We start from the raw sequence: 57,671 nt of genomic DNA, 5'->3' as shown, positions 1-57,671 counted from the left end.
TGCTGATCGTCGCCCTCGGTGAGGACGGTGTAGAAGGCCGTGATCGAGCCACCGCCGTTGCGGCCGTTGCCGGCACGCTCGACAAGTGTCGGCAGGCGCGCGAACACGGACGGCGGATAACCCTTGGTTGCCGGCGGTTCACCGATGGCCAGAGCGATCTCGCGCTGTGCCATGGCATAACGGGTCAACGAGTCCATGATCAGAAGAACGTCCTGACCGCGATCGCGAAAATCCTCGGCGATGCGGGTGGCGTAATCGGCCCCCTGGAGCCGCAGTAGCGGCGATGTATCGGCCGGCGCGGCAACCACCACGGCACGGGCCAGACCGGCTTCACCGAGGATATTGTCGATGAAGTCCTTGACCTCGCGTCCGCGTTCACCGATCAGGCCCACCACGATCACATCCGCGGCCGTGAAGCGGGCCATCATGCCGAGCAGCACGCTTTTGCCCACGCCGGAGCCGGCAAACAGGCCGAGTCGCTGGCCGCGCCCGACCGTGAGCAGGGCATTGATCGCACGGATGCCGGTATCCAGCACGTTGCGAATCGGCGCTCTTTCGAGCGGATTGATCGATGCGCCGGCCAGGGCGGCATGATCGGCATCGCTCGGCAATGGCCCGCCGTCGAGCGGCCGGCCCCGGGCGTCCAGCACGCGGCCCAGCAGAGCCGGGCCGACGGGCATGGACTTGGCGGCCCCGGTCCGGCTTCCGGGCGGGCCAAGCACGGGCCAGACGCGAGCTCCCGGGATCAGTCCGGTGGTTTCGGCGAAGGGCATGAGCAGGAGAGAGCGGCCTGAGAAACCGACCACTTCGGCCTCGGCATGATCGCGGCCATCGATCTGCTCGATCCAGCAATGTGCGCCGAGTGGCAGACGCAGGCCGACGATTTCCAGCACCAGCCCGCTGGCCCGCACGAGACGGCCGCGCTCGCGAACGCGCGGGCTGTCGATCACGCGATCGCGTGCCGTCAGAAGGCCCCGATCCCAGCCGGCCAGCAGTGTGTCAGCCGTAATCGTCATCAGTGCTCCTCGTGACCGACGGCCTGGCGCAGGCGATTCCAGCGATCGGCATCGCTACTGTCGATCTCGCGTTCGTCATCCTCGATGCGACAATCGCCGGCGGCCAGCGCGACATCGCCTCGCAGTCGCCAGCCGGCCTCGAGAATGCTCTGGCCGAGATGATGCTCGACAAGCGCGAGTTCGTCGGCAGCGACGAACAACGTGGGCGAGCCGGTCAGCCCGGGATGGTTCTCGATCAGTTCCTGCACGTCGTCGAGGATGTGCTCCGGCTGAATCTCGAGGGCGCGTCCCGCCAGATGACGGCCGGTCTCGATCGCCAGCGCCACGACCTGACGGCCGAGGCGCTCATCGAGCGCGGCCGCAGCGTCGCCGAAGGCAGAAACCAGTCGGTCGATCGATGCCAGCCGGGTGGCGGTCTCGGCATCGAGATGGGCCTGTTGCTCGGCCCGGATCTGGGCTTCCCCGGCAGCATAGCCCGCCTGGTACCCAGCGTCGTAGCCGGCTTCGTGGCCTTTCTGCTCGGCCTCTTCCTTGGCGAGCTCGAACAGCGCCATGCTGATCTGGTCCTCGCGCCGCCGGGTTCGCGGCGACGTGTCCTCGGATCCGCCGCTTGGCACCGGGTCGGGTTCGCGAGGGCCGACACGCCGTTCCAGGGGCGCCATGCGCCAGGGTCGCCAGTCGTCATCGTGCGCGCGGTCAGACATATTCGTCGTCGTCACCGCCCAGAGCGATCTCACCGGTATCGGCCAGACGGCGCACGGTATCGAGAATGCGTTTGCGCTCGGTTTCGACCTGCGACAGACGGACCGGGCCGCGCATTTCCATGTCCTCACGCAGGAGATCGGCCGCACGGGTCGCCATGTTGGCGGTGAAACGGGCAAACAACGCGTCGCTGGTGCCCTTCAGGGCAACGGCGAGCGTATCGTTGTCCAGTTCGGTGAGGATCCTTTGCATCGTGCGATTGTCGGCCTTCTCGAGATCCTCGAAGACGAACATCTCGTCGATGATGCGTTGGGCCAGACCCTCATCGTGTGCACGCACGCTGGCGAGCGCGGCTTCTTCGTTCGAGGCGTTGAGCAGGTTGAGAATCTCGGCGGCGGTCGAGACACCGCCCATCTTGCTTCGCTTGAGATTCTGTCCGTCGAGCAGGCTGCCGAGCACTTCGGTCAACTCGGCCAGTGCGGCCGGCTGCACACCGGAGAACGTCGCGACCCGCAGAATCACGTCATTGCGCAACCGATCGTCGAAACAGAGCAGGACATCGGCGGCCTGATTGCGGTCGAGATGGACGATGATGGTGGCGATGATCTGGGGATGCTCGTCCCGGATCATTTCCGCGACCACGTTGGCCTCCATCATGTTCAGCGCATCGATGCCCGAGCCTTCACTGGTCTCGAAGATATCCTCGAGCAGGCTCGCCGCGCGTTCCTCGCCCATGGCTTTGACCAGCACCGAACGGATGTGATCGCTGCCGTTGATGTTAATGGCCCCGTACTGGTCGAGCTCATCCGAGAATTCCTGCAGGACCTCCTCGATCTGCTCGTTCGATATATTGCGCAGTGCCGCCATGCGCACGCCGAGCTGCTGGGCATCGCGGTTGGAAAGGTGCTTGAACACTTCGGCCGCGGTGTCGTCGTCCATGGCCATCATGAGGATGGCGCTGCGATCGAGGCCGCTACGTCCACTCTCTGCGCTAGACATCTTCTTTCATCCAGTCCTTGACGATCATGGCGACCATGCGTGGGTCCTGCCGGGCCGCCTCTTGTGCATCCTTGATCGCATCGTTGTGACGCGCCCGCCGCTGGGACCGCAGCGCGCGCGCGGCGGCATCGCTTTCGGCCTGTGGGTCGGCGGACTCGGGGGCCGGCGTCGTTGCAGCCGCGCTCGTGCCGGCAACGGGCGCCGTATCGCCGAGCAGGCCGCTGCGCTGAGCCAGCGGCCGAATCAGACGGCGCCAGAGCAGCCACGCAACGATCGCCAGGAGCAGATACTTGAGTGTCTGGATCGCGAGCGCCTGGAGGGCGGGATCGCGCCACCACGCAGCCGCCGGAATCGTCGGTCCGGGCGAGGCATCGGAAAACGGCATCTGAATGACGTCCACGGAGTCGCCGCGTGACTCGGTATATCCGACCGCGCCCCGGACGAGGCGCCGGATCTGGGCCATGCGATCCGGCGACAGGCCGGTCTTGCCCGGGTTGTCGTCGGTGCCCGGAGTACCGATCGCGTTTTCGTTGATCACCACGGCGACAGAGACGCGTTGTACCTGGCCGACTGCGTTCTTGACGTGGGCGATGGTGCGATCGAGCTCGTAATTGGTGGTGTTGCTGCGCGACGACGAGATATTGCCGCCACTGTTCAGTCCGAGCGCACCGTCGGATTGCAACGCGCCGTTGGATGTATCGTCTGGCGTGTTCTCATTGCCGGCGGCCGCGCCGGGGGACGCATTGGCGGCCCCGTTGTTGTCCTGTGTCGCCGGGTTGTTGATCGGTGAGGGCGCATTCGGTGTCGGCTGATTGCTCAGCGCGCCGGGGATGCCGCCGTCTTGTTTGCCGGAGTCGGCTTTCTGGTTCGTCTGCCGGCTGCGGATCGCGGCGGGCTTGTCGCCGTTGTTGGGGGTGTAATTCTCGCTGGTGCGTTCACGCCGCGAGAAGTCCAGATCAGCGGTGACCTGTGTGCGGACATTGTCTGCGCCCACGATCGGCGCGAGCAGATCCTGGATACGTTGCTGATAGGTTTTTTCGACCTGAGCGGCATAGGCCAGTCGCGTGCCATCGGCGTCGTTTTGGTCGGTATCGCCGCGCGACAGCAAATGGCCGCGGCCATTCACGACGGTGACCGCGTCGACCGGAAGCCCCGGCACGGCGCTGGCCACAAGGTTTTGGATCGCGGTCACTTGCCCCTTTGTCAACGCCCGACCGGAGTATAGATCCAGCACGACCGAGGCCTTGGGTTGCTTGCGATCGCGCACGAATACGCTGGATTTCGGCATGGCCAGCTGAACGCGTGCGCCGGTGACTTCGTCGATGGTTTCGATCGAGCGCGCCAGCTCACCCTCGAGTGCCCGCTGGTAGTTCACCTTTTCGGCGAACTCGCTGACACCGAAGGGTTGATTGTCCATCAATTCGAAACCCACGCCGCCGCTTTTCGGCAGGCCGTCGCCGGCCATCTGCAGACGCAGGTGATCGACACGAGACCGCGGGACCATGATCGTGCTGCCCCCGCCGGAAAGCTTGTAGGGCACTTGCATTTGGTCCAGGCGCGCGAGGACCGCGCCGCCGTCCCGGTCCGCGAGACCGGAATACAGAACCGCATAGTCAGGCGAGCGCGTCCAGAACAGCAGCGCGGCGAGTATCGCCACGGCCGCTGCCACGCCGATGATCAACGCCAGACGCGGCGACGCACGCAGGCGTGCCAGTGCGTCGGCCATGCCGCCTGCCGTCGAAGCTTGGGCTTCGGCGCTGCTCATCCGTTTCCCCCCGTCGTGCGATCGTCGCGGTGACGTATCGCCTGAATCCTCGTCGCCGACGACAAGACACACGCTCACGCATGCCTGCCACTACGGCCCGGTGCAGATTATTCCGCAGGTGCGCGTTTTCTAAGCGGTGAATAGCCTGCGTTTCGGGCGTTATTTGATTGCATACCCGTCATGGCGGGTGCGCTAGCCTCGCGCGTAGTCGAGTCTTTCGTCCGATACACGGACGAGGGCTCGTGCCGATCTTTTCGCCGATCAGGGGGACAGCAGTATGGATACAAGCGCGATGAGCGGATTGCTGCAACAGTTGCAGGCCGCTGCAGGCCAGGCAGGGCAGACAGATGCGAGTGCCGCGCAGAGTGCGGGCGGTACGCCGAATTTTGCCGAGGCTTTGACGCACTCGATCGATCGTATCGATGCGCTCAAGACACAGGCCGTGGAGAGTGGCCGTGCTTATGAAAGTGGTCAGCCCGGCGTCGGGCTCAACGATGTCATGGTCAATATGGCCAAGGCCGATGTCGCGACCAACATGGGTATTCAGGTGCGCAATCGTGTGGTCAGTGCCTATCAGGACATCATGAACATGCAGGTGTGATACGCCGCGGCCGGTTCACAAAAAAAGGGCATCGCGTCAGCGATGCCCTTGCCGATGTCGGCGCGCGTCTGAGATTAACGCAGCAGCGACAGGACGCCCTGGTTGGACTGGTTGGCCTGGGCGAGGACCGAGGTGCCGGCCTGCTGCAGGATTTGAGCCTTGGACATGGACGAGACTTCGCTGGCGTAGTCGGTGTCCTCGATACGCGACCGGGCCGAGCTCAGGTTCGTGGTCGTGGAGCTGATGTTGTTGATCGCCGAGTCGAGGCGGTTCTGAACAGCACCGAGATTGCTGCGGAAGTCGTCGATCTGGCCGATCGCCGAGTCCAGCTGTGCCAGCGGGTCGGGCGTGGCTTCCGTTGCCACGTTCACGCTGTCGCCGTTGGCCACAGCGGTGGTGTTCGTCGGGGCATCGTCGCCGGTCAACGCGTCGCCGACAGTCACCTCGCCGGTTTCCGCGTTGATGTTGGCGGCATTGTAAGAGGTGTCGGTACCGCTCGTGTCGGCCACGGCGTAGGCCGTGTTGCCATCGGCGTCGTTGTAAGAGACCAGCGACTGATCGCCATTCAGGCCGCTCGTGTCGGCCTCGACCGATGTGGTCCCGGACACGTTGAAGCTGCCCAGACCCAGCGAATCGGAGTCCGTGTTCGACAGTTTGATGTCGATCTGCTGGCCGTCCTGGGAGCCGACCTGGATTTTGATGTTGCCTTTCGAGCCGTCGAGCACGTTGGTGCCGTTGAAGGACGTCTGCTCGGAGATCCGGTCGATTTCACCGAGACGCTGGCCGATCTCGTCCTGGATCGACTGCAGGTCGGACTGCGAGTTGGTGCCGTTCTGCGCCTGGACCGTCAGCGAACGCACACGCTGCAGGTTGTCGTTGACCTGATCAAGCGCGCCTTCGGTCGTCTGTGCCAGGGAGATTCCGTCGTTGGCATTCGAGGAAGCCTGCTGCAGACCGCTGATCTGACTGCTCATGCGGTTGGCGATCGCCTGGCCGGCGGCGTCATCCTTGGCCGAGTTGATCTTGCTGCCCGAGGACAGACGCTCGATCGCGGTGTTGAGTTTGTCCTGCGACTGACGCAGATTGTTCTGCGCGCTCAGCGACAGCGTATTGGTGTTGACGGTGAATGCCATGTCGAGATGCCTCTCAATGCGTAGTGGTAGTGACGGGATCTTGACCCGTTGTCGCGGCCGTTTTCCCCGCCGCTGGAGTTTTATCGTCGGCTCGCCGACAAACTTTAGGGCCGCTTCGGCAATCGTTCGATCAGTCGACGAAAACACGGGTTATTCGCGTGATGCGTTGGGCCGCCTTTCCCGCAGACTGCATGACGGATTCTCCCAATCGCGCGGGCGATAGCTCGTTCGCGCTTGTCGACGACTGCGCTATGTACACTGCTGCCGGCCGAATGGAACGCACTCAGACCATTGAAGGCTATATGCCGATGATTCGTCGGCATGCACTGGCTTTGCAGGTGCGTCTGCCACCGAGCGTGGATCTGGACGATCTGATCCAGGCGGGCACGGTCGGCCTGCTGGACGCGCTCGAGCGCTTCGAGACCGGGCAGGGGGCGACCTTTGCCACCTATGCCTCGCAGCGTGTCCACGGTGCGATGATCGACGAGCTGCGAAGCCGCGACTGGTTGCCGCGCAGCGTGCGTCGTGGCGCGCGTGAGCTTGCCACGGCGATCGAGCATCTCGAACATCGGCTCGGGCGCGCGCCTCGCGAGCGTGAAATCGCGGCCGAGCTCGGGCTGTCGACCGAGGACTATCACGCTTTGCTCAACGATGTGAACAACGGCCTGATTCTGAGTTATCAGGAAGAGGGCACGCCGGAAAGCGAACCGAGCCGACCGGCCGCATCGGTCGATGCCGGTGGGGATCCGTTTGCCGCGACCTTCGCCAACGCGCGCCGCGAGGATCTGATGACGGCGATCGACGGTCTGCCCGAGCGCGAACGCATGTTGCTCGGTCTGTATTATCAGGAGGATCTCAACCTGAAGGAGATCGGGGTCGTGCTGGGCGTGACCGAGTCGCGCGTCTGCCAGCTGCACAGTCAGGCTGTCGCACGACTCCGCAAGGCATTGCCGGCCTATCGCTGATTCGGCGACCGTTGACTCGACACCTCCGGTGCAGCGGACACCCTCGTCTTAGGGCCTGTTGAGGTTTCGTGCGAGCGCCTTTTCGTCGAGAGACCACAATGTGTCCGGCAAGGCTCGCAACGCCGCCGGGCGCCCATCGTCGATTTTTCATGGGCGGCTCAACCCGAAGGGACAAGCGCCCCAAAATCAAGAACAGGACGGCAATCCAGCGTTGTCGCCCGCGGGTGCAGAATGGCTGCACCGCGCGCACGACGCCTCGTCTTGCCGCCTATCGTCAGTTTCAGGGCGCACTGGGCGCGGACTCGCACGAAACATCAACAGGCCCCAAGGAACCTCTGATCTATTCATCCACGGTCGCGCCGGTGTCTTTTGCGCGCGTCTGACAAGACGCCGCGAGCGCCGTTTGCTGAATGCAAATGAGCGAGCGGCAACGCCGCTCAGCCGCGCGCAAAAGCCCGGCCGCCAAGCGGTTTGGCCCAAAAGGCCGCGCTACGGCGTTGCATGGCAGGATCATAGAGTGGCTATGACGCGGCGCCATGCGCCTTGTATCGTGGCCTTTGGGGACTCAAACGCGACCGTGGATGAATAGATCAGAGGTTCCCTAACAGCCGGCATCGATCGTTCGTGTCGATATCGCGACACTCACGGACGACCGGGACTTCGCCTGTCTGACGCCGTGCATGCGCGTCACGCAGCGTGCCGGTTGTGCGGCTTCCAGAAAATCCAGTAATTGTGACAGCACGGTCGTACCGAGCATTTCCAGTGTGCGTCGACAACGCGGTCGATATGCGGGCTGTGAATCGTCGCGATGCCAGGCCAGTCGGGCGAAGTGTGCAGCCAGCGACGGGCGATGACGAAGCAGGCGGCGCAGGCGACGATGCGCATCGTCGCGTATCGCCGTTCGGACGGCGTCGATGTCGGCCTGGGTGACGTCGCCTTCGCAGGCGGCCACCACTGGTTCCGGCTTGTGCAGACGGTACCCCTGAAGCAGATCGCAGCCGGCGTCGAGTGCATGCCGGAGTTCGGTTGCGGTCTCGATTTTCTCCACGAGAATCTGGATGTCGGGCCGACGTCGTCTCAAACAGGCGATAACGTGACGAAGCCCGGCTGGCGTGAAGGCCGGACATTCCAGCTTGATGATGTCGGCCTGCTCTATGAGCGGGTGGTCGGCATCGGGGCGTGTGTAATCGTCGAGCCCGATACGAAAACCCTGGGCCTTGAGCCGCTGCACCTGTTCGATAACCGTGCTATCGACGTGGACCGACTCGAGGACTTCCACGACAAGCCGATCGGGCGGGAACGGCAGATCCCGAGCCAGAGTGAGCGCTGTGAAATTCACGAAAGCCGGGCAGGACGCACCGAAGGTCGGGGCCGGATCTCGCAGGAACGCATTGACCAGGACCCGGCTTGTCGCTCGTTCCGGGTCGAACTGGTCGGGCGCGCGGTTGGGAAACGTCCACTCACGATAAAGCAGCTCCTCACCGCCCGGCTGCAGATCGCGGTCGAAGATCCGTTGACGGGCGTAGAGGAGAGAGTCGGTCGACGGATGATCCATGAAGCGCCTGTTTCACTCGGTCGTCTAACGCTATAACGGCATCGATCGGACCGAACTTGACGGTCGTCGTGACAATTCGCCGTACGCGGGATCGGTGACGCCGTGGTTGGCTCTGAGATACCGCGCATTATCGATCGACCGGATGGCGTCCTCGGAAAACCCCGCGCCGCGTCGGTCTGGCAGCCCGCCATGATTGAAATACCTGTAAGAAAAGGCGGCGCCGTGCCGGATCAATGTCGGCAGCGCTGGCATTGGCCGTGCCCGCGGCGAGGGCAGGCCAGCGAACGGGCCATGCATTACAGGCCGTTCGCGGCCCGGGCAGACATGCCCGGACCCGTTGAGCCACGGCACGCGATGCCTTGCGACAGCGCGTGCCGGATCGCAGAACCGTCAGTCGACCGAAATCTGGCCGATGACCGAGACCTGATCGATGGACTGACCGAGATAGACGTCGTGCTGGCCGGCGGCAGGCGTCCAGTCGTTGTCGTCTTCCGACCAGTAGCGCAGCACTTGATCCGTCACCGGGATCTCGATCTCCTGTGAGTCGCCGGGTTCGAGCGTGGCGCGGGCAAAGCCGGCAAGCTGTTTCGGTGCAACGACAACCGGCGTGCCAGAGGCGGCCCCGACATAGACCTGCGGCACCGCAACCGCCGCGTGGTCGCCATCGTTACGTGCCGTGACACGCACCACATAGCCGCTGTCGCCGTGGGTCAACTGCGCGCCCGAATAGGTGACGTTGCCGTAGGTCAGGCCGTAGCCGAAGGCGAAAAGGGGGGCGACATCGTAGTAGTCGTACCAGCGATAGCCGACAAGAACGCCTTCGTCATAGTGCACGACGCCATCCACGCCCGGATACCGACGATCCGAGGCCGTCGGCGAATCGTCGAGCGAGGTCGGGAACGTCACCGGCAGGCGCCCGCCGGGCGTGGCATCGCCAAGCAACATCGCAGCGATTGCCAGGCCGCCTTCCTGTCCCGGATACCACGTTTCCAGGACGGCGCCCGACTGATCGAGCCAGGGCATGGTCACCGGGCCATCGGTATTGAGCACGACCACGGGATCGTCGGCGGCCTCCGTCACGGCATTGATCATGTCGTTCTGGAACAGCGGCAGGTCCAGCGTGTCGCGATCCTCGCCCTCGCTGCCCTCGTTGAAACCGAACACCACGACATGATCGGCCTGACTCGCGAGGGTTCGCGCATCGGCCAGCGTCTGGCGACGGATCTCGGGAGAAACCCAGGCGAAGCGGATCTGCAGTTTCGAGTCCGGGTCGCCTTCGGTCACGCCGATCTGTGCGCCGGCTTCCCCGGTGATTTCGAGTTCGTGCACGCTACCGGCCTCAAGAGACACGATCTGTGAAGCCACGCTGAGCCCGTCCGCGGATTGCAGCACACGGTTCGAGAACAGGCCGCCCGTGGTCGCGATCTCCTCACCGTCGAGCGTCACGGTACCGGCACCGCCCGCGGTCTGGATGAGCAGACGATAATCACCGCTTTCCGGCGCAACGAGCCGGCCGGTCCAGGTCCATTGCGAACCGGCGGTCAGCGCATCGTCGCCAACGAAATCGACGGTCTGATCCACGCGTTGGGTCCCGCCCTCGCTCATGGCCTGAAGACCGTTGGAATCGCCCCCGTTGCCAGCGCGCAGCGCCGAGGCCGGGACCGGGTCCCCATCGAGGCTGATGCCCGGTGCGTAACGGATGTCGGCATTGTCCCCGAGTGCGCGTCGCAGCGCGTCGAGCGGGCTGACGGTTTCCAGTGGATTGACCGCCGAACTGCCGCCGCCGCCGAACAGCAGGCGTTCTGCGGTGGGGCCGATCACGGCTACGGTGCCAAGCTGATCGGCGTTCCAGGGCAGGGTCGCGTTTTCGTTGCGCAGCAGTACGGAACCGGCTTCGGCGGTATCGCGCGAGATCTGGGCATTGGCCTCTGTATCCACATCCGTATCGTCGTTCCGATCGTGACCGAGCAGACCGAAGCGGGACATCTGGCCAAGAATGCGCTCGACGGAACGATTCAGCAGACCCTCGTCCACGGTGCCGTCGTTCACGGCGTTGCGCAGCGCGTCGCCGTAGTACGTGTCGTTGGGCATCTCCATGTCGAGACCGGCCCGGATCGAGTCCTCGGTGCTGTGGGTCGCATACCAGTCGGACATCACGAAACCCTGGTAACCCCATTCGTCGCGCAGAATGGTGTTCAGGGTCTCGTCATTTTCGCAGTTGTAATTGCCGTTGAGACGATTGTAGGCACACATGATCGAGGCCACGTCGGCATCGACGGCCGCCTTGAACGCCGGCAGATAAATCTCGCGCAACGCGCGCTGGCCGACATTGGCATCGATGCTCATGCGGTCGCGTTCCTGGTTATTGGCCACGTAATGCTTGACCGTCGCCATCAGACCCTGGCGCTGGATCCCCTCGATTTCGCCGGTGACCATGCGCGATGCGAGATACGGGTCTTCGCCGAGCGTTTCGAAGTTGCGGCCGGCCAGCGGCGTGCGCACGATGTTGGTCATCGGCGACAGCAGCACGTCCTGACGATGCGATTTCCCCTCGACGCCGATGACCTCGCCGTAACGCGTGGCGATCGACGGATCGAACGTCGAAGCGAGACCGATCGGTGCCGGCATCGCCGTGGCCGGCTCCGTGGTGCGAACGCCAAGCGGGCCGTCGGTCAGCCGCAGCGGCGGGATGCCGAGCCGCGGTACGCCGGCCAGATAACCGGCGCCGGCCAGTCCTTCGGGGTCGGTCGTGCCGTGGAGCATGGCGATCTTGTCGGCCGTGCTCATCCGGGAGACGAGCGAGGACGGGGTGCTCGAATCCGATGATCCGGTATCCACGTCGTTGTCGGAGTCATCACAGCCGGCGACCATCAGCGCAGTGACGCCAAGAGCCGATGCCGATAAGGCATGACGTATCTTCATTTTTCTCCCCTTGTAGCGGTTAATCGCGACTGCTTGCGTGTCGGTTCACATGCCCCCGGCCGTCGAGTGACGACCGGGTCTCCCCGGCGAGTGATACGCAAGCGAAATCGATCGTTATATTCAAAAACGATCGCTCAGAAGTCTACCGTTGCCAATGGCGCGAGGGCTCTAGACTTTGGTCGGGATCCATATCGCTGGAAGAAAGTGCGGCGACGATTGCATCGCGACGAGCCCGCGCTCTGGTGCAGAACGCAGGCCTGTGCGATGGCCGGCAGCGGCGAAAATAGGGCGCGACATCAGATCGTTCGCCGACGTCTCGACCGGCGTCTGTGCCGTCGCAGGCCGCTCATCGCGATCCCGATGCTGATCAGACAGACGATCGTTCCGCCAGCCAGTGCGCTCAGAATCAGTCCGTACCAGACGAGGCTGCCCGGTTGGAGCGGCGGCAGATCAAAATCGTGGAGCCCGGTATACAGCCAGCGCCAGACACGACGGCCGGCATCGAGTGCGGTGACCACGCGTGCCCGGGCGGGGTCGAAATAGAGAAGCACGCCGTCGTCATAACGTGCCCGATAGACCGGCAACGGCGGTCGATGGCCATCGAGTCGATCCGTTCGGCTGGGTTGATAATACGCGTCGTAGTGCGTCAGCCGTGTCAGGTCGACGAGCGGATGGCCCTGGCGCCGGGCCAGCAGGGAGCGCACGCGCTCGGTCCCGAGTTGCGTCACGGCAGCCGTACGACCGGGCGCGATCCAGTAAGAGCGACCGTTGGCATCGGTGACGCGATAGCCGGTCACGCCGCCGATGGCCTGCAGGCGGATCTGTCGGATATGGGCCGGCCAGGTGATGGATGTCGCCAGGCTCGCCGGCGATGGAATCGTCGGGTCCGGGGCATGGCGTTGTGCGATCCATGTGCTCGGCCCGTCGTCGAAGAGTGGCTGATCGGCCCAGAACAGGGGATCGAGCGAGAATATCCCGCTCAACAACCAGGTCAGGATGAAGGCGCCGAAGGTGAGCCCGGTGTAGTGATGCCAGCGATGCAGGCCGCGATAGGGGCTGGCGCCCTGGCCGGGTCGGCGACGGCGCCGCGCGCGCCAGTTCAGCACGCCGAGCAGCAGGCCGCTCAGGCACAGGACCAGGCCGATGACGGCCAGGCTGATCACACCCCAGCGCCAGAGGCCGGCCGCGCGGCGCAGCTCGGTGAAATAGACCCAGTGGATCACCGGGCCGGCCCAGCCCCAGGCACGCGCTCTTGCGGTTGTGCTATGCACCAGTTCGCCGGTGCGTGCGGCAAAATATAGGTCGCTGGCATGGCCGTCGGCCACGCGGACCCGCCAGAGAGGGCGATCGGCGGCAAGCCGCGAGGCGAAGGTCCATTGGTCGGGCCGGTGTAACAACGTGGCCGCGACCGGCGCGGCGCCGCTGGCCTGTCTTGCGCGTTGTCGGGCCGCGCGGGCGTCGAGACAGCAAAGCGGCTTTTCGTTGACCGGGTCCATGCCGTACCAGGCGCCATCACCATGCCGTACCCGGATGCGTGTGCGGCCATCGGCCCGATCGATGCGCATCGCCGTCGGGGGTTTGGGCAGCCCGGCGACGCGCGCGGCCTGTGCGGCCGTGACGTCGATGACACTCGGGTCCAGATCCTGATGATCCGCGCGTCGCGCCTCGGTGTCGTAGGTCGGGTAGCCCACGAACACCATCACGATGCCGGAGACGAACCAGGCCAGCATCACCAGGGCGAGGCCGATACCCAGGTAGCGATGCACTGGGGTGGTGATCCGCTGAAGTCGCTTCTTGACGGTCATGATCGCGAGCGGCCATCGGGCCGCGGAACGCGCACTATCGTGCCCGCTGCTGCGGCATGGATGGAGGTGATGGCGGCCGCGGCAGTCAGTAGCGCGTCGCCCGGTCGGCGTCCGGCTATGTTTGTCTGGCGCATCAACAGGCCTTAAAAACTGTAGGTATAGGACAGCTGCGCGTTGCGCGGTACGCCGAGTGTGTCGTAGCGATAGGCCCGGCCATCGGCGTCCACATCCTGCGCCACGTCGGTGGCATAGCGTCGATCGGTGAGGTTCTCGACGCGCAAGGTGACCCGATGCTGGCCGTGATCGCCGAAGCGCTGGTAGGCGCTGGCATCGACGATCGTATAATCGCCGACCGACTGTTGGCCGAAGTTGGCGAGTCTTTGGGTTTCGTCACCGGCGTAGCGGGCCGATAGCCGGCCGCCGTGTCGCTCGTCAAGGGCGTCCCAGGCAACACTTGTCTTGGCGATCCAGACCGGGATGCCGTCGACTTGCCCACCGCCATCCAGCGATTCGGAGTCGGCGTAAGTCGCACTGCCATCGACATGCCAGCCGGTCTCGCCACCGATAGTGAGTATGGCCTGGCCGCCGCGAACTCGCGCGCCCGATTCACCGTTGGTAAAGCGGCCGTCGATCGGGGTGATCAGGTCGTCAATACGACGATAGAAACCGCCCAGCGTCCACTGGACGTTGGCGCCGATATTGCCGATCAGTGCCAGACGTGTATTCAGGCTTCGCTCGGGCTTGAGGCCGGGATTGCCCTCGGCATAGCGCGGGTCGACGGCAAACAGCTGATAGGCCGTGGGCAGCAGAAAATTGGTGCCGACCGAAGCCTTGACCTGCACGTCTCGCCCGACAGGCTGGGCCATGCTCGCATTCCAGATCGTATGGGCGCCGCCGAATTCGGAATAGTTGTAGCGTGCCCCGATTGCGAGGTCGGTCGACGCAGAGAAGGGCAGTACCGGCCGGAACTGGATGAAACCGGCATGGACGGTCTCGCTTCGATCGGCGATCTGGACGACATAATCGTGGCCCGAATAGGCCTGCAGGTCGTAACCGAACAATAGCTGGCTGCCGTTGTGCACGTTGTAGCGACCGGTGAGGTTCAGACCGTAATCGTTGTAGCCCCAGCTCTGGGCATCGTCGACCACGTGGCGTGAGCCATCGTCGTTGCGCCCGATCTGTGTCCAGTCGCTCCACCAGGAATGCCAGTAGGCCTTGCCGTAATAGCCGAAATGCGACGATAACCGCTGGTCCCACTTGGCCGAGGCGATGACCTCGTCGCGATCGTTGAATGCCTTGAAATTGTTGATCGTGCGCGGCTGGTCGACGACCACGTTGTTGTAGATCAGCAGCAGGTCCAGCGCGTTATCCTTCGCCGGCGCGGCGTGATATTTGCCGCCTACCGAACGACGCTTGAATCCGGTATCGCGCGGCCGGCCATTGCCGTGATAGGCCGAACGGGGATAGGGATCGAACCCTTCCGATTCGTCGTAGGCACCGAATACCAGCCAGCGCCCGGCCGGGCTCGGGCCGCTATAATGCCCGGCAGCGCGTCGATCATGAAACGTGCCGGTACCGAGACGCAGTTGCCCGGCATTGTTCGGGCTCGGATCGCGCAACACGATATTGATCACGCCGGCGACGGCTTGTGTGCCATAGAACAGGCCTTGGCCGCCCCGCAGCACCTCGATGTAATCGATCATCTCGGTGGTGATCGAGTCCAGCGGGGTGGTGCCGCCATACAGACGGTTGTTGATGCGTACGCCGTCGACCAGCCAGAGAATGTCCTGGGTGCGAGAGCCGTCGAGCGAGGCATTGAAATAGCTGCCGCGGCCGCCTCTGGGCGCCAGGAACAGGCCGGGCGCCAGGCGTTCCAGCGCCTGGGCCACATCGGTCATGCCGGTGTCGTCGAGTTGCTGTCGATCGATGACCTGCCGTTCCGCGCCGTAGGCCGACAGCTCCGCGGGCAGGGTCTGCTCGATGCCCGATCCCTCGACCTGCACGTCCGAGAGTACCGACGTCGGCACCGTATCAGCGCCACTCGTATTTGGGGCCGCGGGAACCGGTGCCGCCTCGGTCTCGGTCCTCGTCGGCGAGGTGTCGGCGTCACGCGGCTCGTTGATCTCGGTCTGGTCGGTCGTCGCGTCCGCTGCCAGCACCGGATGGGAAAGCGCAAAAAGCGTGGCACCGAGCAACGCAAAGCGGGTTTTTCCGAGCATTTTCAATCGCAGATATATCGTTGGACGGCAGCGTGTTGAATCATTGCGGGCGATGTATCGCCGCGCGCATCGTCGGCGTGCGAACGTAACGCTCGACGGCGTCCTGCGACGAGTGGCCGCGCCGGGCATGAAAACCAGACGATCGATACGCGTCCGGATGCCATCGCGGCGGACACGCACGACTCAAATGCCGGCAGCCAGCCGGGGCTTGGTGGCCGGTCATCAGCCAGCCGCCCTGGATGGGCGCGAAGTAAACAGCAACCGCGCCGCGATCGTGTCTTGTCGTGTCTCGGTGTCCGAGGCGCACGTATGGTGCCCGCCGATCACGACCGGGCTCGACGCATCAGTGCCGCCTTCGTCATCGTGGCGCGAATCTCGTCCGAAATTGTCAGCACAAGGATCGTGTTCGGTGCATACAGGGCAAACACATCGTCGATCCGGCCGGCGGAACGGCGTACGGCTGGCGACCTCGAGCGACGAAGGCCGGTGCTGGGCGAACAGATAGTCGTCGGTTTCATGGATCCTTGTTCTGACAAATTCATCGAGAGCGGAGGGGAGTCCGCAACGCCCGACACTGAGGGTGATGTTTTCGATGATATAAGTTATGTTATAACATAATTTTACTAACAGAGTTGGCTCGCTTCGCGCTTCCTTGAAACAACACGAACGCGTGCTGTGTCTCTCGCAAGCGGTCGTATCGTCATTGACCGAGGCGAGACGCCGATGCTTGTTGGCACGCATGGCCCCGCAGATGCCGGGCTGCGTCGCCGAGCGACATACCAGCCACGCGTTGGTGCGGCTTGCTCGACCGACGAGCTAGGGTGCCGGCCGATGACGCAAACCAACCGAGCGTCTGACAGAACCCGCGCCTCGACACGGCTGACGTGTTGATCCGCTGTCGGATCAGCCGGGGCGTCGCCGGAGCGTCGTCATGTATTCCTCGGTGGCCACCATGAAAGCAACGAAATCGAAAAAACGCGGCACACATCACCTGACACGAGTGATGAACGCGTTGATCGCGGCCGGCGAACCGTTGACGGCGTATCAGGTGCTGGCAGCGGTACGCGACGACGGGCTGCGATTTCCGTCGCAGATCTATCGGGCACTGGACAGGCTGGTCGCGCGCGGCCTGGTGCATCGATTGGACAGCGTGAATGCATTCGTCGTATGCAGTTGTCCACACACGGATCATCGCGGCGTCAAGACATTCACCATTTGCGACTCATGTGGCGCCGTACAAGAGATGACGAGTCCGACGCTGGATCGGTCCATCCACGAGGCCGCCCGCGCCACGGCATTCGCTGCGGCGCACTCTTCGATCGAGATCCGTGGCGTCTGTCAGGCCTGTCAAAAACAACAAGATTCGCCGCCGACTCCAATCTGAGCGCCCGATCCAGCAGACCGAATCAGGGACGCGGCAGGCCGAGCCCGTGTATGCGAACGCCTCGGCGACACGTCGGGCGTGCCCGGTATCGCGAACCGTGGATCCGTTTGTCTTGCCGCAGGCGCCGCCCCGGCCAACACAATGGGCCGATGAACAATCTTTAGTCGTTCGGCATTGCCGAGGCCCGGGCCGAACTCACGACGCTGCGTCGCCCCGAGATTCGCGCAGCGCATCGACGATCAGTTGGGTGTTGTGTCGCATCATCGCGATGTACGTCGGCGCCGGGCCGTCTTCGTCCGATAACGCTTCCGGGTAGAGCGCGCCACCGGGGCGGGCGCCGGTGGCAGGGCCGATTTCCTCGACCAGTCGTGAGTTGTTGGAATTCTCGATGAAATAAGTCTGGATATGGTCTTTTCTGATCTGGTCGATCAGGCGGGCCACGGTCTGGGCCGAGGGTTCGCTGGCGGTCGATAGTCCGACCGGGGCGAGGAAAGTGACGTGGTATTCGCGGCCGTAGTAGCCGAATGCGTCGTGGTCGGTGAGCACCTTGCGTTGGTCGCGCGGGATCGGGGCGAGCGCGGCGTGGATCTCGGCATTCAGCGCCTGGAGCTTGTTGTCATAACGCGCGGCATTGGCCCGAAACGTGTCGGCATGATCCGGATCGACCCGGATCAGTGCATTCCTGATGTTCCTGACCCAGATACGAACATTCTCGACGCTGTTCCAGACATGAGGGGCGGTGATTTCATGGCCGTTCTCGGCCAGTTGATGGGTGACAATCCCCTTCGAGACCACGACCGGTGACTTGCCACCGGCGGCCGCCGCCGCCAGGCGCGAGAACCACGTCTCGAGGCCGTCGCCGCTGACGAACGCCACGTCCGAGCGTTGCAGGGCTTTCGAGTCCTGTGGTGTTGGCGCATAGGTATGCGGATCGCCGTTGGGCGGGACGAGGCTCTTGACATCGACATGGTCCCCGCCGACCTGCTTCACGACGTCGGCAAGTACGGTAAAGCTTGCCACCGCATCCACGGTACGAGCCGCTGCCGTGCCACCGTAGCCGGCCAGCCCAAGCGCGATTATCAGCGCGATGACGAAACGGCGTTCCAGCATGCGCGAAACTCGAGAAATATCAGCCATGTCAGCCGGCTGCGGTGGCGCGGTGGCGCCGACGCGTGGCGATTCCGGCCGGGTGAACGAGCAGCGAAACACAGAACATCGCGCTTGCGGTGAGAATGATCGTCGGCCCGGAGGCGACGTTGACGTAGTACGACAAGAGCAGCCCGATCCAGCTGGAAACCATGCCGAGCACGGCGGCGATCGTCATCATGGCGGGCAGAGTGCGCGACCACAGCTGGGCGGTGGCGGCCGGTATCGTCATCATGCCGACGGCCATGAGCGTGCCGAGCGTCTGGAAACCGGCCACCAGATTGACGACCACGAGCAGCAGGAAAAGCAGGTGGTAGGTGCCGCCTCGCCCGTTGACAACCCGTAGAAAGCCCGGGTCGAAACACTCCACGACAAGCGGCCGATAGATCAGCGCCAGCCCCACGAGGGTGACGGTGGCAATCCCGCCGACCGTATAGAGCGCTGAGGCGTTGATCGCCAGTATCGTGCCGAACAGGATATGCAGCAGGTCGATATTCGACCCCCACAGAGAGACGATCAGCACACCGAACGCCAGCGATGTCAGATAGAACGTGGCGAAGCTGGTGTCCTCCTTGAGTGTGGTGGTCTGACTGATCCAGCCCGACAGCAGCACGATCGCCAGCCCGACGACGAGCCCGCCGATTCCCATCAGCGGTAACGACAGGGAGCCGGCGATCAGAAATCCGATCGCGGCACCGGGCAGCACGGCGTGGGACAGGGCATGCCCCATCAAGGTCATGCGGCGCAGCACGAGCAATGCCCCGATCGGGCAGGTGCTCACCGCCAGGGCAACGGATGCAACCAGCGCGCGCCGCATGAACCCGTACTGCACGAACGGCTCGACGAGCCATGTATAGGCCGTCATCAAACCGTTTGCCGTGCCGGGATATCGACGATGCTGTCTTCGTCCCGGTCCTCGGCCCATTCGCGCGCACGACGCTGATTGTCTGCCGACAGGGCGATCCTGCTCCGCCCCCAGTGGACCACTTGGCGAGACAGAAGCAACGTGTTGTCGAAATGCGCCCGAATCTGGTCGAAATCGTGCAGAACCGCCACGACCGTGCGGCCTTCGGCATGCCAGCGGTGAATGATGGCCAACAGATCCCGCACAGTCCGGGCATCGATCGCGGTAAAGGGTTCGTCCAGGAGGATGACGGGGGCGGCCTGGACCAGCAGACGCGCGAACAGCACGCGCTGGAACTGTCCGGCCGATAAGACCCCGATGGGACGACGTTCGAATCCGGAAAGGCCGACGGTGGACAAGGCCTCGGCCGCGCGCGAAGCCGAGGCGGTGGCGATCCCGCGAAAGGCACCTGTTTCCCGCCAGGTGCCCAGGCTGACCATATCGGCTACGGTGAGCGGGAACTGGCGATCGATTGCGGCGGCTTGGGGAAGATAGCCGATATCGCGACGATCCAACCCGTGCCAGTCGATTGTGCCGCCGCTCAAACGCTGTTCGCCGGTCAGCGCCTTGAGTAGCGTGGATTTGCCGGCGCCGTTCGGGCCCGCGATCGCGGTGAGCTGCCCCCGCGGGATCTCGCAGGACACCCGCTCCAGAGCCGGCTGGCCGTCGTAGGCAACGGTCACCTGGTGCAACGTGACGGCGGTTTCACTCATGGCAACGAGACCGCCCAGACCACCGCACTCCATAGGGGCATGACAATCAGCAGTACAGCACAGACTCTGAACCAGGCGCCGCGCGCGAGAGTCGATCGGGTCAGGCGGCGGATATTGGACATAACTGATCTCGAACAATGGGCCGCTCGCGGACGTTCAAGGCAATCACAGGGTCGCGTGAACGCGGATGCAAACGGGGACTGACATGGCCTCGACATGACCGCCTCTGGACATCGTCCGGAGGCGGCGGTCATCAAAGGGCGGGCCGACGGATAAACAAAAGACACGCTACGGGCCGTGCAAACGGCAGTTCGCGTCATGGCTGACCATTGAAATTATTATGTTATAACATACTATATCGAGCATCAAGCACATCAGCGATGCGCCTGAGCCTCCAGACCGCGGGCGTTGGCTGGCATGCCCGTACATCAATAGGTATCGGCCCATGACCGAAGACGAAATCCGCGCCATGCCGCATTCCGAGTACATGAACGAAGCACAGCAACGATTCTTTCGTGCGTTATTGCTGTCGCTTCGCGGAGAAGTACTGGAGCGAGAGCGCGATATCCGAGAACGGCTCAACGATAGCGGCACGATCGCCGATCCAGGCGATCGGGCGCTGATCGAGGAATCACGATGGCTGGATCTGCGCCTGCGCGATCGAGAAGCCAAACTCCGCGAGAAGATCGATGCGTCGTTGCGCGATATACGCCGGGGCGATTACGGCTGGTGCGAAATCTCGGGCGAACCGATCGGCATCGCGCGACTGCTGGCCCGGCCGACGGCAACCACCTGTGCCGACGTCAAAACCGACGCCGAAACGCGTGAACGCATTTTTCACGCCCCCGGATGACGCTCGGATGCGATCCACGATGACCACGACAGCGAACACTCACAGGCGATGACAATGGCAGTAGAAGAAATCACCGAAACGCCCCCCTCGGGACAGACTCCGCACGCCATGCCAGATGTCCAGAAGCGCCCGGATACGCGCGGTCTGGCCATCGACAGAGTGGGTATCCGCGATATCCAGCATCCGGTCACGGTCGCCCAGCGCGGCGGCGGTCATCAGTCCATGGTGGCGACGTTCGGCATGCACGTGAACCTGCCACGTGAGTTGAAGGGCACCCACATGTCGCGTTTCGTGGCCATTCTGAACGCGCATGAGCATCAGATCACGCCGACATCGTTCAAGACGATGCTCATCGAGATCACCGAGCGGCTCGAATCCGACAATGCCCACGTCGAAATCGCCTTCCCGTACCTCATCGACAAGTATGCACCGGTAACCGGGCAAAAAGGCGTCATGGATTACAAAGTCACCTTCATCGGCGACCGGGTCGCCGGGCACACCGACATGTCTGTCGAGGTTAGGGTGCCGGTGAGCACGCTGTGTCCGTGCTCGAAGAATATCTCCGCGTACGGCGCTCACAATCAGCGTTCATTGGTCACGATCCGGGTGAGGGCGACAAGCATCTTTCTGGACCGAGGAGCTGATCGAGATCGCCGAAGCCGAAAGCTCCAGCGAGCTGTTCGGTGTGCTCAAGCGCGCCGATGAAAAAGCGGTGACCGAACGCGCCTACGAGAATCCGAAATTCGTCGAGGACGTGGTTCGTGACATCGCAAGCCGGCTGGAAACGGATGAGCGTTTTCGATATTTCCGCGTTGCCTCCGAAAACTTCGAGTCCATTCACAATCACTCGGCCTATGCGCTGATCGAACGAGAAAAGTAGATAAATTGAAATTTTTCACGGTAAAAAGACGTCTCAATTCGAAATTCTGGATTCAAAACGCCATGGGCGAGAGATAATAGCGTATTAGGTTATCCAATCCCGGATCCGGCCCTGCATAGAGCGGTCACAATTTAGGGCGGCGTTTGTTTGGTCTTTGGAGGTGACAAGTCATCGTATCCGTTTGAAAAAAAGCCCATAGCGCTTGAGATGACGTTCATGGACGAGGGCGGTCGCGTTCAGTATGGGCCAGAGTGGCTGCGTGATTTCGCGAAGGTCTGTTCAAAGTTTTCGACCGCGCTCAAGGCGTCAGACACCAGCCGTTAGACTCGCTATGTTTTCTGATCGTGAATTTGCCGAGCGAACACGATGCGTTGTGACAATGGGAGCGCCGTTAAAACGATTACGCTTGGGTGGAGGCCTTCGTCTTGGCCTGGAGTGTTATTGGTTGGTTGTGGCTTTCGTTTTTGGTTACGTCAGTCAGGTTGATGGGCCGTTTCCGAGCAAGTCGTCTCTCGCGCCCGCGACTTTGGATGCGTCTGATCACTCGGAACCGCGCTCGTCGTGACGGCGATCGATCTCCTGAAGCAAAGCGAAGCACCTGCGCTTCCTCTGTGGCGAGTGGACCCGCAATGCGAACCAAACACCAACGGCGACCACGCTCTACGTTTGGCCGTCTCCAGGCAGCCGCCGGAGTTCGCTAACTCGAATACTCAATGGTTTGAGACATGTTTGAGGCATCCCAGTGGGCGCCCAGCGTTCGCCGTGACTTACGACGAAGTGGCCAACCCAGGGCGCGTGCTTGCGACGCCAGCCAGCACGGGCGATCCGCGGACGACAAGAAGCAACGCGCGCCAGCAGGCGCGCAGCATCCGCTTTCACGACGGCGTTTGAGCGCGCGGGCTCAGAGAGATCGAGCCGTGTGATGGTCGCGCGAGGCTGTATGCAGTCGTCTTCGATAGCGCTTTATAACTGCGCATAATGTATATTATGTTAAATAATGTATGGACACCGTTGCCGGTCACCCATTGGTGACAGCGTTGCAGCGGCTCTGTTGGGCGGCCACCAACTGTCATCCAGAGAACTCTGTTCATATCTCTGCGCTCGTCTGACGCGGTCTGCCCGATCACACGGGCTTTGTTCATGCTTGCCCCTCGAAGCGGTTTCGGCGCGGATGTCGTTATCCCGTGTCGTGGCGCGGGATTGCCGTGTGGAGCTGCGCGCGAATGAATCAGCCACAGCCTCAACGGTTGAGATCGCGCCGTCTCCACGGCTCGTGTGGGTTGACCGATGGTTTGTGATTCATCGTTCGCTACGAGGCGCTTTTGTATCGCTGCGCGCGATGCGCTCAGCTGCCCGTCCACGGAAGTCGATCAAGGCGTTCTTCTGGTAGCCGCCTTGACCGACTGATCTGGCTTTTCGGCGCGTCACGCAGAAGACATATTGCCGATCGGCGCCGCTCGCCTTATCCAATCTCGCGATTAACAAAGCGTGTTTTCTTCATTCACGTAATAAGGCGCCCTGGCTATCTTGAGACTCGATTTCGGCCCGTTGTTCGGCCGCCGCATTTGTCGCGGCATACACGATTCTGGCGAAGCCTATGCAAGCCCAATGGATGCCCGCTCTACTGATATGCCGCTCGGGCCAGCCGGTTATTTGTCGCGGTTGTTGCGGCGTCGCACTGTTGTGTGGTCGTCGAATGTCCATTGATGTCGACGATTGATCTGGTTCAGGCCTCGGCGCGTCGGACACCGACGCGTCCGCATTCGCGGGCCTGTCATGGGCCCTTTTCTATTTCCATCACGAGAGCGATTTTTCGATGAGCGGACATCGGATCAATACCCGTAATCAGTTTCGCGGGCGTGTGATTCACATCCACGCCGGCGCCGTGATGTCGGAAGTCGAGATCGAAACGGCGGCTGGCGTGATGTCGGCCGTCGTGACCACGAGTTCGTTACACGCGATGGGCCTGCGGATCGGCGATCCGGCGGTCGGTCTGTTCAAGGCAACCCAGGTTCTGGTCGGCAAAGTCGAGGATGAACACGATGTGCGTACTGATACATAAGCCGGCAGGCATCGCCGTTCCGGACACGCTGATCGAGGCGGCGGCGATCTACAACGCCGATGGCTGGGGCGTGATGGGCCGTACTGCGTCGGGCGAAACCGTCGTCGAACGTCATGTAGCGGTCGATTCGACGCGTGCCATGACGTTTCTTCGCCGTCATCGCGATTCCGAACTGGCAATCCATCTGCGTCGCAAGACCTACGGCGCCGTGAGCGCCTGCAATGCTCATCCGTTCAAGATTGATCGCGGTATCTATTTGATGCACAACGGAAGTTTCGATCTGCCCATCGGCGATCCGGCCCATTCGGACACCTGGCATCTGGTTCACGAGATCCTGCGGCCGCTGGCCCACGGATACCCGGGCCTGCTGACCGACCGGGCCTTTACCCGCCTGCTCGATTCGGTGGTCCCGGTTGACAACCGGTTGGTGTTGTTCGATGCCGTCGGACAGGTCTTCCATATCGTCAATCGGGGTGCCGGGATCGATTATCTAGGGCTCTGGATCAGCAGCGTGCGCTGGCTCGATGCCCGGATATTCCCCACGCCGAGTGCGGGCCCGGTGCCCGAGCCGATCGCGGAATCTGCCTGAGGATGGATGGTTTCGACATGACCGGCATTTCACCCGCACGTACCGACGCGTCGGTTCTGATCATTGGCGGCGGCGCCACCGCCTGGGCGGTGGCCGACGAGATCCGCCGGCTCGACCGTGAGCGGCCGCTGACGCTGGTCAGTGGTGATGATGGCACCCAGATTCGCTATGCCCAGCCCCAGAATTATCTGGCGACGGCGCATGCGCCGGGTCTGGCGCTCGAGCACGGCCATGTGGATCCGCAGGAGCTGGGCGTGACACTGCATGCACACACGCGCGTCCTCGGTCTCGATCGCACGGGCCGACGCGCAATGACCACGCATGCCCCGATCGATTACTCAGCCGCGGTCCTGGCCACCGGGCACCGTGCGAGAACCGCGTTCCGATACGAACAGCCCCGCTGCATTCAGGCTGCCACGTTTTCGGGCGCGCGAACGCTGCTCGAGCGACTGGACAATCGACGACTGCGACACGTCGCCGTCTACGGTCACGAGGGGTTGGCCTGCCGCGTGGTCGAGCTGTTGAGCCGGAGCGGCGTGGAAGTCGAGTGGATCCTGGCGACGGAGACACCGCTTGAGACCCAACTGCCCGCCCCGCTTCCCCGCCGGATTCTGCAGGCCCTCGAACATCCCAATGTGGTGATACACGGGGCGCGTCGTATCGTGCGCTGCCAGGCGGTGCAGCGCCCGGTAGCCATCAGCCTGGATGACGGAACTGCCCTGAATGTCGATCATATGATCTGGGCCGATCGGGTGCCGGGCGATGCCCGGTTGGCCATGGCGGCCGGCCTGCGTTCGACACGTCGCGGCGTTTGTGTCGATACGCGTGGGCGCACGAGCGATCCGGCGATTTATGCCATCGATGCCTGCACGGCCACGCCCAAGCGATTCGATCTGACGGACGAACGGATGCTGCGGCAAGAAGCGCGTGTGATTGCGTCTGCCATCTGTGGACATGCCCCGCCTCTGGTCGGGCCGCAGGGCTGGCATCTGGATCTGCCCGGTCTCCCGGTGGCCGTGCACGGCGGTTCATTGCGTGGCCAGGGTTGGCAAGTCGCGCGCGACGATCGGCGCGGCACACTCCTGTATCAGGGACCGTGCGAGCGACCGGCGGCTATGGCGGCGACCGGCCGCTACTGCGCGGCTGCTCATGCCGGTCGGCTCGACCCCGCGCGGGCGCCTCTATCCTGGCCGGCGCGCGCGCTGGCATGAACGTCTTGTCATCCGAGTCGGCGGCCGCATCACAGCACCGCGAAACACATCGAGACGCCGTCATACACGCCCCGCGGCCAAGCGGCGCCGTCGCGCCATCGCACGATCAGGCCGTGCGCGTCTGGCAGGCCGTGGCATCGCACGCGCGGCTCGACGAGGTGCTGCCGCGCATCCACGACATTCTCGCCGAAGCATTCGTGGTGAGTGGTCTGAGAATCGACCGTCTCGACAGTGAGAACCGGCGTCTGGAGACCATGTCAGGGATTGGCGAGGTCGTCTCTGTCAACGCGAATCTGGACGCGCAACAGATCAGGGCGCTTGCGGCTTCGTTCGAACGACACGATCTCTATGCCCTGTCCGCTGACGCCGCGGCGGGTGCCCTGTCAGTCTTCGGTTCCCCCGGCACGGGCCGGCGAAGACTCGTGTTTCGCCTCGCTGACGGCTCGGGCGACGGGTTCGCGATTGCGGACATATCGCCGGATCAGCCTCGGACGAGTTCGGAGACTGCCCTGCGGGATGCTGCCCTCGCCCCGCTTGCCCAGGCGCTTCGCAATCATCGACGCAGCGCCGAGCTCGACCAGTTACGCGCCCGGATCGATGCCGATCGTGAATCGTTGCTGCAACGCCTTGGGCGGCATACGCTGCGCGATCGGATTGTCGGCGAGGACGGCGGGCTGCGTGACACGATGCGCCAGGCCAACGCCGTGGCCGGTTCCGATACAACGGTTTTGCTGCTTGGCGCGACCGGTACCGGCAAGGAAGTCATCGCCCGGAGCATCCATGATCGCTCGTCCCGTGCCGAGGCGCCTTTCATTCGTGTGAACTGTGGTGCGATCCCGGCCGAACTGATCGATTCCGAGCTTTTCGGCCACGAAAAAGGCAGTTTTACCGGCGCCATACGCCATCGGCGCGGCTGGTTCGAACGCGCCGATGGCGGCACCCTCTTTCTCGACGAGATCGGCGAGCTGCCACTGCCGGCCCAGGTCCGGCTGCTGCGCGTGTTGCAGGATCACACGTTCCAGCGCGTTGGCGGCGAACAGGAAATCCGCAGCGATGTCCGCATCGTCGCGGCGACCCATCGGGATCTGGTCGCCATGGTGTCCCAGGGGCAGTTCCGGGCCGATCTGTGGTACCGCATCGCCATTTTTCCAATCCGGATTCCACGCCTGGCCGATCGCGCCGACGATATCGCCGAGTTGGCGCAGCACATCGCCCGCCGGGTCGCACGGCGCCTCGGTCTGCCCGAGGTGCTGCCAAGCGATGCGGATATGGTGATGCTCCGACATTATGACTGGCCCGGCAACGTGCGCGAGATGATGGCCGTTATCGAGCGTGCCGCGATTCTGGGCGACGGTCGCGAACTTGCGTTAGCGCGTGCGCTCGGTTTCAACATGCCGACGACCGTCGCCGGCGAGGCCGAAATCGCCCGCCCGATGTGCGCAGAGCCGCTCGACGACGATGCGGCCGATTGGATGAGCCTCGACGAGGCGATGTGCCAACACATCATCGCTGCACTGCGCCACTGCCGGGGCCGTGTCCACGGCCCCGGCGGTGCTGCGCAATTGCTGGACATCAACCCGAGCACCCTGCGAGCACGGCTGCGAAAACACGGGCTTGCCGCGGGCGATTATCGATAACGCACCACAGCATGTCTGTCGTATATGACAAGAAGCGTCCCATGTGACGGCACATGGTGTCTTATATGACGCTTCGCGCCACGCCGACGCGTGTTTTCGCGGTTTTCGACATGGCGCACATATTGCCCTCAGGGCGCTGCAACTTTCGAGACGGGCAGCGTTTGATGGCGTTGAGAGCGACAGACGAGTTCGATGTGATCATCATCGGCGGCGGCTTTTGCGGGATCGCGACCGCGAGACGGCTGCTCATGGCGCAGCCGCAGCGGCGGGTGCTTGTCCTGGAACGCGAGGCGTTCTTCGGGCCGGCCTATCGACACCCCGGCCCGATGCATCAGCTCAACACGCCGGCCGTGCGTATGACAGCCTGCCCTGATCGGCCACAGGAATTCGTCGAGTTCGTGCGTCGTCTCGGCCACGACGTCGATGATCGGGACTTCCTGCCGCGTGCGTGGTATCGCCACTATCTCGCGGATTGTCTCGCGGCTGCCCGACGCGCCGGCTTGCAGGTGCGGCTCGATGAAGCGATGGCGATAGAGCCGGGTTCATCGCCCGAGTATTGGCAGGTGCGATGCCGCAGCGGGCAGGTGCCGTGGGCAAGACACGTCGTGCTCGCCGTCGGCGCCGAGCGGCCGCGTACACCGGTCGCCATGAGGGATGCCGCCGACCATCCGGGTTATCACGCCGATCCCTGGGCGCCGGGGGCCTGGCATGTCGCCGCAACACAACGCGACGATCCCATCGTGTTGATCGGTACCGGACAGACGGCCATGGACGGCATCATCGAACTCGATAGACAAGGCCATCGCGGCCCCATCATCGCGGTCTCGCGACGCGGCCTGGTGCCGGCCGCACATGCCCCCGTTGCCGCCGACGCCAGTCTACAAGCCGCACCGGCGCCCGTCTCCGATTGGCCGCTCCATTCGGCGGTCGCGCTGATGAAGGCGGTGCGGGCCCGAATGCAGACTACCGGCGATTGGCGCCGCGTCAGTGACGAGCTGCGCGCACAGGCCGATGCCATCTGGCAGGCATTGGACCCGCGAATACGCGCGCGGTTGCTGCGACATGCCCGGCCCTACTGGGATATCTGTCGTCACCGCCTCGCCCCCGAAGTCGCACGTCGCGTGGAACGCCTGCGTGCCAGTGGCCGGCTGCGGATTGTCGCCGCCAGACTTCTGGCCTGCGATCCGGCGCCGGATGATCGGCTGGCGCTCACGTTGCGGCCACGTGCCGGCGCGGAAGGCTCATCGCTCTCCGCGGCCCGGGTTGTCAACTGTACGGGGTTGGTTACCGATCCAAACCATCCCGACACCGCCCTGCTGCGACAGCTCCTTGCGACCGGCCGAGCCACGGTCGCCCCGCACCGGCTCGGGCTGAAGCCGTTGGCCGCGCGATTGCATGTGCTGGGTGTCCGGTCGCGGGGCGATGTATGGGAACATACGGCCGTGCCCGAGCTGGCGATTGATGTTGATCGTCTGGTCCGTCGTATCGTGGCCTCGTTCCGTTCCGAGGCAGTCTAGGGCCTGTGAGGTTTCGTTCGAGCGCCTTTTCGTCGAGAGACCGCCGTGTGTCCGGCAAGGCTCGCAACGCTGCCGGGCGCCCATCGTCGATTTTTCATGGGCGGCCCACCCGAAGGGACAAGCGCCCCAAAATCAAGAATACGACGGCAATCCAGCGTTGTAGCCCGCGGATGCAGCATGGCGGCACGGCGCGCACGACGCCTCGTCTTGCCGCCCATCGTCAATTTCAGGGCGCACTGGGCGCGGACTCGCACGAAACATCAACAGGCCCTGGGGCGCGTCGCGTTCAGGCGCGTTTCTGATCGCCGTCGAAGACGTGGAGCTGTGTCGGCTCCACGTAAGCCTGCTCGCCTTCCGAAAACGCCTGCTGCCGGTATTCGTGACGCGGCAACACGACCTGGATCGGCCCGGTTTCGCCTTCGGCATCGAGCTCGATACGGACATCAGCGCCAAGGGGGCGAATCCGGCGGATACGCACGGGCAGCAGATCGGTATTCGGGCCGGCATCGCGTCGCAGGCGCAGCTCGTGCGGCCGCACATGCGCTTGAACCGAAGCGCCCTCGCCGGCCGGCGTGGCGGTCGCCCGGGCGCCGAAGGCTGCCGTGTGCAACTGACCCTGCTCGATCCGTCCGTGGAAGAGGTTCACATCTCCCAGAAATCGCGAAACGAACGCCGTGGCAGGGGTTTCATAAACTTCATCGGGCGTGCCGTACTGTTCGATCCGACCCTGGTTCATGACCACGATCCGATCGGCGACTTCCATGGCCTCTTCCTGATCATGCGTGACAAACACGCTCGTGACGTGCAACTCGTCATGCAGCCGGACAAGCCAGCGTCGCAGATCCCGCCGCACGTTGGCATCCAGCGCCCCGAAGGGTTCGTCGAGCAACAGTACACGCGGCTCGACTGCCAGAGCGCGGGCTAGCGCAATGCGCTGACGCTGCCCGCCGGAGAGTTGTGGCGGATAGCGATCGGCCAGCCAGTCCAGCTGCACGAGTTCGAGCAGTTCATGCACACGCCGCTGGATCTCGGTTTCGATCGGGCGTGTCCGGCGTGGCCGAACGCGCAGGCCGAAGGCCACGTTCTCGAACACGCTCATGTGCCGGAATAACGCGTAATGCTGAAAAACGAAGCCGATGCCGCGATCGCGCACGTGGCGCGAAACCACATCCTGGCCTTCGAGTTCGAGCGTGCCCTGATCCGGCTGCTCGAGTCCGGCGATGATGCGTAGCAGCGTGGTCTTGCCGCAGCCGGACGGCCCGAGCAACGCGACCAGCTCACCGGGCTCGATGCGCAGGTTGATGTCGGCCAGGGCTCGGTGATTGCCGAAAGCCCGGGACACATTGGATATCTGGATACTCATTGCAGGTCTCTATGAATCCGGCGCGCCGGCCGATAACGGGCAGGCGTTGTCCTTGCGGTCGCCGAGATAGGTCTTGAGCACGAGCGTGATCAGGGCGATCACCGCCAGCAGCGAGGCCACCGCGAACGCAGCCGTGGCCTGGTAGTTCTCGTAGAGCATGTCGACACGCAGCGTGAGTGTTTCGTTTTCGCCGGGAACGCGTCCCGAGACGACCGCCACGGCGCCGTACTCGCCGAGTGCGCGCGCGGTGGTCAGCACCACGCCGTACAACAGCCCCCATTTCACGGCCGGCAGCGTGACGCGGAAGAACGTCTGCCAACCCGAGGCACCGAGCGACAAGGCGCCCTCTTCCTCTTCCTGACCACGTTCGGCGAGTACCGGGATCAGCTCGCGGGCCACGAACGGCACCGTGACGAACATGGTCACGAGCACCATGCCCGGCATCGCGAATATGATCTGGATGTCATGCGCGCCGAGCCATGGACCGAGCCAGCCGCCGCGGCCGAAAACCAGAACATAGGCCAGCCCGACAACCACCGGCGAGACCGAGAACGGCAGATCGATCAGCGAGGTGAGCACGCTGCGTCCCCGGAAATCGAAACGGGCGATCGCCCAGGCCGCCGCGATGCCGAACAGCGTGTTCAGCGGCACGGTGATCGCCACGACCCAGAGCGTCAGGACGATCGCCGACCAGGTATCCGGATCGGTCACCGCCCGGGCATAGAGCGCCCAGCCCTGAGACAGCGCACTGGAAAGCACGATGGCCAGAGGCACGACGAGAAATACCCCCAGAAAGACGAATACGAGGCCGATCAGTGATCGGCGCACCCAGATCGGCTCATCGGCAGCGGCCCGGTGGGCCACGCGCGTATTGCCGGAGGCCGGTACGACGCGCCCGGCGTTGGCCGTGATATCAGCCATCATCCCCGTCCCTCGCGGCGAGCGCGCCATTGTTGCAGACCGTTGATCGTGAGCAGGAGAAGCAACGAGATCGCCAGCAACGTGACCGCAATCGCACTCGCGGCCGGATAATCGAACTCCTCGAGCCGGGTGAAGATGACGAACGGCGTGATCTGTGACACGCCCGGGACGTTGCCGGCAATGAAGATCACCGAGCCGTATTCGCCGATGCCACGGGCCAGCGCCAGCGTGAAACCGGTAACGACCGCCGGCCAGAGCGCCGGCAGGATGACACGACGAAAGACTTGCCAGCGGGTCCCGCCCAGGCTGCCGGCCGCTTCTTCCTGTTCGGTCTCGAGCTCTTGGATGACCGGCTGGACCGTGCGCACCACGAACGGCAGGCCAACGAAGATGAGGGCAATGAACACGCCGACCGGCGTATAAGCGACCTGAATGCCGAGCATTGCCAGCGATTTGCCGAACCACCCGTTGCTGCCGTAGAGCGCTGCCAGGGCGATGCCCGCGACAGCCGTGGGCAAGGCGAACGGCAGATCGATCAGGGCATCGAGCACGCGGCGTAGCGGAAACGAATAACGCACCAGTACCCAGGCCACGATGAACCCGAACACCGCATTCAGGGCGGCGGCCGTGAATGCAGCGCCGAAAGTCAGGCGATAGGACGCCATGGCCTCGGGTGAGGTGATCACGCGCCAGAATTCAGCGCCGCTCAGACCGGCGGCTCGCAGCACGACAGCGGCGAGCGGGATGAGCACCAGCAGACTGAGATAGATCAGGGTCAGGCTCGTTGCCGGAACAAAACCCGGCAACGGATTGCCTCGTCGTAGCAGAATGGCCATCAGAACGATCCGTTATCGATGATCACGGGGCGCGATAGATCTGATCGAAGATCGCGCCTTCGTCGAAGAACCGTTTCTGGGCCTGACGCCAGCTACCGAACTTTTCCGGCACGGTGAATGTCTCGACCTTCGGATAGTCCTTGGCGTGGGCCGCCAGAATCTTTTCGTTACGCGGACGCAGGTCATTGTCGGCGATGATCTGCTGCCCTTCATCGCTCCAGAGATGCTTCAGATAGGCCTGGGCGAGTTCGGTCGTGCCGTGTTGTCTGGCGGTCTTGTCGACGACGGCGACCGGCGGCTGGATGCTGATCGTGTATTTCGGATACACGATCTGGAAGTCCTTGCCCGGAAAATTCTTCTGGGCGAGTTTGGCTTCGTACTCGTACGTGATCATCACGTCGCCCGTACCGCCACGTGTGAATGCGGTGGTCGCCTTGCGTCCGCTGGCCGGCAGCATCGGCACGTTCTTGTAGAGCTGGGTGACGTATTTTTTCGCGGCCTCGTCTCCGCCTTTTCTCGCGGCCCATTCCCAGGCGGCAAGAAAGTTCCAGCGGGCCGCGCCCGACGTCTTCGGATTGGCCGTGATCACCTGAACGCCCTTGTGGGTCAGGTCCGCCCAACCATGAATATTCGGATTACCCTTGCGCACGAGGAACACGGCCGGCGTGTAATACGGCGAGCTGTCATTGGGCAGCCGTGTGCGCCAGTCCTTCGCGATCAGGCCGGTTTTGTCGGCGATGGCGTTGATGTCGGCGGCCGCCGACAGGGTGACCACATCGGCATCAAGACCGGCGATCACAGCCCGAGACTGACTGCCGGAGCCCCCGTAGGAATCGTGAATGTCGACTGTGTGGCCGGTTTTTTGCTTCCAGTATTTGGCGAACACCGGGTCATAGGCCTGGAAGACCTGTCGGGTCACGCTGAACGAGACATTGAGCAGGTTCTGGTCGGCGGCCTGCGCCGGCAGAGACGCCACGCCGGCCAGCGTGACGAACGACAGAACACCGAGGTTCTTCAGAATACGCGTGGGCATCAAAACACCATTCGTTATATCGAGACATCAACCGAATGCTGACCGCTTATCGGGCGGAGATTCACATTCGGTTATTTAGTTGCCGACGAAAATAACCAAACGGTATTGAATCCAGAAATATGATTTGTCGATTTGCTATTCGTGAATTCGACTATGCCGTGGGTGGGGCGGTCGACGAAAAAAGCCCCCGCGAGAGTGGACCGCGAAGGCTTTCGCAACCAGGCCGTATCGGCGTCAGAACACGATCTGTGCCCGCGCGTTGACCGTGTTCCCGTCATCGGCGCCGTAATAGCCGTCGTCCGGCGTGCCGGCGAGCGGTATACGGTTGTTCGTCTGCCAGCGGCTATAGTCGAGAATGCCGCGGACCCAATCGTTGAGATACCAGTCCAGGCCGACGCTCGTCGCGTGCCCGGTCCCGCCGCGATACTGGCCGCTGTTCTGAAAATCCAGCGCCTGATAGCGTGCGACGAGCTGCCAGGCGCCCCAACCGCCCTGGCCGACCGGATGCGCGACATCCGGATGTGTCCAGACGCCCTGACTCGTCGAGTAACCGAAGGCTTCACCAGTGAGTGAATAACCGACCTGGCCCGCATAAGCCGTGTAGTGCGTGCCCGGGCCATTACGGGATTCGATGTCGCGCCGTCCCCACTCTGCGCCCGCCGCGAACGGCCCGGTCAGCCCGGCCAGCTCGAAACCGAACGCATGACTGCTTTTCGGATCGTCGACGGCGGCGCTGGCCACGCGCAGGTTGCCGTTGTAATGCCCGGCGATGATCTCGTTGCTGGCGATGCGATCCTGGCGTTCGCGATCGATATCCTCATAGAAACCGTTCACGCCCAGATGGACGATGGTGTTGCCGGTATCGATCGGATCCCAGTGGGCACGGCTGGCGATCTCGAAATTGTTGGACGCGCGGTTGGATGTGCTTGTGCCGCCCTTGGTGACGCCCAGCGAATAATGCCAATCATGGCCGTTGAACGAGCCGAAGGCGCCGGTGTTGTAGGTGCCGGCCTCCGAGAGAATGGCGTTGGCCACCGTGTTGCGTTCGGTGAACCAGGTCCATTTCGAGGATGTGCCCGCATCGAGCCCCAGATCGGCGCGCTTGTTGCCGAGATAGATGGTGCCCTTGCCCAGTGCGAATTTCTTCTGCGCAGCCAGATAGGCATCACGCAACGTGACGTCGTTGCCGGCGAAATCGAGTTCGACCTTGTAGAGGATCGGGTCGGTGATCTGGCCGTGGGCATCCAGACGCACACGACGGAATTCAGTGCCGGTGATGTTGCGCGAATTCAGGTTGGCCTCGTCGCCTGCGCCGTCGTAGCGGGAGCCGCTCGTCGTGGAGAAGTCGTACTGGACCCGGCCGCCGATGCCGAAGCTGTACTGCCCGTCCGCGCTCGAGAATTCCGGCGCGCCATCCGACCAGTCGACCTTGAGACCCTGTGATTCGAGGGCCGCGACGCGTTTGGACAGCGTTGCATTTCCGGCGTCGTTGCCTTCCGATGCCGCCGGTTTGGCGGCCTGGCCGTCCGGCACGGACGGTGCGTTCTTGCGCGAATCGCTCGCACTGACCGGGCGCGAGGTCGCTGCGACCGACGTCTGGCGACTTGTTTTTTCCTGTTGCTCAACGGCCTGCAGGCGTTGCTTGAGCTGCTGGATCTGGGCAGCCTGTTGCTGTACCAGTCTGGCGAGATCGGCATTGCTGGGCTCGTTCGCGGCAATCGCCGTCTGGCTCATCGCGATGCCGAGGCCTGCAGTGCCGGCAAGCAGCAGGCACCCCGGCCGGTGGATCTTGATCATGTATCGGACTCCCTGTTGATTCATTCCGCGCACGCCAACCCGCGTACGCTGTGAACGTGCGTTTTCAATGGTTTTGAACGTTCGGCGGATACCGATCCCCCGGCTTGATCGCGCGCGATTACCCAGAAACCGAGCCCGCGGTCAGGACTCGTCCATTCCCATATGCGCATCCCGATATGAAGTTAGGCTTATATCGGGATCGGCATATTACAGCAGTGATCGACGACTGAATCACTCATTCGTCGATTCGATCCGGGATTTGTTTGTCGGCTGCCAGCGCGCGGCGGCCACCGTAACGGGCTTCGGAATCAGTCCGATGTCGTAGAAGGTGTCCGCCAGTTTCTGTTGTGCCTTGAAGACGGATGGACTCATCGGTTCGAGTCCGTAATCGTGGCGTGCAATCGTCTTTCGCCAGACGGCCGGGGATAACCCCGTGGCGCGCGACAGGATATCGGCCGCCTGCATTGCATGGCGCGGCGTCCACTGACACAGATCCGCCACGTCGTGGTTGAACAGCGTCACGATATCGGGATGTCGCTCGGCAAACGTCCGGGACGACAGATAGAAACTGTAATGCGGCACGATGTCCTGTGCATCGGTCAGGACGCGCGCGCCGGCGTTGGCCTGGGCCTCGGCGTAGTACGGATCCCAGACTGCCCAGGCATCGATATCGCCTCGACCGAACGCTGCACGGGCGTCGCTCGGCGTGAGGTAGCGTGGCTTGATATCGCTGTACTTAAGCCCAGCCCGTTCAAGCGCTGCCGCTACCAGATAATTCACGTCCGAGCCCTTGTTCAGTGCGATGCGCCGGCCTTTCAGGTCGGCAATCGAGTGAATCGACGAGTCCGGCGGCAGCAGAATCGCCTCCGTTTGCGGATTGGCGGGTGTCCGCGAGATATAGACCAGATCGGCGCCGGCGGCCTGCGCAAATATCGGCGGCGCATCGCCGACCGTGGCAAAGTCGATACTGCCGACGTTTATGGCCTCGAGCATCTGCGGGCCGGCCGCGAATTCCACCCAGCGCACGTCGATACCGCGTTTTTTCAAGGTGGCGTCGAGTGTGCCTCGCGCCTTGAGCAGCGTGAGAATGCTGCCTTTCTGGTAACCGATGCGCACCACATCCGGGCTGCTCGCCGCCATGGCGCTCGACCACCCGACCAAAAGCGCCAGAACAAGGCAGACACAGGCTGTGATACGGCCACGAAAGAAGTGGCCGGCGGCGGATTGTGCGACTGGACGCGGGGAGCGGGTCATGACGGATCTCGTAACAGGGAACGCCTCAGCCGGCAGCGGCTGAATCGGGCACGTTTTCGTTGGCGATGACTTCGCCGAACGGCCCGGTATTGGTGGCGATTGTCGGCCGCGCGATGTCTTCGTCCAGATCGAGCAGCGGCAGAACGAGTTCGCCGAAGCGCCAGGCTTCTTCGAGATGCGGGTAGCCGGACATGATGAATGTGTCGATACCGGCGCGCTGGTACTCGCGTATCCGCTCGGCCACAGTCTCGGGACTGCCGACCAGGGCCGTACCGGCACCGCCACGCACCAGCCCGACCCCGGCCCAGAGGTTCGGGCTGATCTCGAGCTGGCTGCGATCCCCTCGGTGCAGCTCTGACATGCGCGACTGGCCGACCGAATCCATGCGCGAGAAGACTTTCTGTGCAGCGGCGATGGTTTCGTCATCGAGATGCGAGATGAGTTGGTCCGCTGCCTGCCAGGCCTGCTCGTCGGTCTCGCGGACGATGACGTGCAACCGGATGCCGAAGGTGACCTTGCGATTCACCCTGGCCGCGGCCGCGCGCACGGTGGCGATCTTTTCAGCGACCTGGGCCGGCGGTTCGCCCCAGGTCAGATATTTGTCGATCCGCTGGGCGGCCACGTCGATCGCGGCCGTCGAGGACCCACCGAAATACAGCGGTGGGCCACCGGCCTGGTGGGGTGCGAAGATGAGGCGCCCGTCCTCGATACGCAGATGCTTGTCGTGATGATTGACGGTCTCTCTGGCCAGCAGCCGACGATAGACGTCGAGGAATTCGCGGGTGACCTCGTAGCGTTCGTCGTGGTCTAGAAACACGCCGTCGCCGGCGTTTTCGACCGGATCACCGCCGGTGACCACATTGATGAGCAGGCGGCCTTTGGAGATCCGATCGAGCGTGGCCGTCATCCGTGCCGCCACGCTCGGCGACTGCAGCCCGGGGCGAACCGCAACGAGATATCGCAGTCGCTCGGTCAGCGGCGCCAGCGCCGAGGCGACGACCCAGGAATCTTCGCAACTGCGGCCGGTCGGCAGCAGAACACCATAATAGCCGAGCTGATCGGCGGCTTGTGCCACCTGTTTCAGATAGGCCAGATCCACCTGGCGAGCCCCCTGGCTGGTGCCCAGATAACGCCCGTCGCCGTGGGTGGGCAGAAACCACAATACCTTGAGGGCGTCCGGGACGCCGGCCTCGGTGTCTGTATCAGTCATGTTGTACTCCTGTCAGTTGGGTCGCGCCGGGCTGCCAGATCAGCGCCTTGCTCGTATCGACGTGTCGGGGCAGCACGCCGGCTTTTTCGAAGGCGTCGGCAATGCGTTGCTGCTCGGCGAACGGATCCGCGGTCACCGGTTCGATGTCGTAGCTGCGATTGGCCAGGGCATGTCGGACCACCGCCGGCGTCATCTGCCCCCAGAGCGGTGCCAGCCGGGTCGCGGCGGCCTGCGGATGGTGGCTGACCCAGCGGCCGGTCCGGGTCAGGGCACGGTGGATCGTGTCCAGAACCCGGGGATGGGCTCGGGCATAGTCGGCCGAGGCGAGATAGAAGCGACGATAGCTGGCCAGCCCGTTGCCGCCGTCGACGATCGTCCGCGTCTTGTCCCGGGCACGCGCGGCCGACAGATACGGTTCCCAGGCCACTCAGCCGTCCACGCTGTGCCGTGCGAACGCGGCACTGGCATCCTGTGGGGCCAGATACGAGACCTTGATGTCGTCGAGTGACAGACCGGCACGCTTCAAGGCCGCCAGTAACAGATAGTGGTCGCCGGCCCCGCGGGCCACGGTCACGCGCCTGCCTTTCAGATCGGCCAGCGAATGGATATCGCTGTCGGCGTGCACGATCAATGCCTGGCCCTGTGGCGATGGGGCTTCGGTGGCATAGAACACCAGGTTGGCGCCGGCTGCCTGCGCGAAGATCGGCACCGTGTCGGCCACGTCGGCACTGAGATCGAGACTGCCCGTGTTCAGTGCCTCGAGCATCGGCAGCCCGCTGTTGAACTCGTGCCAGTCGATCGTCACGCCCTGGGCTGCCAGCTGTTGTTCCAGCGTTTTATCAGCGCGCAGCAGCGTCATGAGCGTCGAGGAGCGTTGATACCCGATTCGAACGACCTGGTCGGCGGCGCTCGCCAGCGCCGGCCAGCTCGCGCAGGCGATCAGAACGAGCGCCGGGAGACGACGGCATAAAACGGAGATGAATCGGTCTGTCATTGTCAGATGTGCCGGGTTTGAAGGGTTTCGGAACGCCATGCCGCTCACCGTGCGGAGGCCGTGCGCGACCTCGTGGCCGATGCGGTCGTCGACGTCGGCACGTCACTGCGTCCCAACACGCGATCGAGCACGCGGCCTTCCACGGCCGACACCGCCGGGGTGGCCGCTTCGCGAGGGCGTGGTAGATCGACAGCCAGATCGAGTCCGACGCCGCCCTGCTCCAGTACCACCACGCGATCGGCCAGCTGTACGGCCTCGGGCACATCGTGGGTGACGAGCAGCACGGTGAAACCGTGGTGTTGCCAGAGCGCTTCGATAAGCGACTGCATCTCCAGCCGTGTCAGCGCGTCCAGCGCGCCGAGCGGCTCGTCGAGCAGCAACAACCGCGGACGGTGTATCAGGGCACGTGCCAGTGCGACTCGCTGCTGCTGGCCGCCCGAGAGCTGGGCGGGCCAGGCATCGGCCTTGTCGGCCAGTCCCACATCGTGCAGAACCTCCCGTGCCCTATCCTGCCAGCGGCCACGCAGGCCGATGCCGACATTATCGACGACGCGCTTCCACGGCAGCAGGCGGGCATCCTGAAACATCAATCGCGTATCGGCTGCATGCCGTGCGGCCGGTTGATCGTCGACTCGGATCTCACCGTCGGTTGCGGTTTCCAGGCCGGCGACCAGTCGCAACAACGTACTCTTGCCGCAACCGCTGCGCCCGACGATCGCCACGAACTGTCCCGGCGTGATAGCCAGATCGATCGCATCGAGGACATGTGTCGCGCCGAAACGCTTGTCGAGCCCGCGCAACCCCAGACGAACGCCGGTCGATGAGGTCTCCGGCGCAACGACGTTGCTTTGACGGCGTGTGCCGCGATAGGGAAAAGTGACCCGTGTCATGCCATGACCTCCGATTTGCGATAGGCCGGGTGCCAGCTGAGCCATCGACGTTCGAGAAACCGGGCTGCCTCGTCGGCCAGCTTGCCCAGCAGCGCATAGAGCAGGATCGTGACCACCACGACATCGGTCTGGAGAAACTGGCGGGCATTCATGGCCAGATAGCCGATGCCGTCGCTGGCTGCGATCGTCTCCGCGACGATCAGCGTCAGCCACATCAGGCCGAGTGAATAACGCACACCGACGAGGATCGAGGGCATGGCACCCGGCAGAATCACCTCTCGAAAGAGTGCGGTGCCCGAAAGCCCGTAGCTGCGCGCCATTTCCATGAGATTCCGGTCGATATTGCGAATCCCATGGAACGTATTCAGATAGATCGGAAACGCGGTGCCGATGGCCACGAGAAACACCTTGGCGGTCTCGTCGATGCCGAACCAGAGGATCACCAACGGGATCATCGCCAGATGCGGGATGTTGCGGACCATCTGGATCGTGCTGTCCAGAAGTCGCTCGCCCCAGTACGACAGCCCCACGATCAGACCGAGCGCGAGACCGGCACTGCCACCGAACAGGAAACCGAGCGCCGCACGGCGCGTGCTGACCGCCAGGCTGTCGAACAATTGGCCCGAGCGGGCCAGCTCCCAGGCCGCAGCTCCCACAGCCGTCGGCGCCGGCATGGTACGGCTCGAAACCCAGCCGAGCTCGACGACCGCCTGCCAGGCGATGAGTACGACAACCGGCACCAGCCAGGGCAGCGCCCGGTCCAGATATCTCGCTGCGTGACGGCTCACGTTCGCGCTCCGCGAAACTTCGAATGATGGACAGCGAAGCTACCAGCCGCGACGACGCAGGCTAAATCTAAAAAAAAGAAAAGTTTATTAGGGCCTGTTGAGGTTTCGCTCGAGTGCCGCGCCGGAGACCGCACATCCCGTTATCGATAATGGCGATCTGTTTTAATGGGCTGCATCACGTGACACGATGATCGTTGATCCAATGACGCTCCATTCGCTCGCTCTGTTCGTGGCGCTGGCCGATGCCGGCAGTTTCAGCATCGCGGCCCGACGCATGCATACGGTGCAGTCCAACGTGACCGCCCACATCAAGAAACTCGAGCATGAGCTGGGCGTCACATTGTTCGAGCGCAATGGCGGCGTGCGCCTCACGCCGGCCGGGCACACCCTGATGAGCCATGCCCGCGACACGCTGGGCGCGCACGAAGCAGCCCTGTCGGCCTTTCGCCCATCGGAGCCACCGCGTGGCGTGCTGCATCTCGGCGCGCTGGAAAGTACGGCGGCCGTGCGCCTGCCCGATCTACTGGCCGCATTTCATCGCCGTCATATCGAGGTCACCCTGCAACTGACAACGGGCACGACCGCGGAATTGCTGGCCGGACTCGCGGCCGGCCGGCTCGATGCGGCATTCATCGCCGGTGAGCGCGTGCCTGCCGACCGTTGGACGCGGGCGGCCTTTCGAGAGTCGCTCGTCCTGATCGGCGCCGAGCCGCTGACGGCGATGCCTTCGGCCGCGGCACTGGCCGAGACCCCGTTTCTGGCCTTCCGGCAGGGCTGTCACTATCGTGAGTGCATCGAACGATTGCTGGCGCGCCAGGGCGTATCGGGTACGCGCATCTTCGAGCTCGGTTCAATCGACGGTATTCTGGGGTGTGTGGCGGCCGGCATGGGCTATGGCCTCATGCCAGCGTCGGTGGTGGCCGCACATCGACACCGTTTCGGGATACACGCCCTCCCCCTGCCGGCCGACCTCGGCGAGGTCACGACCCATCTCGTGGCGACCGCGCAACACGGATGGTCGCCGGCACTGAGCTGTTTTGCCGGCATGCTCGACGATGATCCGCCGCGGACCAGGGCGAATCCGGCCGGCGTGTCGGCCTGACACCGGGCCGCATCGCACGGGTCACGATCAATGCGTGACGCTGCGTGACCAGCCGTTGATGACAATCACGCCGGCGACGATGAGCGCGATGCCGGCCACCCCGACGGCATCGATCGGCTGTCGCAGGAAGAATACGCCGACCAGCACCGTCAGCACGATGCCCAGCCCGCCCCAGAAGGCATAGGCGATGGCCAGCGGAATCGTCCGCAGGGCCAGCGTCAGCAGATAGAACGACAGGATATAGGCGATCGCCATGCCGAGCGTCGGCGCCCAGCGGGTGAACTGCTCGGAACGCGCAAGCATCGTGGTGCCGGCGATTTCGGCGACGATCGCGATGAACAGATACACATAGGCCACGACAAGCGGGGACATCGGCCGGCTCCAGATGATTCTTCGGGCCGCGACGATAGCAGAGCCGGCCCGCTCGGTTCCCCGACTTCCGTCCGACCGGTAGACTGCGCCCGGCTATCCCGCAGCGCGGCAATCGGGCCGCCCCGCGGCCGGTTTGTGATGTCCTCGGAACGCGCATGAAACTCATCGATCCCTTCACCGTTGTCCTGCTTGCGATCATCGTGCTGGCAGCGATCGTACCGGCCGAGGGACAGGTAGCCACCGGCCTCGGCTGGGCCGGCACCCTCGGCGTCGGCGGGCTGTTCTTCGCTCATGGCGCAGCGCTATCGCGTGAATCGATCGTGGCGGGGATCACGCACTGGCGTCTGCATTTGCTGATTCTGGCCATGACCTTCGGCGTCTGCCCGTTGATCGTGGTGCCGATCTCGTGGCTGGCGCCGGCCGTGATTCCGCCCGCGCTGGCCACGGGATTCCTCTACCTGGGGGCGTTGCCGTCTGCGGTCACCTCGTCGATCGCCTTCACGGCGGTCGCCCGCGGCAACGTGGCCGCGGCGGTCTGTGCAGCGGCCGCCTCGAACGTCTTCGGGCTGATGGCGACACCGTTTGTGTTCATGCTGCTTGCCCATTCGACTGACGGGGGCGGCGTGGATGTCGGCCACGCGCTGATCCAGATCAGCGTGCAACTGTTGATGCCGTTCGCTGCCGGGCAACTGTCGAGACCGGTCATCGGCGCCTTTCTGGATCGTCATGCACGCGCGGCCGGGCACTATGACAAGGCCGTCATTCTCTTGATCGTCTACACCGCGTTTTCACAGTTCGTGGCCAGCGGCTACTGGCGCCAGATGTCTCCGGCGGGCATCGCCATCGCCTTTATGCTCTGTATCGGGGTGCTGGCCCTGATGATGGGCCTGTCCGTCGGTCTGGCACGATTGTGCGGCTTCGACCGGGCCGACGAGACCGCCCTGCTGTTCTGCGGGTCCAAGAAGAGCCTGGCCTCCGGACTACCGATGGCCAACGTGCTGTTCGCCGGTCAGGCCGGGCTCGGTTTGATCATCCTGCCGATCATGATCTACAACCAGACGCAGATCATCGTCAGCGCTGTCATCGCGCGTCTGTATGCCGGCAGCGCCCCGGCCGAGACCGTCGCAGAGCGCGCGCCGTGAACACAGCCGATCGTGAGTCCGAGGCGAGCGGCGGGTCCGCGCCGGCGACGGTGATCGCGGTGGTGGCCGCCGGCATCACGCTGCCCTTCGGGGAGTCGGTGATCGGCGTCCAGCTCGATGCCATCGCCCGCAGTTTCTCGATCCAGGGCGCGATGCTGCAATGGGTCGTCAATGCTTACATGCTGACGTTCGCCACGAGCATCCTGGCCGTCGGCGTGCTCGCGGACCGGCTCGGCCGTCGGCGGCTCTTCGCCATGGGCCTGTTGCTCTCGCTTGTGGCCAACGCGGCGGCGGTCGTCACCCCCTCGGCCGACCTGCTGATCGCCCTGCGGGCGCTGGCGGGCCTGGCCGCCGGCACGCTCCTGGCCACGGGGCCGGCATTGCTGGCCGCACGCTTTCCGCAGGATGACCGGTCACGCGCGCGGGCATTCGCTGCCTTCGGTTCCGCTGCCGGTAGCGGCATTGCCTTCGGGCCGCTGATCGGCGGCCTGATCATGGCGCACTTCGGATGGCGGGCCGTCTTCGCCGTCTATCTGCCGTTTCTATTGCTCGCCGGGGCCCTGTTGCCGCGCATCGCCGCATCCCGTGCGCCGGATGCACCGCCCATCGATGCGCTCGGTATCGGCGTATTCACACTCGCGCTCGGCCTGGTGGTCTGGGCGCTCGAGGGCACGAGCCGATTCGGCTTCATGGCCGCGGCGTGCAGCCTGTTGCTGTTCATTGCCCTGATCTTCATCGAACGGGGCCGCCAGCATCCGGCGATCGCCCCGGCGGTGTTCGCCAATCCGTTGTTTCGGGCGATGTCGGCGACGATGGTGGCGTGGCAGATCGCCGTGGCGGTTTCGATGGTTTATGTGCCGGCTGTTGTCGTGGCCGGACTGTCGGCTTCACCGGCAATTGCCGGGCTGTCCATTCTACCGATGGCAATCGCCCTGTTCGCGGCCACCCCGCTGGGGCCGATGATGGTATCGCGCTTTGGCGTGGCCGGATTCGTGGGTGGTTGTATTGCCTGCATGGCGATGGGCGATGCCGTGATCGCCTTGACGCTGACAGCCGCGGCCCCGCTTTCGCAGATCGGGCTCGTCTGCGGTCTCGGGCTGATCGGTATCGGCGGCGGTGCGGCCAACGGCAGCATGGACAATCTGGCGATGCGCACGATGCCGGCCACGCGTGCCGGCATGGCGGCTGGCGTCTTCCAGACCGTACGTATCGGCGCGGCCGCGCTTGCCGTGGCGGCAGCCGGAAGCCTGCTCGATATCGCGAGCGGCTCGGCAACGCATGCCGCCGCCGGCGCGTTGACGACCCGTTATGCCGAACTCGCCGGCGGCGCCAGTTTCATGCTCGCCCTGCTGGCCTTGATTGCCGTGGCCTTCGTGCCAACGTCTGAAACAAAGCCTGTCGGAAATCGTCGATGAAACTCTACGGAACCCCACTATCGCCCTTCGTCCGCAAGGTCTGGTTCATGATCGCCGAGCTTGGCCTGGAGTGCGAGAGCATCGAGATCGCACCGCGCAGCCAGGACACGGAATTTCGTGCCACCAGTCCGCTCGGCCGGATTCCGTCGTTCGTCGACGGCGATTTCGTGACCGATGACTCCGGCGCCATCTGTCGTTATCTCGCGATGCGCGAGCGCAGCGCGCTCATGGGCGGGCCCAGTCCGCAGCGCCAGGCCCGCGTCGTGCGCTGGGAACGATGGGTCGACGACGATCTGAATCCGGCATTGCTGACGCCGCTGCTCGAACGTATTGTCAAACCACTGCGAACCGGTGCGCCGCCCGACGATGCCGCACTCGAAGCCGGCCTCGCCGCCCTGCCCGACGTCTATGCCCATCTGGAGGGCGAACTGACAGGGCGCGCTCCCTGGCTGCTCGGCGAAACATTCAGCCATGCGGATTATCGCGGTCGGCGCGGCGCTCGATACCGCCCGGATCGTCGATGCACGCCCCGAAATCGAAACACAGCCGATGTTGCATGCCTGGTGGGATCGTCTGCGGCAACGACCGGCCTGTCAGACGATGCAAAAACGCGTCGACGACCACATCGCGCGCCTGACAAACGGCTGAGTGCGGCGGCCCGCACCTCTGCCGGGACGACCCGGGCGTATATCCGATCCGCGTGCGTCGCGCCGGTCGGCTCATCAGGCAAGACAAGGCGGCGGGCGCGGTGTCGCGATGTGACACAAGCGAGCGGCAACGCCGGACTGCAGAACAATGACCGCCGTCCCGTCGGGTTGCGCCCAAAGACCGGCCATGCGGGGTTGCATGGCTTGACCCTGGATGAACAAGGCCAGGTCCATGCGCCTTGCCTGGCCGGTTTTGGGGCGGTAACGCGGCCATGTGCGACAGCACGCGCGCCACGGCCAGCGGCCGTGAAGCCATTGAAAATAAAGGAACCTCTGATCTATTCATCTACGGTCGCGCCGGTGTCTTTTGCGCGCGTCTGACAAGACGCCGCGAGCGCCGTTTGCTGAATGCAAATGAGCGAGCGGCAACGCCGCTCAGGCGCGCGCAAAAGCCCGGCCGCTAAGCGGTTTGGCCCAAAAGGCCGCGCTACGGCGTTGCATGGCTGGATCATGGCGTGGCTATGACGCGGCGCCATGCGCCTTGTATCGTGGCCTTTTGGGACTCAAACGCAACCGTGGATGAATAGATCAGAGGTTCCTAAAAAGACGGACAAGGGCCGGCGTTTCTTTCGATGGCGTTGAAAACAGCTGACGTCGTCAGCTGTTTGGGGGCCGGATTAATAACAGGCCCTAATCCAGTGCCTGCTCTCGGCGCTCGTCGAGTTCGAGCAGTGCCGCTTCGACGCGTTCCCGATGCGGGCCCGGCTCGTGCCAGAGGCCTCGCTGCATGGCTTCCAGCAGGCGCTCGGCCATCTCGCCGAGCGCGGCCGGGTTGGCGCAGGACATGAAGGCCCGATTGGCCTCATCGTGCAGTAGTGCATCGCTAACAGCGGCGTACTGATCGTCGCGCACCGCGCCGGTCGTGGCATCGTAGGCGAATAGATAATCCACGGTCGCGGCCATTTCCGCAGCGCCCTTGTAGCCATGATCCTGCATGGCTTCGATCCATTTCGGGTTGGTCACCCGCGCACGGATTACCCGGCTGAGCTCCTCGTTCAGCGTGCGCACGCGCGGTGAGGCCGGATTGCTGTGATCGGCGTGATAGATGGCCGGCGCCGCCCCGTCGCGGGCCGCTCCGGCCGCCTGGGCCATGCCACCCTGGAACTGGTAATAGTCGGCCGAGTCGAGCACGTCGTGTTCACGATTGTCCTGGTTGTGCAGCACGGCCTCGATCCCGGCCAGCCGGTCGACGAATGCGGCGTGTGCCGGTTCGCCATAGGCCGTCTGGCCGTAGGCATGCCCGCCGCGCTCGATGTAGGCATTGGCCAGATCGCGCGCGTCCTGCCAGGCTCCGGAGGAAACGATTTCGGACAGCCCCGCGCCATAGGCACCGGGCCGAGCGCCGAATACCCGATAAGCGGCCTGGCGCTGTGCATCCGTCGGCGTGACGCCCTCGGCGACGAGTGCCGCGGCCCGATGTTGCACGGCAGACCGAATCGTATTGGTCTGCCCCGGTTCCTCGAATTCGGCGAGGGCCGTGACTGCGGCATCGAACAGACGAATCAGGTTGGCGAATGCATCCCGGAAGAATCCCGAGACTCGTAGCGTCACGTCGACGCGCGGCCGGCCGAGCTGAAATGCCGGTGTGATGGTGAAATCCACGACGCGGCTGCCACCGGCCGCCCAGACCGGGGCGATCCCCATCAGCGCGAACGCCTGCGCGATATCGTCACCGCCAGTGCGCATCGTGGCGGTGCCCCAGACCGACAGACCGATGGCGCGCGGATAATCGCCGTGTTCCTGGAGATGACGGTTCACGAATGCCGTCGCCGATGCCTGGCCGAGTGTCCAGGCCGTGCGCGTGGGGATCGCCCGACTGTCGACGGCGTAGAAATTGCGCCCGGTCGGCAGCGTATCAAGCCGGCCGCGGGTCGGTGCGCCCGACGGCCCCGGCGGCACGAAACGTCCGGCGAGCCCGGCGAGCGTGTGCCGCATCTCGTCGGCCACGCCGCGGGTCAGGGCCGGCAGCAGCGTATCGCCCAGATAATCGACCAGACGTCGGGTCGCCGGCAGCGCGGCGACGGCGCTGCGATCATCATCCAGCACGGCACGCTCGACCAGACGGCCCGCGAATTGTTCCAGACGTGTCCGGGTGTGGCCGATCGTCCGCCAGCCGGCATCGCTGACCGCCTGCAGGCACGGCGGGCGTGGGCCGTGCCAGGGACCGTCATTGGCCGTGTCCAGAAAATCGTGGTCGCCGAGGCCGAGATCATCGGCCAGTGCCTGGATCAGGCTGCGATCGGCGGGCGCATCGCCGCGTGACATGCGTACGAGTGCCACGAGCGTTTCGGCCAGCAGGGTCCGGTCGGGCATCTCGCCGAAGCGGTGCAGGCCGCCGCGGATCTGGGCCTCCTTGAGTTCGCAGATATAGGTATCGAGCGAATCGAGGATCACATCGTCGTCGGCCGTATCCGTACCGGCGATCTCGCGGGCGATATGGCTGTCGCGCGCAACGGCGAGGATGCGCTCGCGCAGATGGGCTTCGCGACGCGTGTCCAGTCCCCGGGCCTCGAAGTATTCGTCGACGAGCGTCTCCAGGGTCGCGAGCTCGCCGTACGTTTCGGCGCGCACGATCGGCGGCGTCATGTGATCGATGATCACGGCCTGACTGCGCCGTTTGGCCTGGGCGCCCTCGCCCGGATCGTTGACGATGAAGGGGTAGAGCTGCGGCATGGGGCCGAGCACAAGATCGGGCCAGCAGGTCGCCGACAGCGCCACGGCCTTGCCGGGCAGCCATTCCAGATTGCCGTGCTTGCCGACGTTGACCACCGCATCGACGGAAAAGACCGTGCGCAGCCAGGCGTAGAACGCCAGATAGCCGTGTGGCGGCACCAGATCCGGATCGTGATAGCTGGCCGCAAGATCGATATCGAACCCGCGCGGCGGCTGCGGCCCGACGAACACATGGCCGAAACGCAGACCGGCCACGGCGATTCGCCCGTCGCGATGTCTCGGATCGTCCTGCGGTGTGCCCCAGCGCTCGTAAACCGCCTGCCGTGCCGCACTCGGCAGCGTCTCGAACCAGCGCTCGTAGGTGGCCAGGTCAATGCTCTGCCAGGTCGGCTTGAGATCGTTGGTCGCGCTGTCGTTGCTGAGTGCCGCACACAGCGCCGACATGAGCGCAGCCGGCGTTTCGGGCAGCGATCCGATGTTATAGCCGGCCTCGCGCAACGCGTGGAGGATGTTGTGGGTGGCCGCGGGGGTATCCAGCCCCACCCCGTTGCCGATGCGTCCGTCGGTGCCGGGGTTGTTGGCCAGCACCAGCGCCACGCGCTTGTCAGCGGCGGGTATCGTCTGCAGGCGAGCCCAGCGCCGGGCGAGATCGGCGACGAAGACGGCGCGATCGGCCAGAATCTCGTGGCGCACGACATCGATCTGGCAGGCCTGGCTGTGCCATGCCCGGGTCTTGAAGCCGACGGCGCGGGTCACGATACGCCCGTCCAGCTCCGGCAGCACCACGTACATGGCCAGATCCCGCGCGCGCAGACCGGCGTCGTGTGCCGCCCAGACCGCCCGGGTCGTGCTCGACAGAATCAGCTGCAGCACGGGGATATCACGCCCGAACATGGCCTGGCCGGTGCCCGGCTCCGAGGCGGCGGCCGCATTGGTCGCAGCGCGCTGGGCGAACCCGGTCGTATTGAGCACCACACGGACATCGGCGTCCGTGATCAGCGCATCGACGGCGGCCAGACAGTCGGTTTCCTTGAGCGAGGCCACGGCAACCGGTAGCGGATTCAGGCCGCGCGCGATCAGGGTCTCGATCAAGGCATCGAAGACCGCCATGTTGCCGTTCTGCAGGTGGCTTCGATACAAGAGCAACAGTGCTACGGGCCGATCGTCGCCGGTCGGCCAGGCGGTCTGCCAATCGGCCAGTGCGGCCGATCGCCGGCTCGGATGGTAGACGATGGTGCGCGCCAGCGGCACGGGGGGCTGCCACGGTTGATCGGCATCGAAGAATGTCGCCGCCACGTAGGCCAGCAGCCCGTCGGCATTGGTGAGCCCGCCCTCACGCAGATAACGCCAGATGCGATGGGCGATGTCCTCGTCGACCGTGCAGGCCGCGAACAGATCATCGTCGGGGTAATCCTCGCCCGGCACGAGCACGAGATCACGCCCCGGGGCCTCGCTTGCCCAGGCGCGCAGCTGTTCGACACCATACGGCCAGTAACTCGTGCCCCCGGTCAGGGCGACGATGACCAGGCGGGCCCGATCCAGTGTCTTGTCGCGATACAGGTCGAGTGCCGCCGGGTTGGCGAGATTCCGCCAATTGGCCAGACGGACGCTGGGTCCGCCGGCCGGCTGCCGTTCGATGCGCTCGGCGAGCAGACCGAGCACACCGTCGGCCGCGGCCATGATCACCACATCGCCCGGCGACTGATCGAGATCGATGATGCCGTCGTCGTCGGTGAAACCGCCCGGTTGTGCCGCGAGCAAGTGCACCGGTGGCTAGGCGTCGGTGGTCGCGGGGCTGTCTTCAGTGGCCGAGACCGCTTCTCGGATACGCGCCACGTTCAGTCCATGACCGATGAATACCAGCCGTGTCTGGCGCTGCTCGTCCGACGTCCACAGCCGGTCGAAGTAATGCGAGATGCGTTCGCCCACGCCCTGGACGACCTGGCGCATCGGCTTGTCGCCGTCGGCCACGAATCCCTTGACGCGATAGATCGTCTGCTCGCTGATGAGTTGGCGCAGCGCCGTCTGCAGACGGGTACCGTCCACCGGCCCCAGGGTGATCACCGTGGAATCGAAATGATCGTGGGCATGTTCGTGGGCCTCGCCGGCCTCGTGATGTGCATCGTGGTGCGTCGTGATGGCCTCGATACGCTGCTCGGTCTGTGCGTCCAGGCCGGTCAACAGTTCGGCATCGACCGCGCCGTTGGCCACGAACAGGGTCTTGACCGTGGCCGGCAGGCGCGCCTCCAGCCAGGTTGAGACCGTCGTGCGCGCCCGCTCATCCAGCTGGTCGGCCTTGGAGACGACGGCCATGTCGGCCGCGGCCAGCTGATCGTCTAGCAGCTCGGCGAGACTCGGGTCATGGTCCAGCGATGCGTCGGCGCGGCGCGCGTTGTCGACGGCGGCCGGATCGGCGGCCCAGGTGCCGGCCGCGATCGCCGGGCCGTCCAGTACCGCGATCACCGAGTCGACGGTGCAGTGCTGCTTGATCTCCGGCCAGTTGAACGCCTGGACCAGCGGCTTGGGCAACGCCAGGCCGGAGGTTTCGATCACGATATGATCGATCGTGTCGCGTTTTTCGATCAGTTTTTTCATCACCGGCACGAACTCCTCCTGCACGGTGCAACAGATACAACCGTTGGCCAGCTCGTAGACGCCGTCCTCGCTTTCGCTGCCTGGCGCGTCGTCACAATCGAGCGGGCAGCCGCGCAGGAGTTCGGCATCGATATCCATCTCGCCGAATTCGTTGACGATCACCGCGATGCGCTTGTCGCCGGCGTTGGCGATGAGGTGCGACAGCAGCGTGGTCTTGCCGCTGCCGAGAAAACCGGTGACCACGGTTGCATGAATCTTGTCGAGTTGCATGGCAGGGGCTCCGTTTGGGAATCAGGCCGGGATGGTCGGTGCATCGACTCGGGCGCCGAACAGGCGCGCTACCGCCAGCGGGTTGGATGCGAAGAACAGATGCAGATAGGTCGCCGTCAGGGCGCGATCGCGAATGATGGCCTCGCCGGGGGCCGGATGCCGGGCGCGACGCCCGTGGGCGATGGGCGCTGCCTGCCCCTCGCTCATCGAGCGATGATGGGCATGGCCCCGGATCTCGCCTTCCGGCAGCGGCGCGGTCTGCATGCCCTGACAGCCGCCCCGGTCACGCATGCGTGCCGTGCCGGGCAACAGCGCCATCATGCGATGCGTGGTGCCATCGAGCATGGTCAGACTCTGCTGGAGATACAGCATGCCGCCGCATTCGGCGAGTATCGGTCTGTCGGCCGCATGGAAGGACGCCAGCGCGCCGCGCATGGCTGTGTTCCCGGCCAACGCGGCCCCGTGCAGTTCGGGATAGCCGCCGGGCAGCCAGAGGGCATCCACATCCGGCAGTTCGTGATCGCTCAGCGGCGAAAAATGGACCAGCGTGGCGCCCATCGCTGCCAGCAGTCGCTCGTTTGCGGCATAGACGAAGCTGAAGGCTGCATCGCGGGCGATGCCGATACGATGGCCGGCGAGCCATCTCGATGGCACGGCCGCGGGCCGAACGGGAAAACGCACATGGCGCGCTGCACTTTCCAGTGCGCCCGGTTCCAGAGCGTCGGCGATGGCATCGAGCCGCGCCGAGACCTCGCTGCCCGGCTCGTCGGGCCCGACCAGCCCGAGATGCCGATGCGGCAGCGCGAGATGTGCATCACGCGCCAGCGTGCCCAGCCAGGCCATGTCTTCCGGCAGACTGTCGGCGATCAGATCGGCATGACGTGCACTGCCGATGCCGTTGCCGAAGACACCGGTCACGCGCAGATCGACACGCGCATCGGCGAGTCCGCGCGCCAGCGCGCCGACGGTCTGGGCCATGCCCTTGCAGTCGAACACGAGTGCCACCGGCAGGCCGAACGTGGCGGCGAGATCGGCGCTCGAGGGATCGCCGTCGTACAGTCCCATCGCCCCCTCGACGAGAATCACGTCGGCTTCGGCGGCGGCCTCGGCCAATCGCTGGCCACAATAATCCGGCCCTGCCATCCAGAGATCGAGCGGCTCGACCGGTGTATCGGCCGCAGCGGCGAGAATCTGCGGGTCCAGATAATCGGGGCCTGTCTTGAACACGGCCACGCGCCTGCCGCGCCGCGTGAGCAGCCGGGCCAGGCCGGCCGTCACCGTCGTCTTGCCCTGACCGGAGGCCGGCGCGGCAATCATGAGCGCGGCACAGGTCTGCTGAGCGGTCATCGGGCACACCCGGCGACGTCGTCCAGCGTCACGCAGACGCCGCCCAGCGATGCCGCCAACCGACGGGCGCCGCCGAGACGAACGCGGGTCAGCTCGCTATCGACCACGATCAACTCCCACGGCCAGCGCGTTGGCGTCGGATCAAGACGAGCGCGACCGTCGGTGATGAGCCAGGTCCGAACCGACAGCTCAGGGGCGCGCCGGCACTGTTGTTCGATGCGATCCCGGGCTTCGGTCAGCGCAGCCGAAAGCGGCGTGCCGCCGCCGGCCGATGCCGAGTCCAGGCACCCGTCGATCGATGCCCGGGCCCGGCCGGGCGTGACCAGCCAATCGCATTGCCGGCCACGGAAAACCATCACACCGGCCCATGAACGCGCGCGGTGAGCGGCCTGATTGATCGCCGCAACCACGGCGCGGGCCCGCGCCTGCCCGCCGTGGGCGAGCGTCGAGGCCGACATATCCAGCAACACACATTCGAAAAGCTGTCGTCGTGGCTGCGGCTGTCGGAAACAGGGCGACTCGTCTCGTGCGCCGGTCGTCGCGCGATGCATCAGGGTCGTGAACCAGTCGACACCGGCCCCGGTATCCCGGGAATGGGTGCCGAATGCGCGCATTGCCGGCACCCGGCCGTTCGCCAATCGGCTGGCAGTCGGTGCCGAGGCGTGCCTCGGCATGGGGGCGCGGCGAGACGGTCGTGTCCACTCACGAGCCAGGGTGACCGGTGCAGCGGCACCGACATGACGTGGCGGCATACCGCCCCAGTCGCCGGTGCCGGCGTCTGCGTCGTCATCCCGATCGCGGGAAACGGGGCTGTCGTCATGACCGGCCTGGCCGGTTTCGGGCGCGTCGTTCGAACCGCTGTTTCGGCCACCGTCGCGATCCGGCGACGCGTCATCGGCATCATCGGTTGGACGGGCCCCGGGCCCGCGGCGATGACACAGCACGAATTCGGCCACGGCATCGACATCGACGGAGGTGACGGTGTCGTGTGCCCGCCAGGCGGCATGCGCGCGGGCCGCCTGGCGCCAGTGGATATCGGCGCGCACGCCTTCCACGTCGGCTGCTGCCGAGCGCCGTGCGATCGTGTCGCAGGCCGCATCGGGCACAGCCACTTCGGTCAACCGTGTACGGGCCGCCTCGATCGCATCCGCCAGACGTGTCTCAGCGGTGCGATGGGCATCGGCAAAGCCGGCCGGATCGGCTTCGAAGGCCAGTCGCGCATCGACGATCGCACGCCGCTCGGCGGCTGACGGCGCGGCCTCGAGCTCGACACAGAGACCGAATCGATCCGAGAACTGTGGCCGGAGCGTGCCCTCGTCCGGGTTCATGGTTCCGATCAACACGAACTCGGCCGGATGGGCGTGGACGATGCCGTCGCGCGCGACACGATTGATGCGCGAGGCCGCGACATCCAGCAGGACGTCGACGAGCGGATCGGCGAGAAGATTGACCTCGTCGATATACAGATAGCCGCCGTGCGCGGCTGCGATCAGCCCGGGCTCGAATGCCACCTCGCCCGCGCCGAGTGCCTGCGACAGATTCAGAGTGCCGACCACCTGGGGCATGTCGGCGCCCAGGGGCAACGTCACGAAACGTCCTTCGGCCTGCCGGTCCAGTGCCGCCAGCCCGCGCGCGAGCGTCGACTTGGCCACACCGCGGGGCCCTGAGATGAGCACGCCGGCCAGCCGCGGCTCGATCGCGGCCAGAATCAGCGCGGTCTTGAGCGATGACTGACCGACGACGCCCGAAAAAGGCAGCAGGGTGTCGTTCATCGCTGTGCGGATGCCGATGCCCGCGGCGCGGCGCGTTCAATGGCCGGCACGATCCCGCGTTGCATTGCCAGGCCGCCCAGCGCGCCGATCACGAGCCACTGCACGAGGTTCAGCGCGCTGGTGGCGATGATGAAGCGATGACTGATCGCTTCGAGTGCGGCTGTGGCCGCGGGATCGTGCCCGGCATAAGGCGCGGTGGCCGGCTCGGGGGCACCGATGATGAACGGCAGTCCGATCAGCGCCAGCGCGATGACGCGATAGCGTCGCGGCGACAGACAGGCGGCCCAGAGGGCGATTGCGGTGACCAGCGCGGTGGCGATCCACCAGGTTTGCCGATCGGTCAGTGCGGCTGCTGCCGTGCCCGGCACCTCCGGCGGCAGCCCCAGGGCCGGCACCACGAAGACCGTCAGATAGGCCGCCATGCCCCAGAGGATGCCGTGTCCGGCGCTCATGGGCGTGCCGTGGGCCATGCGCGCAGTGCTCATGGCCACGAGCAGCAGCAAGGCAAAGCCGATTGCCACACCAATCGAGGCGATGACCGTGAACACGATCCGTTCGGCCCCGTCACCAGGTGCCCAGGCCCCATCGTCGTGCGCGTGGCCGTGTGAATCGGCCGCATGTGCGTGATGGTGATGGGGTTGTTCGTAGTGTTCGGCCGCGGCAATCAATGGGGCGGTCGAGAACTGTTCGCCGATACCGGCAAGCAGTCCCACGATCAGCCCGATGCCGACGGCCGACAGAATCAGTCGTCTGAACAGCATGTCATCCAATTCTCGCTCGGCAACGCAGAAAGTGCCGGCCGACGCGCGTCACGTCCTGGCGTGTCGCGCCGGTCGGCGCATCAATCAGCGACGATGACGCCGCCTGCGTGTACACAGCCTCAGTGGCAGGGAAAGACCGCGGAATGCCGCACGTCGTGCGCGGCATTGTGGACCGGCATGATGTGCGAGAACCCGACGCCGTAGACGATGAACAAGCCGATCAGCGCGGCACCGCCGAGCTGCAGGATCGGGTTGGCCGCACGCGTCGCGGGCTGGCTCGAAGCGGTCGATGACAGGACTCTGGACATGTACTCACCCGTACGTTGACGAAAAACGACAGGGCCGGTCTCCGGGCTCGCGAGTGACCGGCTCTGCCGGTCCGACCTCACGCCTTCCCGCGCGTCTGCGCAGTGGCTTTCGTGAGGTCTGTCTCGCCTACCGTTGCGGGGGCAGCAGTGGCGTTGCGCCCACGGCGCGCACCACGTTTCCCGATTATCCCTGCCATATTCAACGCAGGGCACCCTGCCGCCGGAGTCTAGGCAGGCCGCTGCGACCGGTCAAACCCGAGTGTGTGGGAAACGCGCATAATCACGGTATGGATATCGACTGTCTCGCACTCGGCGTCGGCTGTCGGCCGGACGCGCCGCCGACGGCCCTGATCGCTCTGGTCGAGCAGCTGCGGCGGGCCCATGGCCTGGATGAAACGCCGATCGCGATGCTCGCCACGATCGATCGACGCCGCGATGCCGTCGCGCTACGACAGCTGGCCCGACATCTGGGGTGTCCGGTTCAGGGCCTGTCGACGACGGCGCTCGCCGGCGTGGCCGACCGAGTGCTGACACGCTCGCCGACGGTGGCGGCCCGTCTGGGGGTCGACAGCGTGGCCGAAGCTGCGGCTCTGGTCGCCGCTTCGGTCGCCGCCCCGGTTGCTGCCATGGCCGAGGTCGATTACCGGCGCGCGCGGCTGCTGGGCCCGCGCCTGTCATCGCCCTGGGCGACTGCTGCGTTCGCGTGTTTTTGCGGCGGGCCTGCAACGGCTGTTGGACCGATGGCGTAGACTGGGGCCTCGCTTGGACGGTATGTCGTGCCCATGTCGGCTCCCTTGCTCCGGCTGTCGAACACGCGTGACCACGTGCTCGTGGTCGGCGATTCACGCCACACACAACGCGTGCTCGGCACGCTGTCACGCTCCGGGGCACAGATTCGTCTGTGCTGTGTCGCGCCCTCGCCGGCGCTGGCTGACCTGATCGTCGATCACGAACTCGACTGGCAGCCGCGCCTCATCACGCCTCAGGATGTGGCCGATGCCTCGATGGTGATCGCCACCGATACGGATGCCGCCATCAACACGGTCGCGCGCAATGCGGCCCGTCGTGCCGGCCGTCTTTTTCTCGATGCAACCACCGGGCGCGGCGACTTCGAGCTCGTCGAAAGCGCGGCCCGGCCGGCCGCACGCGACGACCCCTGGCAACATGCCCAGGTCTGTCTGGTCGGCGCCGGCCCGGGCGATCCGGGGCTGCTCACACTGGATGGGCAACAGGCCCTGGCCGGCGCCGATGTCGTGCTCTACGACCGCCTGGTCGCCCCTGCCCTGCTCGATTACGCGCCCGCCGGTGCGGCGCGTCGCTTCGTCGGCAAGCAACGCGGCGATCACGCTGTCCGTCAGCGTGAGCTCAATGCGCTGATGATCGAAATGGCCCACGGCGGGCATCGCGTGCTGCGACTCAAGGGCGGGGACCCGTTCGTCTTCGGGCGCGGCAGCGAAGAGATGATCGCCCTCGCCGAGGCCGGCGTCGCCACCCGTGTCATACCGGGCGTGACGGCCGGCTCGGGTTGTGCGACCTATGCCGATATTCCGTTGACCCATCGTGGCATCGCCTCGAGCTGTCAATTCCTCACCGCGCACGGGCGACATGGGGAGCTCGAGCACGACTGGCGGGGGCTGGCCCGCCGTGACCAGACGCTCGTCATCTACATGGGTGTGATGGCGCTTGCGCATCTGGCCCCGCGGCTGACCGCGCATGGCATGGATCCGGACACACCGGCCGCGCTCATCGAACGCGGCACGACACCCGAGCAACGCGTGCTCACGGGCACAATCGGGAGTCTGCCGCAGATCGCAGCGCGCCATACGGTGACCGCCCCGGCGGTGTTGATCGTCGGCGCAGTGGTTGCCCTGCGGGATCGCATGCGGGCCGGAGCGCCGCTGAGTGGCACCATCGCCGACCATGTCGCCACCGCCGAACGCGCCGACCGACACTGATCGGCATCGCATGGCCGATCATGCCGGTGTCTCGTATCGTTGAGGCGTTGCCATGAAGATGCCGTCGGCCGAGCACCCGAGCCCCCGGACACTGCGCACGGGCTGGACGACGGGCGCCACGGCCACCGCAGCCGCGGTGGCCGGCGCGCATCGTCTTCTTTCCGGTCATCTGCCCGGCCGGGTGTCGCTGACACTGCCACGCGGGCGCACGGCGGAATTGGCTGTACACGACTGCCGATGGCCCACCTCCGATCAGCGCGTCGAGGTCGGTCTCATCAAGGATGCCGGCGACGATCCGGACGCCACACACGGCGCCCGGGTCTGGGTTCGCCTGGCGCTGCGCGCCGCGCCGGGCATCGTCTTTCATGCCGGTGCCGGCGTGGGCACCGTGACGCGCGAGGGCCTGGCCCTGGCCGTGGGCGAGCCGGCGATCAATCCGGTACCCCGGCAGATGATCGAGACCCATCTCGTCGAAGCCGCCGAGACCTACGGTCATGCTGGCGGTTTCGATGTGACGATCGGCATCGACGACGGCGATCGCATCGCACTGAAGACGATGAATGCTCGCCTCGGCATCGTGGGCGGGCTGTCGATTCTGGGGACGACCGGCATCGTGCGGCCGTTTTCCTGTGCGGCCTATATCGCCTCGATCCATCAGGCCATCGATGTGGCCCGGGCCAACGGGCAGCGTCATATCGCCGCCTGTACCGGCAGCACGAGCGAAGGCGTGGCCGCGGAGGCGCTGGGGCTGGCGCCGATGGCGATCATCGAAATGGGCGATTTCGTCGGGGCGGTGCTGAAATATCTGCGCCGCGTCCCGGTCGCCCGCCTGACGCTCATCGGCGGCTTCGGCAAGTTCTCGAAGCTGGCGACCGGGCGGCTCGACCTGCACAGCCGGCGCGGGGGCGTGGATTTCGATTGGCTCGCCGATCGCAGCGCGCCCCCGGGCACCCGGCTCCACGACCGCATACGCGCCAGCAACACGAGCCTCGAGGCCCTATCGCAGGCAGATGCCGCCGGTGTGGCCCTCGCCGATGCGGTGGCCGCCTGTGCCTGGGCGGCCGCTGCCCGTTATCTGCCACCGAACATCGCGCTCGATGTGTGGCTGATCGACAAACCGGGTCGCGTGATCGCGCGATATACCCGTGATCGATAAGCCGGCCCGCGCGATCGTCGTCGATCACGCAGCGGAATCAATCCTCGTGCGCCCACTGATGCGTACTGACGTGCTTCGGGTCGTACAGAGCGCTGCGGGCCAGCGTCGCGTCCGATCGCGCGGCCAGAACCGGGCCGACGAAAAGAATGGCGCTGCGACGTGTGGTCAGCGCGCGATCGAGCGTGTCGACAAGCGTGCCGAGCGTGGCGCGCACGATGCGTTCGTTCGGCCAGGAGGCCCGCTGTACCACGGCCACCGGGCACGACACGCCGTAATGCGGCAGCAGACGCTGCGTGATCGTCTCGGCACGGTGTAGCGACAGATGCAGAGCCAGCGTGCTGCCGGTGGCAGCGAAACGCGCCAACGTCTCGCCCGGCGGCATGGCCGAGGCACGCCCCTCGACCCGGGTGATCACCAGCGACTGGGCGATTT

At 64.7% G+C, this 57,671-nt stretch carries 47 protein-coding genes, 3 pseudogenes and 1 riboswitch (2 of these 51 only partly in view); of the genes and pseudogenes, 18 read left to right on the top strand and 32 right to left on the bottom strand.

The window, feature by feature from the left end; genetic code table 11:
- The 4 genes in view from fliI to fliF are tightly spaced (each overlapping or abutting the next) and all read right to left on the bottom strand, a layout consistent with a single transcriptional unit that may run on beyond the window.
- Nucleotides 1-1,016, bottom strand: partial view of a flagellar protein export ATPase FliI gene (fliI, locus tag D3260_RS00945; protein ID WP_120096654.1) — the 5' portion only. Its footprint begins 376 nt before the window's first position; the window shows 1,016 of its 1,392 coding nt (coding positions 1-1,016); it begins with the start codon at nt 1,014-1,016; its stop codon lies off the left edge, out of view.
- Entirely contained in the window at nt 1,016-1,720 is a 705-nt protein-coding gene (locus D3260_RS00940; protein ID WP_120096652.1) for a flagellar assembly protein FliH, read from the bottom strand. The genes fliI and D3260_RS00940 overlap by 1 nt, the downstream gene beginning before the upstream one ends.
- Nucleotides 1,713-2,717, bottom strand: coding sequence for a flagellar motor switch protein FliG (fliG, locus tag D3260_RS00935; RefSeq protein ID WP_120096651.1), 1,005 nt, complete (start codon nt 2,715-2,717; stop codon nt 1,713-1,715). Before fliG ends, D3260_RS00940 begins: the two co-directional genes overlap by 8 nt.
- Nucleotides 2,710-4,482: a flagellar basal-body MS-ring/collar protein FliF gene (fliF, locus tag D3260_RS00930; protein WP_120096649.1), complete on the bottom strand. Its 1,773-nt coding sequence runs from the start codon at nt 4,480-4,482 to the stop codon at nt 2,710-2,712. The genes fliG and fliF overlap by 8 nt, the downstream gene beginning before the upstream one ends.
- Nucleotides 4,483-4,759: 277 nt before the next feature.
- Between fliF and fliE the strand changes: the two genes are divergently transcribed.
- Entirely contained in the window at nt 4,760-5,083 is a 324-nt protein-coding gene (gene fliE / locus D3260_RS00925) for a flagellar hook-basal body complex protein FliE (protein WP_120096647.1), read from the top strand.
- 74 nt (nt 5,084-5,157) lie between these two features.
- Here fliE and D3260_RS00920 read toward each other — a convergent pair whose 3' ends face one another.
- Nucleotides 5,158-6,216, bottom strand: coding sequence for a FliC/FljB family flagellin (locus D3260_RS00920; protein WP_120096646.1), 1,059 nt, complete (start codon nt 6,214-6,216; stop codon nt 5,158-5,160).
- Nucleotides 6,217-6,467: 251 nt separating this feature from the next.
- Between D3260_RS00920 and D3260_RS00915 the strand changes: the two genes are divergently transcribed.
- Nucleotides 6,468-7,181: an RNA polymerase sigma factor FliA gene (locus D3260_RS00915; protein WP_120096644.1), complete on the top strand. Its 714-nt coding sequence runs from the start codon at nt 6,468-6,470 to the stop codon at nt 7,179-7,181.
- 601 nt (nt 7,182-7,782) lie between these two features.
- Here the strand turns inward: D3260_RS00915 and D3260_RS00910 are convergent.
- From D3260_RS00910 to D3260_RS00895, 4 genes are all read right to left on the bottom strand, one after another.
- Nucleotides 7,783-8,736 (bottom strand): EAL and HDOD domain-containing protein, encoded by a 954-nt coding sequence (locus D3260_RS00910; protein ID WP_120096643.1) that lies wholly within the window; start codon nt 8,734-8,736, stop codon nt 7,783-7,785.
- A gap of 390 nt (nt 8,737-9,126) precedes the next feature.
- Nucleotides 9,127-11,658, bottom strand: coding sequence for a glycoside hydrolase family 3 protein (locus tag D3260_RS00905; RefSeq protein WP_120096641.1), 2,532 nt, complete (start codon nt 11,656-11,658; stop codon nt 9,127-9,129).
- 296 nt (nt 11,659-11,954) lie between these two features.
- Entirely contained in the window at nt 11,955-13,463 is a 1,509-nt protein-coding gene (locus tag D3260_RS00900; protein WP_120096639.1) for a PepSY domain-containing protein, read from the bottom strand.
- A gap of 143 nt (nt 13,464-13,606) precedes the next feature.
- Nucleotides 13,607-15,682, bottom strand: coding sequence for a TonB-dependent siderophore receptor (locus D3260_RS00895; RefSeq protein ID WP_158583333.1), 2,076 nt, complete (start codon nt 15,680-15,682; stop codon nt 13,607-13,609).
- A 931-nt stretch (nt 15,683-16,613) separates the two neighbouring features.
- On the opposite strand from D3260_RS00895, the gene D3260_RS00885 reads away from it, so the two are divergent.
- Nucleotides 16,614-17,066 (top strand): Fur family transcriptional regulator, encoded by a 453-nt coding sequence (locus D3260_RS00885; protein ID WP_199671300.1) that lies wholly within the window; start codon nt 16,614-16,616, stop codon nt 17,064-17,066.
- A gap of 195 nt (nt 17,067-17,261) precedes the next feature.
- On the opposite strand, the gene D3260_RS00880 is transcribed toward D3260_RS00885, so the two are convergent.
- Genes D3260_RS00880 through D3260_RS00870 form a run of 3 tightly spaced genes read right to left on the bottom strand, consistent with a single transcriptional unit; the run spans nt 17,262 to nt 19,829 of the window.
- On the bottom strand, nt 17,262-18,176 hold the full coding sequence (locus tag D3260_RS00880; protein WP_120096635.1) for a metal ABC transporter solute-binding protein, Zn/Mn family: 915 nt from the start codon (nt 18,174-18,176) through the stop codon (nt 17,262-17,264).
- Nucleotides 18,177-18,204: 28 nt separating this feature from the next.
- Nucleotides 18,205-19,077, bottom strand: a complete 873-nt coding sequence (locus D3260_RS00875) for a metal ABC transporter permease (protein ID WP_120096633.1) — start codon at nt 19,075-19,077, stop codon at nt 18,205-18,207.
- The gene (locus D3260_RS00870; protein WP_120096921.1) at nt 19,077-19,829 is read right to left on the bottom strand and encodes a metal ABC transporter ATP-binding protein; all 753 of its coding nucleotides are present in this window, start codon (nt 19,827-19,829) and stop codon (nt 19,077-19,079) included. The genes D3260_RS00875 and D3260_RS00870 overlap by 1 nt, the downstream gene beginning before the upstream one ends.
- A 445-nt stretch (nt 19,830-20,274) precedes the next feature.
- On the opposite strand from D3260_RS00870, the gene D3260_RS00865 reads away from it, so the two are divergent.
- Entirely contained in the window at nt 20,275-20,682 is a 408-nt protein-coding gene (locus D3260_RS00865) for a TraR/DksA C4-type zinc finger protein (protein ID WP_120096632.1), read from the top strand.
- A 39-nt stretch (nt 20,683-20,721) separates the two neighbouring features.
- Here D3260_RS00865 and D3260_RS17715 read toward each other — a convergent pair whose 3' ends face one another.
- Complete coding sequence (locus D3260_RS17715; protein WP_233543921.1) at nt 20,722-20,898, bottom strand: hypothetical protein; 177 nt, start codon at nt 20,896-20,898, stop codon at nt 20,722-20,724.
- On the opposite strand from D3260_RS17715, the pseudogene folE2 reads away from it, so the two are divergent.
- From folE2 to D3260_RS00840, 5 genes and pseudogenes are all read left to right on the top strand, one after another.
- Nucleotides 20,842-21,562: pseudogene (gene folE2, locus D3260_RS00860) on the top strand (GTP cyclohydrolase FolE2). The gene D3260_RS17715 and the pseudogene folE2 overlap by 57 nt on opposite strands.
- Before the next feature lie 1,816 nt (nt 21,563-23,378).
- Entirely contained in the window at nt 23,379-23,624 is a 246-nt protein-coding gene (locus D3260_RS00855; protein ID WP_120096630.1) for a molybdopterin-binding protein, read from the top strand.
- Nucleotides 23,605-24,213, top strand: a complete 609-nt coding sequence (locus tag D3260_RS00850; protein ID WP_233543899.1) for a class II glutamine amidotransferase — start codon at nt 23,605-23,607, stop codon at nt 24,211-24,213. Before D3260_RS00855 ends, D3260_RS00850 begins: the two co-directional genes overlap by 20 nt.
- 2 nt (nt 24,214-24,215) lie before the next feature.
- Entirely contained in the window at nt 24,216-25,424 is a 1,209-nt protein-coding gene (locus tag D3260_RS00845) for an FAD-dependent oxidoreductase (protein WP_120096628.1), read from the top strand.
- Nucleotides 25,425-25,537: 113 nt separating this feature from the next.
- The gene (locus tag D3260_RS00840; protein ID WP_199671298.1) at nt 25,538-27,061 is read left to right on the top strand and encodes a sigma-54-dependent Fis family transcriptional regulator; all 1,524 of its coding nucleotides are present in this window, start codon (nt 25,538-25,540) and stop codon (nt 27,059-27,061) included.
- A 61-nt stretch (nt 27,062-27,122) separates the two neighbouring features.
- Here the strand turns inward: D3260_RS00840 and D3260_RS17615 are convergent, their stop codons facing one another.
- Nucleotides 27,123-27,311 (bottom strand): hypothetical protein, encoded by a 189-nt coding sequence (locus D3260_RS17615; protein WP_199671321.1) that lies wholly within the window; start codon nt 27,309-27,311, stop codon nt 27,123-27,125.
- Between D3260_RS17615 and D3260_RS00835 the strand changes: the two genes are divergently transcribed.
- Nucleotides 27,310-28,578, top strand: a complete 1,269-nt coding sequence (locus D3260_RS00835; protein WP_233543898.1) for an FAD/NAD(P)-binding protein — start codon at nt 27,310-27,312, stop codon at nt 28,576-28,578. The two genes, D3260_RS17615 and D3260_RS00835, sit on opposite strands and share 2 nt — an antisense overlap.
- Before the next feature lie 286 nt (nt 28,579-28,864).
- Here the strand turns inward: D3260_RS00835 and D3260_RS00830 are convergent, their stop codons facing one another.
- The 10 genes and pseudogenes from D3260_RS00830 to ssuC form a co-directional block, all read right to left on the bottom strand.
- On the bottom strand, nt 28,865-29,941 hold the full coding sequence (locus tag D3260_RS00830; RefSeq protein WP_120096624.1) for a sulfate/molybdate ABC transporter ATP-binding protein: 1,077 nt from the start codon (nt 29,939-29,941) through the stop codon (nt 28,865-28,867).
- 9 nt (nt 29,942-29,950) lie between these two features.
- Nucleotides 29,951-30,862, bottom strand: a complete 912-nt coding sequence (cysW, locus tag D3260_RS00825; protein WP_120096918.1) for a sulfate ABC transporter permease subunit CysW — start codon at nt 30,860-30,862, stop codon at nt 29,951-29,953.
- On the bottom strand, nt 30,862-31,698 hold the full coding sequence (gene cysT, locus D3260_RS00820) for a sulfate ABC transporter permease subunit CysT (RefSeq protein WP_120096622.1): 837 nt from the start codon (nt 31,696-31,698) through the stop codon (nt 30,862-30,864). The genes cysW and cysT overlap by 1 nt, the downstream gene beginning before the upstream one ends.
- Before the next feature lie 22 nt (nt 31,699-31,720).
- Nucleotides 31,721-32,731 (bottom strand): sulfate ABC transporter substrate-binding protein, encoded by a 1,011-nt coding sequence (locus D3260_RS00815; protein ID WP_120096621.1) that lies wholly within the window; start codon nt 32,729-32,731, stop codon nt 31,721-31,723.
- A 234-nt stretch (nt 32,732-32,965) separates the two neighbouring features.
- Entirely contained in the window at nt 32,966-34,528 is a 1,563-nt protein-coding gene (locus D3260_RS00810; protein ID WP_158583330.1) for an OprO/OprP family phosphate-selective porin, read from the bottom strand.
- Nucleotides 34,529-34,759: 231 nt separating this feature from the next.
- Complete coding sequence (locus D3260_RS00805; RefSeq protein WP_120096618.1) at nt 34,760-35,782, bottom strand: sulfonate ABC transporter substrate-binding protein; 1,023 nt, start codon at nt 35,780-35,782, stop codon at nt 34,760-34,762.
- A gap of 25 nt (nt 35,783-35,807) precedes the next feature.
- Entirely contained in the window at nt 35,808-36,992 is a 1,185-nt protein-coding gene (ssuD, locus tag D3260_RS00800) for an FMNH2-dependent alkanesulfonate monooxygenase (protein ID WP_120096616.1), read from the bottom strand.
- Nucleotides 36,985-37,986: pseudogene (locus tag D3260_RS18015) on the bottom strand (aliphatic sulfonate ABC transporter substrate-binding protein). Before D3260_RS18015 ends, ssuD begins: the two are co-directional and overlap by 8 nt.
- Before the next feature lie 44 nt (nt 37,987-38,030).
- A complete protein-coding gene (locus tag D3260_RS00790) occupies nt 38,031-38,876 on the bottom strand; it encodes an ATP-binding cassette domain-containing protein (protein WP_120096615.1) in 846 nt (281 codons plus the stop codon).
- On the bottom strand, nt 38,873-39,664 hold the full coding sequence (gene ssuC, locus D3260_RS00785) for an aliphatic sulfonate ABC transporter permease SsuC (protein ID WP_120096613.1): 792 nt from the start codon (nt 39,662-39,664) through the stop codon (nt 38,873-38,875). The genes D3260_RS00790 and ssuC overlap by 4 nt, the downstream gene beginning before the upstream one ends.
- Before the next feature lie 187 nt (nt 39,665-39,851).
- On the opposite strand from ssuC, the gene D3260_RS00780 reads away from it, so the two are divergent.
- The gene (locus D3260_RS00780) at nt 39,852-40,766 is read left to right on the top strand and encodes a LysR family transcriptional regulator (protein WP_199671295.1); all 915 of its coding nucleotides are present in this window, start codon (nt 39,852-39,854) and stop codon (nt 40,764-40,766) included.
- Between the two features lie 27 nt (nt 40,767-40,793).
- Here D3260_RS00780 and D3260_RS00775 read toward each other — a convergent pair whose 3' ends face one another.
- Nucleotides 40,794-41,138 (bottom strand): multidrug efflux SMR transporter, encoded by a 345-nt coding sequence (locus tag D3260_RS00775; protein ID WP_120096610.1) that lies wholly within the window; start codon nt 41,136-41,138, stop codon nt 40,794-40,796.
- A 155-nt stretch (nt 41,139-41,293) separates the two neighbouring features.
- Between D3260_RS00775 and D3260_RS00770 the strand changes: the two genes are divergently transcribed.
- The 4 genes and pseudogenes from D3260_RS00770 to D3260_RS17705 all read left to right on the top strand — a co-directional run bounded on the left by D3260_RS00770 (nt 41,294) and on the right by D3260_RS17705 (nt 44,343).
- Nucleotides 41,294-42,280, top strand: a complete 987-nt coding sequence (locus D3260_RS00770; protein ID WP_120096609.1) for a bile acid:sodium symporter family protein — start codon at nt 41,294-41,296, stop codon at nt 42,278-42,280.
- Nucleotides 42,277-43,695 (top strand): MFS transporter, encoded by a 1,419-nt coding sequence (locus D3260_RS00765; RefSeq protein WP_120096607.1) that lies wholly within the window; start codon nt 42,277-42,279, stop codon nt 43,693-43,695. The genes D3260_RS00770 and D3260_RS00765 overlap by 4 nt, the downstream gene beginning before the upstream one ends.
- Nucleotides 43,692-43,844: pseudogene (locus tag D3260_RS18010) on the top strand (glutathione S-transferase N-terminal domain-containing protein); the annotation flags it as partial. The gene D3260_RS00765 and the pseudogene D3260_RS18010, both read left to right, overlap by 4 nt.
- Before the next feature lie 322 nt (nt 43,845-44,166).
- Nucleotides 44,167-44,343, top strand: a complete 177-nt coding sequence (locus D3260_RS17705) for a hypothetical protein (RefSeq protein ID WP_233543895.1) — start codon at nt 44,167-44,169, stop codon at nt 44,341-44,343.
- A 689-nt stretch (nt 44,344-45,032) separates the two neighbouring features.
- Here D3260_RS17705 and cobN read toward each other — a convergent pair.
- The 6 genes from cobN to D3260_RS00730 all read right to left on the bottom strand — a co-directional run bounded on the left by cobN (nt 45,033) and on the right by D3260_RS00730 (nt 54,128).
- Nucleotides 45,033-48,842, bottom strand: coding sequence for a cobaltochelatase subunit CobN (gene cobN / locus D3260_RS00755; protein ID WP_120096604.1), 3,810 nt, complete (start codon nt 48,840-48,842; stop codon nt 45,033-45,035).
- Nucleotides 48,843-48,848: 6 nt separating this feature from the next.
- Entirely contained in the window at nt 48,849-49,940 is a 1,092-nt protein-coding gene (gene cobW, locus D3260_RS00750) for a cobalamin biosynthesis protein CobW (protein ID WP_120096603.1), read from the bottom strand.
- A gap of 21 nt (nt 49,941-49,961) precedes the next feature.
- Entirely contained in the window at nt 49,962-51,287 is a 1,326-nt protein-coding gene (locus tag D3260_RS00745) for a cobyrinate a,c-diamide synthase (protein ID WP_120096601.1), read from the bottom strand.
- On the bottom strand, nt 51,284-53,059 hold the full coding sequence (locus D3260_RS00740) for an AAA family ATPase (RefSeq protein WP_120096600.1): 1,776 nt from the start codon (nt 53,057-53,059) through the stop codon (nt 51,284-51,286). The genes D3260_RS00745 and D3260_RS00740 overlap by 4 nt, the downstream gene beginning before the upstream one ends.
- Nucleotides 53,056-53,820 (bottom strand): CbtA family protein, encoded by a 765-nt coding sequence (locus D3260_RS00735; protein ID WP_120096598.1) that lies wholly within the window; start codon nt 53,818-53,820, stop codon nt 53,056-53,058. Before D3260_RS00735 ends, D3260_RS00740 begins: the two co-directional genes overlap by 4 nt.
- A 119-nt stretch (nt 53,821-53,939) precedes the next feature.
- Nucleotides 53,940-54,128 carry a CbtB domain-containing protein gene (locus tag D3260_RS00730; RefSeq protein WP_120096597.1) on the bottom strand — a complete coding sequence of 63 codons (189 nt, stop codon included), beginning with the start codon at nt 54,126-54,128 and terminating at the stop codon, nt 53,940-53,942.
- Nucleotides 54,129-54,142: 14 nt separating this feature from the next.
- A riboswitch (cobalamin riboswitch) is annotated at nt 54,143-54,360 on the bottom strand.
- 55 nt (nt 54,361-54,415) lie between these two features.
- Here D3260_RS00730 and D3260_RS00725 point away from each other — a divergent pair.
- Genes D3260_RS00725 through D3260_RS00715 form a run of 3 tightly spaced genes read left to right on the top strand, consistent with a single transcriptional unit; the run spans nt 54,416 to nt 57,239 of the window.
- Nucleotides 54,416-54,877: a cobalamin biosynthesis protein gene (locus D3260_RS00725; protein ID WP_120096596.1), complete on the top strand. Its 462-nt coding sequence runs from the start codon at nt 54,416-54,418 to the stop codon at nt 54,875-54,877.
- 33 nt (nt 54,878-54,910) lie between these two features.
- Nucleotides 54,911-56,083: a uroporphyrinogen-III C-methyltransferase gene (cobA, locus tag D3260_RS00720; RefSeq protein ID WP_120096594.1), complete on the top strand. Its 1,173-nt coding sequence runs from the start codon at nt 54,911-54,913 to the stop codon at nt 56,081-56,083.
- Between the two features lie 52 nt (nt 56,084-56,135).
- The gene (locus tag D3260_RS00715) at nt 56,136-57,239 is read left to right on the top strand and encodes a cobalt-precorrin-5B (C(1))-methyltransferase (protein ID WP_120096593.1); all 1,104 of its coding nucleotides are present in this window, start codon (nt 56,136-56,138) and stop codon (nt 57,237-57,239) included.
- A 37-nt stretch (nt 57,240-57,276) separates the two neighbouring features.
- On the opposite strand, the gene cobM is transcribed toward D3260_RS00715, so the two are convergent.
- On the bottom strand, nt 57,277-57,671 hold the 3' portion of the coding sequence (cobM, locus tag D3260_RS00710) for a precorrin-4 C(11)-methyltransferase (protein ID WP_120096592.1). 382 nt of this gene lie beyond the right edge of the window; 395 of the gene's 777 nt are visible here — the last part of the coding sequence; the start codon falls outside the window, past its right edge; its stop codon occupies nt 57,277-57,279.

This window comes from Salinisphaera sp. Q1T1-3, from assembly GCF_003602005.1.
GTDB lineage: Bacteria > Pseudomonadota > Gammaproteobacteria > Nevskiales > Salinisphaeraceae > Salinisphaera.
The sequence above is the reverse complement of the archived record's forward strand: the minus strand, read 5'-3'. Positions and strand labels throughout refer to the sequence as shown.

Coding starts and splice junctions, on each gene's coding strand:
- D3260_RS00940 (WP_120096652.1), bottom strand. CDS start 1,720: ATGTCTGACCGCGCGCACGATGACGACTGGCGACCCTGGCGCATGGCG.
- fliG (WP_120096651.1), bottom strand. CDS start 2,717: ATGTCTAGCGCAGAGAGTGGACGTAGCGGCCTCGATCGCAGCGCCATC.
- fliF (WP_120096649.1), bottom strand. CDS start 4,482: ATGAGCAGCGCCGAAGCCCAAGCTTCGACGGCAGGCGGCATGGCCGAC.
- fliE (WP_120096647.1), top strand. CDS start 4,760: ATGGATACAAGCGCGATGAGCGGATTGCTGCAACAGTTGCAGGCCGCT.
- D3260_RS00920 (WP_120096646.1), bottom strand. CDS start 6,216: ATGGCATTCACCGTCAACACCAATACGCTGTCGCTGAGCGCGCAGAAC.
- D3260_RS00915 (WP_120096644.1), top strand. CDS start 6,468: ATGTACACTGCTGCCGGCCGAATGGAACGCACTCAGACCATTGAAGGC.
- D3260_RS00910 (WP_120096643.1), bottom strand. CDS start 8,736: ATGGATCATCCGTCGACCGACTCTCTCCTCTACGCCCGTCAACGGATC.
- D3260_RS00905 (WP_120096641.1), bottom strand. CDS start 11,658: ATGAAGATACGTCATGCCTTATCGGCATCGGCTCTTGGCGTCACTGCG.
- D3260_RS00900 (WP_120096639.1), bottom strand. CDS start 13,463: ATGACCGTCAAGAAGCGACTTCAGCGGATCACCACCCCAGTGCATCGC.
- D3260_RS00895 (WP_158583333.1), bottom strand. CDS start 15,682: ATGCTCGGAAAAACCCGCTTTGCGTTGCTCGGTGCCACGCTTTTTGCG.
- D3260_RS00885 (WP_199671300.1), top strand. CDS start 16,614: ATGTATTCCTCGGTGGCCACCATGAAAGCAACGAAATCGAAAAAACGC.
- D3260_RS00880 (WP_120096635.1), bottom strand. CDS start 18,176: ATGCTGGAACGCCGTTTCGTCATCGCGCTGATAATCGCGCTTGGGCTG.
- D3260_RS00875 (WP_120096633.1), bottom strand. CDS start 19,077: ATGACGGCCTATACATGGCTCGTCGAGCCGTTCGTGCAGTACGGGTTC.
- D3260_RS00870 (WP_120096921.1), bottom strand. CDS start 19,829: ATGAGTGAAACCGCCGTCACGTTGCACCAGGTGACCGTTGCCTACGAC.
- D3260_RS00865 (WP_120096632.1), top strand. CDS start 20,275: ATGACCGAAGACGAAATCCGCGCCATGCCGCATTCCGAGTACATGAAC.
- D3260_RS17715 (WP_233543921.1), bottom strand. CDS start 20,898: ATGACCGCCGCCGCGCTGGGCGACCGTGACCGGATGCTGGATATCGCG.
- D3260_RS00855 (WP_120096630.1), top strand. CDS start 23,379: ATGAGCGGACATCGGATCAATACCCGTAATCAGTTTCGCGGGCGTGTG.
- D3260_RS00850 (WP_233543899.1), top strand. CDS start 23,605: ATGTGCGTACTGATACATAAGCCGGCAGGCATCGCCGTTCCGGACACG.
- D3260_RS00845 (WP_120096628.1), top strand. CDS start 24,216: ATGGATGGTTTCGACATGACCGGCATTTCACCCGCACGTACCGACGCG.
- D3260_RS00835 (WP_233543898.1), top strand. CDS start 27,310: ATGGCGCAGCCGCAGCGGCGGGTGCTTGTCCTGGAACGCGAGGCGTTC.
- D3260_RS17615 (WP_199671321.1), bottom strand. CDS start 27,311: ATGAGCAGCCGTCTCGCGGTCGCGATCCCGCAAAAGCCGCCGCCGATG.
- D3260_RS00830 (WP_120096624.1), bottom strand. CDS start 29,941: ATGAGTATCCAGATATCCAATGTGTCCCGGGCTTTCGGCAATCACCGA.
- cysW (WP_120096918.1), bottom strand. CDS start 30,862: ATGGCTGATATCACGGCCAACGCCGGGCGCGTCGTACCGGCCTCCGGC.
- cysT (WP_120096622.1), bottom strand. CDS start 31,698: ATGGCCATTCTGCTACGACGAGGCAATCCGTTGCCGGGTTTTGTTCCG.
- D3260_RS00815 (WP_120096621.1), bottom strand. CDS start 32,731: ATGCCCACGCGTATTCTGAAGAACCTCGGTGTTCTGTCGTTCGTCACG.
- D3260_RS00810 (WP_158583330.1), bottom strand. CDS start 34,528: ATGATCAAGATCCACCGGCCGGGGTGCCTGCTGCTTGCCGGCACTGCA.
- D3260_RS00805 (WP_120096618.1), bottom strand. CDS start 35,782: ATGACCCGCTCCCCGCGTCCAGTCGCACAATCCGCCGCCGGCCACTTC.
- ssuD (WP_120096616.1), bottom strand. CDS start 36,992: ATGACTGATACAGACACCGAGGCCGGCGTCCCGGACGCCCTCAAGGTA.
- D3260_RS00790 (WP_120096615.1), bottom strand. CDS start 38,876: ATGACACGGGTCACTTTTCCCTATCGCGGCACACGCCGTCAAAGCAAC.
- D3260_RS00780 (WP_199671295.1), top strand. CDS start 39,852: ATGATCGTTGATCCAATGACGCTCCATTCGCTCGCTCTGTTCGTGGCG.
- D3260_RS00775 (WP_120096610.1), bottom strand. CDS start 41,138: ATGTCCCCGCTTGTCGTGGCCTATGTGTATCTGTTCATCGCGATCGTC.
- D3260_RS00770 (WP_120096609.1), top strand. CDS start 41,294: ATGAAACTCATCGATCCCTTCACCGTTGTCCTGCTTGCGATCATCGTG.
- D3260_RS17705 (WP_233543895.1), top strand. CDS start 44,167: ATGCGGATTATCGCGGTCGGCGCGGCGCTCGATACCGCCCGGATCGTC.
- cobW (WP_120096603.1), bottom strand. CDS start 49,940: ATGCAACTCGACAAGATTCATGCAACCGTGGTCACCGGTTTTCTCGGC.
- D3260_RS00745 (WP_120096601.1), bottom strand. CDS start 51,287: ATGACCGCTCAGCAGACCTGTGCCGCGCTCATGATTGCCGCGCCGGCC.
- D3260_RS00740 (WP_120096600.1), bottom strand. CDS start 53,059: ATGAACGACACCCTGCTGCCTTTTTCGGGCGTCGTCGGTCAGTCATCG.
- D3260_RS00735 (WP_120096598.1), bottom strand. CDS start 53,820: ATGCTGTTCAGACGACTGATTCTGTCGGCCGTCGGCATCGGGCTGATC.
- D3260_RS00730 (WP_120096597.1), bottom strand. CDS start 54,128: ATGTCCAGAGTCCTGTCATCGACCGCTTCGAGCCAGCCCGCGACGCGT.
- D3260_RS00725 (WP_120096596.1), top strand. CDS start 54,416: ATGGATATCGACTGTCTCGCACTCGGCGTCGGCTGTCGGCCGGACGCG.
- cobA (WP_120096594.1), top strand. CDS start 54,911: ATGTCGGCTCCCTTGCTCCGGCTGTCGAACACGCGTGACCACGTGCTC.
- D3260_RS00715 (WP_120096593.1), top strand. CDS start 56,136: ATGAAGATGCCGTCGGCCGAGCACCCGAGCCCCCGGACACTGCGCACG.